Annotated in this window: 32 protein-coding genes and 2 rRNA genes (2 of these 34 only partly in view); 12 read left to right on the top strand and 22 right to left on the bottom strand. The window is 72.0% G+C overall.

Features of this window, described 5'->3' with window-relative positions:
* The 7 genes from DDQ41_RS08445 to DDQ41_RS08475 form a co-directional block, all read right to left on the bottom strand.
* Nucleotides 1-526 carry the 5' end (the start) of a TOMM precursor leader peptide-binding protein gene (locus tag DDQ41_RS08445; RefSeq protein WP_109293933.1) on the bottom strand. 1235 nt of this gene lie to the left of the window's left edge, so the window shows 526 of its 1761 coding nt (coding positions 1-526); its start codon is at nt 524-526; its stop codon lies off the left edge, out of view.
* Complete coding sequence (locus DDQ41_RS08450; RefSeq protein WP_109293934.1) at nt 523-1182, bottom strand: TOMM precursor leader peptide-binding protein; 660 nt, start codon at nt 1180-1182, stop codon at nt 523-525. The genes DDQ41_RS08445 and DDQ41_RS08450 overlap by 4 nt, the downstream gene beginning before the upstream one ends.
* 12 nt (nt 1183-1194) lie before the next feature.
* Nucleotides 1195-2559, bottom strand: a complete 1365-nt coding sequence (locus DDQ41_RS08455; protein WP_109293935.1) for a YcaO-like family protein — start codon at nt 2557-2559, stop codon at nt 1195-1197.
* Between the two features lie 743 nt (nt 2560-3302).
* On the bottom strand, nt 3303-4799 hold the full coding sequence (locus DDQ41_RS08460; protein WP_262508394.1) for a helix-turn-helix transcriptional regulator: 1497 nt from the start codon (nt 4797-4799) through the stop codon (nt 3303-3305).
* Nucleotides 4800-6076: 1277 nt separating this feature from the next.
* Nucleotides 6077-7183 carry a peptide chain release factor 2 gene (prfB, locus tag DDQ41_RS08465; protein ID WP_109293936.1) on the bottom strand — a complete coding sequence of 369 codons (1107 nt, stop codon included), beginning with the start codon at nt 7181-7183 and terminating at the stop codon, nt 6077-6079.
* Between the two features lie 274 nt (nt 7184-7457).
* Nucleotides 7458-8687 (bottom strand): serine/threonine-protein kinase, encoded by a 1230-nt coding sequence (locus DDQ41_RS08470; protein WP_109293937.1) that lies wholly within the window; start codon nt 8685-8687, stop codon nt 7458-7460.
* 156 nt (nt 8688-8843) lie between these two features.
* On the bottom strand, nt 8844-10625 hold the full coding sequence (locus tag DDQ41_RS08475; protein WP_109293938.1) for a serine/threonine-protein kinase: 1782 nt from the start codon (nt 10623-10625) through the stop codon (nt 8844-8846).
* Between the two features lie 413 nt (nt 10626-11038).
* Here DDQ41_RS08475 and DDQ41_RS08480 point away from each other — a divergent pair, with 413 nt between their 5' ends.
* A complete protein-coding gene (locus tag DDQ41_RS08480; RefSeq protein WP_162602636.1) occupies nt 11039-15124 on the top strand; it encodes an FtsK/SpoIIIE domain-containing protein in 4086 nt (1361 codons plus the stop codon).
* A gap of 185 nt (nt 15125-15309) precedes the next feature.
* Here the strand turns inward: DDQ41_RS08480 and DDQ41_RS08485 are convergent, their stop codons facing one another.
* Nucleotides 15310-17181, bottom strand: coding sequence for a glycosyltransferase (locus DDQ41_RS08485; protein ID WP_262508395.1), 1872 nt, complete (start codon nt 17179-17181; stop codon nt 15310-15312).
* Nucleotides 17182-17684: 503 nt separating this feature from the next.
* Entirely contained in the window at nt 17685-18302 is a 618-nt protein-coding gene (locus DDQ41_RS08495; RefSeq protein WP_172607601.1) for a TetR/AcrR family transcriptional regulator, read from the bottom strand.
* A 350-nt stretch (nt 18303-18652) separates the two neighbouring features.
* Here DDQ41_RS08495 and DDQ41_RS08500 point away from each other — a divergent pair, with 350 nt between their 5' ends.
* Nucleotides 18653-19576, top strand: a complete 924-nt coding sequence (locus DDQ41_RS08500) for an ABC transporter permease (RefSeq protein WP_109297619.1) — start codon at nt 18653-18655, stop codon at nt 19574-19576.
* Nucleotides 19569-20426 (top strand): ABC transporter ATP-binding protein, encoded by an 858-nt coding sequence (locus DDQ41_RS08505; RefSeq protein WP_262508396.1) that lies wholly within the window; start codon nt 19569-19571, stop codon nt 20424-20426. Before DDQ41_RS08500 ends, DDQ41_RS08505 begins: the two co-directional genes overlap by 8 nt.
* A 464-nt stretch (nt 20427-20890) precedes the next feature.
* Here DDQ41_RS08505 and DDQ41_RS08510 read toward each other — a convergent pair whose 3' ends face one another.
* On the bottom strand, nt 20891-25834 hold the full coding sequence (locus tag DDQ41_RS08510; RefSeq protein WP_109293940.1) for an NAD-glutamate dehydrogenase: 4944 nt from the start codon (nt 25832-25834) through the stop codon (nt 20891-20893).
* A 489-nt stretch (nt 25835-26323) separates the two neighbouring features.
* On the opposite strand from DDQ41_RS08510, the gene DDQ41_RS08515 reads away from it, so the two are divergent.
* Nucleotides 26324-26890 (top strand): DJ-1/PfpI family protein, encoded by a 567-nt coding sequence (locus DDQ41_RS08515; protein ID WP_109293941.1) that lies wholly within the window; start codon nt 26324-26326, stop codon nt 26888-26890.
* Nucleotides 26891-27202: 312 nt separating this feature from the next.
* Here the strand turns inward: DDQ41_RS08515 and DDQ41_RS08520 are convergent, their stop codons facing one another.
* Together DDQ41_RS08520 and DDQ41_RS08525 are read right to left on the bottom strand one after the other, a co-directional pair.
* Complete coding sequence (locus DDQ41_RS08520; RefSeq protein ID WP_109293942.1) at nt 27203-27865, bottom strand: HAD family hydrolase; 663 nt, start codon at nt 27863-27865, stop codon at nt 27203-27205.
* 231 nt (nt 27866-28096) lie between these two features.
* Entirely contained in the window at nt 28097-28603 is a 507-nt protein-coding gene (locus tag DDQ41_RS08525) for a DUF6912 family protein (RefSeq protein ID WP_109293943.1), read from the bottom strand.
* A gap of 270 nt (nt 28604-28873) precedes the next feature.
* Here DDQ41_RS08525 and DDQ41_RS08530 point away from each other — a divergent pair, with 270 nt between their 5' ends.
* The gene (locus DDQ41_RS08530) at nt 28874-29332 is read left to right on the top strand and encodes an Rv3235 family protein (RefSeq protein WP_172607626.1); all 459 of its coding nucleotides are present in this window, start codon (nt 28874-28876) and stop codon (nt 29330-29332) included.
* Between the two features lie 600 nt (nt 29333-29932).
* Here DDQ41_RS08530 and secA read toward each other — a convergent pair.
* Nucleotides 29933-32749, bottom strand: coding sequence for a preprotein translocase subunit SecA (gene secA, locus DDQ41_RS08535; protein WP_109293944.1), 2817 nt, complete (start codon nt 32747-32749; stop codon nt 29933-29935).
* A 237-nt stretch (nt 32750-32986) separates the two neighbouring features.
* Between secA and DDQ41_RS08540 the strand changes: the two genes are divergently transcribed.
* Together DDQ41_RS08540 and DDQ41_RS08545 are read left to right on the top strand one after the other, a co-directional pair.
* The gene (locus DDQ41_RS08540) at nt 32987-33559 is read left to right on the top strand and encodes a GNAT family N-acetyltransferase (RefSeq protein ID WP_109293945.1); all 573 of its coding nucleotides are present in this window, start codon (nt 32987-32989) and stop codon (nt 33557-33559) included.
* Nucleotides 33560-33858: 299 nt separating this feature from the next.
* Nucleotides 33859-35022 (top strand): winged helix-turn-helix domain-containing protein, encoded by a 1164-nt coding sequence (locus DDQ41_RS08545; protein WP_109293946.1) that lies wholly within the window; start codon nt 33859-33861, stop codon nt 35020-35022.
* Between the two features lie 10 nt (nt 35023-35032).
* Here DDQ41_RS08545 and DDQ41_RS08550 read toward each other — a convergent pair whose 3' ends face one another.
* The 7 genes from DDQ41_RS08550 to mtnA all read right to left on the bottom strand — a co-directional run bounded on the left by DDQ41_RS08550 (nt 35033) and on the right by mtnA (nt 43898).
* Nucleotides 35033-35776, bottom strand: coding sequence for a response regulator (locus DDQ41_RS08550; RefSeq protein ID WP_109293947.1), 744 nt, complete (start codon nt 35774-35776; stop codon nt 35033-35035).
* 184 nt (nt 35777-35960) lie between these two features.
* Nucleotides 35961-36650: a ribosome hibernation-promoting factor, HPF/YfiA family gene (gene hpf, locus DDQ41_RS08555; RefSeq protein ID WP_109293948.1), complete on the bottom strand. Its 690-nt coding sequence runs from the start codon at nt 36648-36650 to the stop codon at nt 35961-35963.
* 330 nt (nt 36651-36980) lie between these two features.
* The gene (locus DDQ41_RS08560) at nt 36981-37817 is read right to left on the bottom strand and encodes a ComF family protein (RefSeq protein WP_262508397.1); all 837 of its coding nucleotides are present in this window, start codon (nt 37815-37817) and stop codon (nt 36981-36983) included.
* Between the two features lie 324 nt (nt 37818-38141).
* Nucleotides 38142-39980 (bottom strand): LpqB family beta-propeller domain-containing protein, encoded by a 1839-nt coding sequence (locus tag DDQ41_RS08565; protein WP_109293949.1) that lies wholly within the window; start codon nt 39978-39980, stop codon nt 38142-38144.
* On the bottom strand, nt 39970-42012 hold the full coding sequence (gene mtrB, locus DDQ41_RS08570; RefSeq protein WP_172607600.1) for an MtrAB system histidine kinase MtrB: 2043 nt from the start codon (nt 42010-42012) through the stop codon (nt 39970-39972). Before mtrB ends, DDQ41_RS08565 begins: the two co-directional genes overlap by 11 nt.
* 1 nt (nt 42013) lies before the next feature.
* Nucleotides 42014-42703 (bottom strand): two-component system response regulator MtrA, encoded by a 690-nt coding sequence (gene mtrA, locus DDQ41_RS08575; protein WP_217364425.1) that lies wholly within the window; start codon nt 42701-42703, stop codon nt 42014-42016.
* Between the two features lie 4 nt (nt 42704-42707).
* Nucleotides 42708-43898, bottom strand: a complete 1191-nt coding sequence (mtnA, locus tag DDQ41_RS08580; RefSeq protein ID WP_109293951.1) for an S-methyl-5-thioribose-1-phosphate isomerase — start codon at nt 43896-43898, stop codon at nt 42708-42710.
* Nucleotides 43899-44080: 182 nt separating this feature from the next.
* Here mtnA and DDQ41_RS08585 point away from each other — a divergent pair, with 182 nt between their 5' ends.
* Genes DDQ41_RS08585 through DDQ41_RS08605 form a run of 5 tightly spaced genes read left to right on the top strand, consistent with a single transcriptional unit; the run spans nt 44081 to nt 49514 of the window.
* The gene (locus DDQ41_RS08585) at nt 44081-45292 is read left to right on the top strand and encodes a DUF7544 domain-containing protein (RefSeq protein ID WP_172607599.1); all 1212 of its coding nucleotides are present in this window, start codon (nt 44081-44083) and stop codon (nt 45290-45292) included.
* Between the two features lie 4 nt (nt 45293-45296).
* On the top strand, nt 45297-45986 hold the full coding sequence (locus DDQ41_RS08590; RefSeq protein ID WP_109293952.1) for a DUF4129 domain-containing protein: 690 nt from the start codon (nt 45297-45299) through the stop codon (nt 45984-45986).
* The gene (locus DDQ41_RS08595) at nt 45983-47185 is read left to right on the top strand and encodes a DUF4350 domain-containing protein (RefSeq protein WP_109293953.1); all 1203 of its coding nucleotides are present in this window, start codon (nt 45983-45985) and stop codon (nt 47183-47185) included. The genes DDQ41_RS08590 and DDQ41_RS08595 overlap by 4 nt, the downstream gene beginning before the upstream one ends.
* The gene (locus DDQ41_RS08600) at nt 47182-48192 is read left to right on the top strand and encodes an AAA family ATPase (protein WP_109293954.1); all 1011 of its coding nucleotides are present in this window, start codon (nt 47182-47184) and stop codon (nt 48190-48192) included. Before DDQ41_RS08595 ends, DDQ41_RS08600 begins: the two co-directional genes overlap by 4 nt.
* Before the next feature lie 11 nt (nt 48193-48203).
* Entirely contained in the window at nt 48204-49514 is a 1311-nt protein-coding gene (locus DDQ41_RS08605) for a DUF58 domain-containing protein (RefSeq protein ID WP_109293955.1), read from the top strand.
* A 190-nt stretch (nt 49515-49704) separates the two neighbouring features.
* Here the strand turns inward: DDQ41_RS08605 and rrf are convergent.
* Nucleotides 49705-49821, bottom strand: a 5S ribosomal RNA gene (gene rrf, locus DDQ41_RS08610).
* A 104-nt stretch (nt 49822-49925) separates the two neighbouring features.
* Nucleotides 49926-52472, bottom strand: a 23S ribosomal RNA gene (locus DDQ41_RS08615) (it continues 573 nt past the right edge of the window).

Below are 52472 nucleotides of genomic sequence, written 5' to 3' on the forward strand. Positions count from 1 at the left end.
GGTCGGCCAGCGCCGTCCGCAGGGGCTGCCACCAGGACGCCCGTACGCTCAACCGCACCCGGGCCCGTGCCGCGGCGAGCGCCGCATGGCTGGAGTGGGGGTGGACGCGGGCGCAGTCCAGCGTCCGCGACATCCAGACCGCGGCCGGCTCCGACGGCCCCTCGCCCTCCGGTGGGGGTACGGTCTGCGCCGCGTCCTCCAGCACCCCGGCGAAGTAGAGGGTGGCGACGGCCTGGTGGACGGCCGACTCGCTCCATCCGGTCGCCCGGGCCAGCCCGGCGATGTCCCGGCTGCCGTCCAGGAGGGGCAGCAGGATCCGCCGGAGGACCGAGGCCGAGGCGCCGCGCAGATGCTGGCGTTCGGCGCCTCCGTCGATGACCACGCCGTCCGGTGTGTCGACCACGTGGAGCCCCCGGCAGAGCTGCGGGCGGGCGGGAAGTCGGAACTGGGGATCGGTGCTCACGGCCGCGGCGACGACCGCCGCGGGCGTGCCGCGCTGTCCCGGCTCGCCGGCGAGGGCGCTCACCGCTCGCCTCCCGCCGCGGTGCCGGTGGCCAGCGGCAGCTCGTCGGCGAGCCACCGCCATCCGTCGTCGGGGTCCACCGGCGCCCCGCACTCCTCGCAGCCGTGGACGCCGATGACCGTGTCGGAGAACAGCGACCGGCTCAGCATGTTGTAGAAGGTCACCTGCCCGGGTACGGCTCCGTCGCCGGTGCGGTAGCGGGTGAGGAGGTCCACGGCGAGACCGGCCGCGATCATGGCCTGCGCGTCGGTGAACCCGGCGATCCCGTGGCCTGGGTCGGCCGACCTCGACTGCTGCAGGGCCCGGGAGACCTCGCGCCCCCGCTCGTGCTGGGTCCGGCGCCGGGTGTAGCAGGAGTGGCAGGGGCCCTCGCCCGGCACGACCAGGGGGCCGACCCTGATGAGGGGGAACTCCTGGACGACCGGGAGCCAGGTCGTGCGGCACGCGCTGTGCAGCCGGGCGACCCCCTCCAGGAGGGTGGGTTCGTCCCGCCAGAGGGCGAGCACGCGGAGCGCGGTGTGGGGCCACTCCGCGGACCGGGTCCCGAGGGCGTCTGCGGTGGCGGAGGGCCAGTCGGTGAGAGCGGTCAGGTGGTCGGCGACCCTCCTGCCGAACGTCCCGGTCCACAGGATGTGCGCGGGTGCGGTGGTGAACGGCACGGCGGTTCTCTCCTAGGCGAAGGGCTGCGGGTGGGGGTTGAGTTCGTGTTCCGGGTGGCTGGTGAGCCCCATCGCGACCGGTGCCCGGTAGAGCCGGGGGTGCGCCAGGTAGCGGTTGCGGTGCACGAAGGACAGCGGCATCAGCTGGGGTACGACGACCCGTACCGAGCGGAGCCCGGCGCGCCGGGCCTCGTCCGTCGTCAGCTCCACGGCGATCACCTCCGCTTCCACCGCGGCCAGCCGCTCCACCAGCCAGGACAGCTGCCGTTCCGGAGGGCCGGCCGGCGCCCGCGGCAGATCACCGGGCACCCGGGTGGCGCGCTGCCCGCCCAGCAGGAAGTCGAAGGCCCCGCGCCGCTCGGGACGCCCCATGTGGATCGCGCCGTGCAGCACACTGGTGAAGTCCCGCGGGTCCCCGGGGACGCTGTGCGGGGCCTGCAGGGCGATACGCGAGGAGGCCGCCTCCCGGTAGATCTTGCGGATGACCTCGGCGGGGTCGGTCCCGGTCGCACACATCACCAGCTGGCCCAGGGTGTCGTTGTGGTCGCTGAGCACGACCGCGTAGACCGTGGGGACGCCCACGTCCGTGGTGGCGTCGTAGAAGCGGTACTCGACGAAGCCGTCCCTGACCCGCCGGTGCTGCTCCCGCAGGGACGGCTCGCCGGTGACGTCGATCTCCGGCAGTTCGAGGCGCTGGAGCCACACCATTGCGATCGCGTCGCGTTCGATCGCCTCGCAGACACCGTTCACCAGCGCCTGATGCAGATCCGAGTGGATCGCGCAGCCGGTCGAGATGGGGTTGGCGATCCGCTCCCCCATCGCCTCGTGCGCGGTGAACAGCCAGACGTAGGACGCGGGGATCCAGACCGGGCGGCCGCGGGTGAGCGACCAGCCGCGCACCCAGCGCTGCGGCAGCGAACCGTCGGGGCGGATCAGCCAGTTCGCCTCGTCGGACAGCTCCGTCTCCGAGCAGCGCGGGAGCGCGTCCAGGTCGACCGCCTCGTCGCCGAGTTCGTCCGCGGTCGCCCAGCGCACCAGTTGCGGCTGGTAGAAGGAGTTGGTGTAGCGCTCCAGGGCCTCGGCGACACTGATCAGCCGGGCCCGCTCGGCGTCGGTTCCGCCTCCGGCGCCGTCCAGCCCCTGAGGTTGGGCGGGGGTGTCGGACCAGAGGGCGGTGGGGTCGCCGATGGACGAGACGAAGACCGAGTACGGGGGCTCGCCCGGCAGGTTGGGAAGGAGCTGGGACCCCCGCACCGGCCGCCCGGCGGGCCCGACGACAGCCTCCAGCCGCCGGAGCCCTGCGAGGTCGTCCTCCGTCGCGCCGTCCCCCCGGTCCGCGGCGGCGGTCCGGTCGTCCCTCGCACATGCATCCAGCACTGGCTGCCTCCTGTCATCTGCGTGCGCAGCGATCGGCTGAAGCCAACCGGTGGGCCGGTGGGGGAGGCATCACGCGTCGGGGGTGAAACGCGTTCCGGGGGCCGGACGGGATGAGGGTGACGGAGCATCACCCGCCGTACGGGGCGCCGAGGCGAGCGCCCTCGCGCCGGCGGCGGCGCACCGGACGTCTGCCGGGCAGCACGACACCCGGCAGCACCGCACCGGACACCCGCCCCGGCGACCGGGCAGCACGGCCCGGGGCAGCGCGGCCCGGGGAAGCACCACACCGGACACCCGCCCCGGCGACCGGGCAGCACGACCCGGGCAGCACGACCCGGGACAGCACGACCCGGGCAGCACGACCCGGGCAGCACGACCCGGGCAGCACGGCCCGGCGACCGTGGCAGCACGGCCCGGGGCAGCACGGACACCCGCCCCGGCGACCGGGGAAGCACGGCCCGGGGCAGCGCGGCCCGGGGAAGCACCACACCGGACACCCGCCCCGGCGACCGGGCAGCACGACCCGGGCAGCACGACCCGGGACAGCACGACCCGGGCAGCACGACCCGGGCAGCACGACCCGGGGAAGCACCACACCGGACACCCGCCCCGGCGACCGGGGCACCACGGCCCGGGCAGCACGACCCGGGGAGCACGGCCCGGGGAAGCACGGCCCGGGGAAGCACGACCCGGGGAAGCACGACCCGGGGCAGCACGGCCCGGGGCCGGCGGGCCGTGGGGGGTCAGCCCCGGGGACTGATCAGGCCTCGCTCCGCGGCGACCCGGACCGCGTCGCGTCTGCGGCCGACCTGGAGCTTGCGGTAGATGGCCTGTACCTGCGTCTTGACGGTGTTGAGGGACACGTGGCGGCGGGCGGCGATCTCGTCCAGCGTCAGGCCTTGCGGCAGCAGCCGCAGGACGTCGAGTTCGCTGCGCGTCAGCGAGTCGGCGGCCGCATACGGCCCGGAGCCCGTTGCGGCCTCCTCACCGGGGGGCAGCGGAGCGGGTGACGGACGGGGTGACCCGGCGGGTGACCGGACGGGTGACCGGGCGGGTGACCGGGTTGCGTCACCCGCGGGCACCCGGGGGGACGCTCCCCCACCGACGCGCCCCAGCCCCGGCGGGAGGAGGATGCCGCCCCCCGGCGCGGGCCCCGCCGCGTGGGCCTGCGCGGCTGCCGCGTACCTCCGGGCGGCGGAGGTCGCACCCATGTCCTCGTACCAGCGGGCCGCCTTGTTCAGCAGGCGGCTCACCTCGGGCCAGCCGTACCGCTCGGCGAGTTCCCTCGAGAGCACCCCCCGCATCAGCGGGTTGGGCAGCCGGTAGGTCCACTCGTCGTCACGCACCAGCAGGTCATGCTCGGTGGACAGTCTGCGCAGCACCCGGTTGAGGTCGGCCCGGCCCGTCAGGGCGCGCAGCAGGGACGCGCTGAACCCGCCGAGCAGACTGGTGCGCAGCAACACGTCCTGGTCGTCCGTCGGCATCGGGTCGAGCAGTTCCGAGAGCAGGAAGTCGGAGCAGTGGCGGATGGCCTGGGACCACCCCTCGAGGCAGGAGTGGGGATCGTTGCCCCGTACCGGGTTGACCGAGGCGTAGCGGACCGCCAGGGCCCAGCCTCCCGAGCATCGGACCACGGCGGCGATCTGGTCGTCATCGGCCCCCGCTCCGTGCGCCCGGAACAGCTCGGCCGTCTCCGCATGGGTGAACGCGAGGTCCGCGCCCCTGATCTCGGTGAGTTCGCCGCCGGCGCGGAGCTTGTGGAGCGGCAGGTCCGGTTCTCTCCGGCTGGCGAGCACCACGCTCAGACCGCCCGGTGCGTACCGGGCGAACTGCAGCAGCGCACTGCGCGCGGGCCCGGGCCTCAGCTCGTGGAAGCCGTCGACGACCAGGACGAGCGGATGCGGATGCCCGGACACCTCGTCCAGCAGGGCCGGCACACTCACCCCGTCGCCGAAGCGGAGAGCCTCGCCGCCCCGGGAGGCGGTGGCACGGGTCAGGGCCGCGGCGAGATGGGTGAGGAGCCGGGGGACGTGGTTGTCGTCGGCGTCGAGAGTGAGCCACGCCGGCTCGCCGAGCGGCAGTGATCCGGCCCAGGAGGCCAGGAGCGCGCTCTTGCCCGCCCCCGGCGGACCGACCACGACGGTGAGCCGTCTCGTCACTCCGCTGTCGAGCGTCCGGAACAGTCGGGGACGGTCGAGAAGGGGGCCGAGCACGGGCGGTATGAGTCGTGTGTGGAGCACGGAATGGGCGCCTTCTGCGGAGGACCCGCTGCCGCTGTGCCCGACCATCCTTGCCTCTCCTGCGAATCGTGGCAGTGCTTGGCGGAACGTCCGTCGTCAACTGCTTCCGGTCGCCCATGGGTGGGGGTGGCGATCCGATGACGCCGCTGCCGCACAAACAATAAGCAAAACTTCCCTCCGTGGCGGCATTTCCTGAACTTCTCTTTGTCAACCGAAGAGACTTCGCTTAAGGAACCATGCCACCGGTTTAGGATTCATCCATTTCCCGTTCCACGTAAGTTCGGGCATGCCGCATTCCCGCCCGCCCGCACCCCTTGATCCGATTCGACTCCCGGACCGGACACACTACGGAAAGTACCCGACCGGAAGCAAAGCGTGCCAGACGGCGGCCGTGCAGGCCCGATTCACCCCGAATGAGCGGGCGCTGTTATGCATTCCCTGTGAATCTATCAATTCCTCGGACACTACGACGCCCACCTAATACCATCCGGTTCCCCACGGTAGGCGATGAGATCGCGGCCGGCTACCGCGGCGTTCGGGCCGGAGCGATCACCTGCCGGCAGATCGCATCAGCAAATCCCGCGCACGATGCCCTATATGACGGTCCGGCAGGTCCGGCCACACGGCACCGGGGGGACGGTCGAGAACGATTCCGGCTTCATACGCGTCCCGGAATGCCGCACAGCGACGCGGCGAAACGGGCTGCCGAAGGCATAAGTGACCGCGGGCACACAGGGCGGATAAGGAAGCGGATGCCGCGCATCCGTCGCTGCCGGCGCGACCACGCGGGGGCGCCGATCGTCGCGAGCACCTCTGTGTGAAGAGGTGCGGACGTGCAGCCCCGGCGCAGCCGGCCCACGGTCGCACCAACGGCTTGCGCCCGGATTCGAGAATCTATCCGTGAGCGTTTGTCCGCGCATGGTGAACTCTGCTTCCTTGAGCAGGAATTGAGTTTACGCAAGCGGCTTGCCGGATGCGCCGCCTGCGGTGTGGCGGCAGCCACAGTGCCTGCGCCGGCACGGGGGAGCAGGGCACACGCACTCACGCGGACGCCTGGGCAGCGGGCCGGCCGGGGCAGCGGGCCGGCCGGGCCACCGGTCCGCGGAGGGGCCTTCGGTCGGCGCGCCCGCCAGGGCCAGGGCCGGGGCCGGGGCCCGGGGCCGGGCACCGAAACCACGGACCGAAATCGGTTCTGGTTCCGGTTGGCGGTTCCGGAACCGCGAACGGCCGTGCCTCCCCCGCGGGGGAGGCACGGCCGTCGCGTACAGCTGCTACCGCTACTTCTCCCGCTGCTTCCGCCAGCGGATGCCCGCCTCCAGAAAGCCGTCGATCTCGCCGTCGAGCACCGACTGCGGGTTGCCGACCTCGAACTCCGTACGCAGGTCCTTGACCATCTGGTACGGGTGCAGGACGTACGACCTCATCTGGTTGCCCCAGGAGTTGCCGCCGTCGCCCTTGAGGGCGTCCATCTTGGCCTGCTCCTCCTGGCGGCGGCGCTCGAGGAGCTTCGCCTGGAGGACGTTCATCGCGCTCGCCTTGTTCTGGATCTGGGAGCGCTCGTTCTGGCAGGAGACGACGATGCCGGTCGGGATGTGGGTGATGCGGACCGCCGAGTCGGTCGTGTTGACGCCCTGGCCGCCCGGACCGGAGGCGCGGTAGACGTCGACGCGCAGATCGGACTCGTCGATGTCGACGTGGTCGGACTGCTCGACGACGGGGAGGACCTCGACACCGGCGAAGGACGTCTGCCGCCGGCCCTGGTTGTCGAACGGGGAGATGCGGACCAGGCGGTGTGTGCCCTGCTCCACCGACAGGGTGCCGTAGGCGTACGGCGCCTTCACGACGAAGGTGGTCGACTTGATGCCGGCCTCCTCCGCGTAGGAGGTCTCGTAGACCTCCGTGCCGTAGCCGTGGCGCTCGGCCCAGCGCAGATACATGCGCTGGAGCTGCTCGGCGAAGTCGGCGGCGTCGACCCCGCCGGCCTCGGCCCGGATGTTGACCAGCGCCTCACGCTCGTCGTACTCGCCGGAGAGGAGGGTGCGGACCTCCATCTCGTCCAGCGCCTTGCGGACGGCCTCGAGCTCGGCCTCGGCCTCGGCGCGGGTGTCCGGGTCGTCCTCGGCCTCGGCGAGCTCGAAGAGCACTTCGAGGTCGTCGATCCGCCCGCGGAGCGCCTCCGTCTTGCGGACCTCGGCCTGCAGGTGCGAGAGCCTGCTGGTGATCTTCTGCGCCGCCTCGGGGTCGTCCCAGAGGGACGGCGCCGCCGCCTGCTCCTCGAGCACGGCGATGTCTGCCCTCATCCTGTCGAGGTCCAGGACGGCCTCGATCGACCCCATGGTCGAGGAGAGGGACTTCAGCTCTTCGGATACATCGACGACTGCCACGCGTCCAAGGGTAACGGCATCGCGCATCACGCCTGTCGCGCCTGTCGCGTCCGAGGACGACGGGCACCCGGCACCGGCACCGGCACCGGTCACAGGGCACAGGTCACCGGGTCACCGGGTCACCGGGTCACCGGGTCACCGGGTCACCGGGTCACCGGGTCACCGGGAAGAGGCTGCGACCCGGCCTACCGCCCTGACCCGGCTCCCGCCCCGGCCTCCGTCCCGGCCTCCGCCCGGGCTCCGGCCGCAGGCGCAGGCGGGGCCGGGAGCCCGGTCAGGGCTGCGCCGGGGCCGACTGCTCGGAGTCCACGGGCGGTGCGGGGCTGTCGCCGCCGCTCGCCGCCAGCCAGCCGCCGACGCCGGCCGCCGCGGCCAGCACCAGACCCGCGACGCCGAGTGTGATCCGGCGCCTGCGGAGGGCCCGGTGCCGGGCGGAGCCGGGGCGGCGCTGGCCGGGTGTGCGCGGGGCGCGGGCCGTGCCGCGGGCGCCGCCCGCCAGTTCGTCGGGGCCCGGCACGCGCATCGAGGTGTGGGTGTCGCGGTTGGCGTCCGTGGCCGAGCCGCGGACCAGCGGGACGGCCCCGCGGCGCCGAGGTTCGGCCGGCCGCGCCGCGTACTCGGTCTCCTCGTACGGCTCGCCGGGCCCGGCGTCCGGCTCGTCCACGTCGAGCGGCGGCATCCCCGCGAGCATCGGCAGCAGGTCGTGCAGCCGCGCGGCCAGTTCGGAGGCACGCAGACGGGATGCGGGCGCCTTGGCCAGGCACTGGACGACGAGCTGCCACAGCTCGTCCGGGACACCGGGGAGCGGGACGACGGTCTCCGTGACATGGCGGCGCAGTACGGCGCCCGGGTGCCCGCCGCCGAACGGGGTGAAGCCTGCGAGCAGCTCGTACAGCACGGTCGCGAGGGCGTAGATGTCCACTGCGGCGCGCGGGGGCAGGCCCTCCACGATCTCCGGGGCCAGGTAGTCCGGCGTACCGATGATCTTGGTGGCCCTGGTGCGGCGGGGCGTGTCGATCAGCTTGGCGACGCCGAAGTCGGTGAGCAGTGCGGGATGGGCGCCGCCGGGACCGAGCGGGCCCTCCATGTCCAGCAGGATGTTCTCCGGTTTGACGTCGCGGTGGACGACGCCGGCGGCATGCGCCGCGGCCAGCCCCTCGGCGACGTCCGCGACGATCGCGACGGCGGCCGCGGGCGCGAGCCTGCGCTCCCGGTCGAGCCTGGTCCGCAGATCGGTGCCCCGGACGAGGTCCATGACGAGGGCCAGGTCGCTGCCGTCCACGACGAGGTCTCGCACGCCGACGACGCGGGGGTGGTCGAGTCCGAGGAGGGCCGTGCGCTCCCGTACGAACCGCCCGACCAGCTCCTGGTCGGAGGCGAGGTCCTCGCGCAGCAGCTTGATGGCGACGGGGCCCTCGGGCCCTTCGCCGAGCCACACCGTGCCCGCACTGCCCCGGCCCAGGATCTGATGGGCCGCGTACCGGCTGCCGATATTCCGTGCCAAGACTGCTCCCTCAGCGGCTGGCGTTGCCCATCAAACTACGCGGATGTCGGGGGCGTCGTGCCCCGGAGGCGCCAACCGTCACCTCTGCGGGGCTTTTTCCCCCGCAGAAGTCGACATGACGACGGAGGTCACGATGGTGGGATCGTGCGCGGCGGGCTACTGGCCCGGGCCGAGGCCCGAGTCCGCACCGGTTCCGGACGTGCCTCCGGCCAGCTCCGAGATCCAGTCGGTCACGCCCGACACGGCGTCACCGATGGCCTGCCAGTAGCTCTTGCCCTGGGCGATCCAGTCCTGGAGCGGTGTCAGCTCCCAGATCAGCCAGCCCGCCACGAAGAGCAGCAGCAGTGTGAACAGGCAGCCCTTGAGGCAGCCGAGACCGGGGATGCGCATCGGGTTGGCGCTCCGCTGCCGGGGCGGCCGCGGCTCGCGCGGCGGCCGCTGGGAGGCCTGGCGGGGCGGCTGCTGCCGCGGCGCGCTCCGGCGCTGCGGCTGCGGCTGCGGCTGCGGCGGGTAACCCTGCTGCGGGGGCGGGGCGTACGGCCGCTGCTGTTGCGACTGCTGTTGCTGCTGTTGCTGCTGTTGCTGCTGCTGAGGACGGCGGCCCTGTTGCTGATACGGCTGCTGGTACTGCTGCTGGTACGGCTGCTGCTGCGGGGCCGGCCGGCGCTGCGGACGGCGGCGCAGGGGGTCCTCACTCGGGTCCAGGTACTGGACCTGGGTCTGCTCGTTGCGGTCCCGGGCCGCCTGCAACTGGGACTGCCAGGGGTGCGGTCCGTCGCTCTGCGGCGGGCCGGCGTCCTGCGGCGGTCCGTCGGGGCGCGGGGGCACGGGCGGCATGACCGCGGTCCGGTCCCCCGCGGCGCCGGCGGGGCCCGACTGCGGAAGAACGCTGGTCGCGGCGTTCGGGTCGTACGGGTCGCCGCCCTGGTGCAGCGAGGCGGCGTTGTGCGGCAGCACCTGGGTGGGATCGGCCGCGCCCGGCATCCCGGGGACGGTGGCCGGCGACGGGTCCGGTGCGAGCAGGGCCCCGACGCCCTCGGCCGCCTCGATCTGCGCGGACGTGGCGTGCACCCCTACACCGGCGGCGACGACCCGCAGGCCCCGGGCCAGGTTCACGGCGCTCGGCCGCTCGGCCGGCTCCTTGCGCAGACAGCGCTCGATGACCGTCCACAGCGGGCCGGGAACGGTGGAGGGGCGCCGGGGCTCCTCGCTGAGGTGGCGGTGGAGCACCTCCAGTGCCGTGCCCCCGCCGAACGGCGGACGGCCCGTGACCAGCTCGTACAGCATGATCCCGGCGCCGTAGACGTCCACGGCGGACGTCTGCGGGCGGCCCTCGGCGGACTCGGGCGCCACATAGGCCGGGGTGCCGACGAACTCGTGCGTACGGGTCAGGCCCGGGGAGTCGGCGAGGCGCGCGATCCCGAAGTCGGTGAGCATCGGGTGCATCTCGCCGCCCCGTTCGGCGAGCAGCACATTGGCCGGCTTGAGGTCGCGGTGGACCACGCCGTCGTCGTGGCTGGAGGCGAGCGCGTCCGCGATCTGGGCGGTGAGCAGGGCGGCCGCGACCGGGCTGAACGGCCCGTTGTCGCGGATGTAGCGGTGCAGGTCGGGGCCGTCGACGAGATCCATGACCAGGGCCAGGACATCGCCCTCCACGACCAGGTCGCGGGTGCGCACGATGTTCGGGTGGGTCAGCCGGAGGAGGACGGACCGCTCGCGCAGGAAGCGCATCACGATGTCCGGGTCGTTGGCGAGCTCCTCCTTGAGGACCTTGATCGCAACCGTCTCGCCGGGCACGGCCGCACCCGCGCCCGCGGCCTCACTCCCCCCGGGTGCCGCAGTGCCGGGGGAGCCCCCCATACGGGCCCGCCAGACGGTGCCCGTGGCGCCGCGGCCGAGCGGCTCCTCGAGCACATACTTGCTCCCTACCGGCCGCACGTCATGCGCTCCCTGCTGATCGTCGATGGAACGTCGTTCCCCGTGGTTCCGTCTCCCCGGTCCATGGTTGGCTCCGTCCGGGTGTCGGACCCACTGTAGTGCCGCCGATCGGGTCACCGGGGTGATCAGCGGATCGGCGACTAAGACGCCGGGAGCGCCCCGGCGGTTGCCGAACGGCCGTCTGCCGGACGGCAGAGACGATCCCAACCAGGCACTTTTGCGGCCAGAGCAGGCCAATCAAGATCACTTACGGGTGGGGGCGGGGCGCGTTGTCCGTGGCGGATGCGAGGATGCCTCCAGCACGGAGCCGCGGGGCCGGGAGAGCCCCTCGGCCGTGCCGACCTGCCGGGTGGGGGGAATCACAGGGCGGCTCCCCTGCCGGGCACCCCGCGCAGAAGGGACCGCTGACGGCGATGCAGATCCGGCTGACCGTCCTCGCGCCGCGCAGCGGCCAGTCCTCGCAGGGCGCCACGCGCGCGAGCGACGTGCTCGTCACCGCCCCCGCGGGTACGGCGCTGGCGGCGGTCGCCTCGGCACTGGCCGCGGCCGCGTCGAGGACGGAGGCACCGTCGTCCGGGTCGGTCGTTCTCTACGCGGGCCGGGAGCGGCTCGACGCCCGGCGGTGCACGCTCGGCGAACCGCCGCTCGTCGACGGGGCGGTGCTGTCGCTGCACGCTCCGGGCGAGGACGAGGCGGCGGACCACGAGGGTGCGGCGGAGCGGGCGCAGCTCCATGTGGTCGCAGGGCCGGACGCGGGCGGGGTCCACCTGCTGCACGAGGGCCGCATCCGGATCGGGCGCGCGGCAGAGGCGGACGTGCCTTTGGACGACCCGGACGTCTCGCGGCTGCACTGCGAGGTCACGGTCGGCGGGGACGGCGTCGTCACGGTCGCGGACCTCGGCTCCACGAACGGCACGACGCTGGACGGCGCGGAGGTCGGGCGGCGCCCGGTCCGGCTGGGGCCGGGCGCGCTGCTGCGCATCGGCGAGTCCGCGCTCCGGCTGGCGGCTTCCCGGGGTTCCGCCTTCCGCCCGGCGCCGGGTTCCGCCTCCCCACCTGATCCGGGTTACGCCTCCCCACCTGATCCGGGCTCCGGTTCCGGCCCGTCGGCTGCCGGTGCCCCGGTGCCGGACCCGTCCGGTGCCGAAGGCCGTACGGTGATCGCTCCGGACGGCGAGGGGCATCTGCGGGTGCGCCGCCCCGTACCGCGCCCCACATCTGCCGGAGACCTCCCGGACCGGGTCCCGTCCTGGGCACGCGACCGGGCGGCGGGCGACCGGGCGGCGGGCGACCGGGCGGCGCACGAACAAGCGGCACACGAACAGGCGGCACACGAACAGGCGACTGGGGAACGAGTAGCTGGGGCACGGGCGGCGGAATTCGGGGAGACCTCGCCACCGGCCTCGCTCCGGGGCGGCGGCGCGTTCCACGGGCGGGCGGACGCACTGGCTTCGGGACCCTCGGCCGGGGTGCGGGGCGGCCACGGCGCCGCACCGGCCGACGGCGCCGGAGGGCGACCGGGGGCAGCGGGCCCGGACCGGGCGGACACCGATGGGCAGTCGGGAGAGGCGGGCCCGGACCGGGCCGCGTACCCCGGCCACCGTCTTCCGGGCGGCTCCTCCGCCGTCCCGGGAACCGGCCCCGGCCGTCCCGGCCGGGGCGCGCCGACCGCGGCCGCTCGCCCCTCGGACGTCCCGTACGGCGAGGCCCGTGCGCCGGGCGGCTGGACCGGGTACGGCGAGGACGGCGGTCGGGACCCGGCGCGGCACGGCCGGGACGGCGGGCACGGGGCGGGCGCCTCCGACGCCGGACCGGCGGGGAGCACCCCGTACGGCGACCGGTCCGGCAGCGTCGCTCCCGGACCCGCACCCCACCCCGGGCCGGCCACCCGGGGCGCGCTCCGGGCCACGGACGGCGTCCCCCAAGCCGGAGACCTCGCGCCTGGCACCGGCACCGGCACCGGCACCGGCACACCGTACGGAAGGGGCTCCGACGCGGCCCCCGCCGGGCACGGCGGCCACCGTGCGGGCGCGTCCGCCACCGGTGCGACGGCGCGACCCCCGCACGGCACCAAGCCCGACCGCCCGACCGCGTCCGGCGCCACCACACACGGCACGGGAGTGGCTGACGGCCTCGGTACCGGCGGGGGCGCCCCGGCGGGCCCGGACACCGGACGCGGCGGGCGGCGCAGGCGCGGCATAGGCGCCTGGGCGCGGCGACTCGCCGGGGGCCGCGACGAGCCCGGCCTCCCGCAGGCGGACGGCACGAGCCTGCCCGGCGCGGCGGAGCCCATCGCCGAGATCTGGCCCGATCCCGCCGCCGTGCTGCTCACCGCGCTCGGCCCGGGACCACGGCTGTGGGAGCGCGACGCCCGCCATCCCGAGTCCCTCGTCGTCCGCCTCGGCACGGCCGACCGCGCGGACACCCCCGCCGTGCCCGTCACCGTCGGCCTCCGGGAGTCGGGATCCCTGGGCCTGTCCGGGCCCCGGTACCGCCTCATGGGGCTGGCCCGCTCCGTCGTCGCCCAGGCCGCCGCGCTCCACTCGCCGGCGGACCTGGAGATCGTGCTGATCAGCACCGACCGCGCCCGGCCGCTGGAGGAGCGCAAGGAGGCGTGGGGCTGGCTCGGCTGGCTGCCGCATCTGCGGCCGGCCCACGGCCAGGAGTGCCGGCTGCTCCTCGCCTACGACTGCGACCAGGCCACCGCCAGGACGGCCGAGCTGACCCGGCGGCTGGACGACGGGCCGCTCGGCCCGGGCTGGCCGAGCGCGGAGCGCGGCGCCGTCGAGACGGCGGCGGCGCGCCACACCGGGCCGCGCACGCTCGTGGTCCTGGACGGCGACCCCGGTTCCGCCGCGCTGCGCGAGACCACGGCCCGCCTCGCCCGGGGCGGGGCGGCCGCCGGTATCCATCTCGTCTGCCTCGCCGAGACCCCGCCCGCCTCGCCGCTCTCCCCGGTGGCGGCGACGTACGAGGAAGCCTGTGCGGCGTCACCGGCATTCCGGGAGTGCGGTGCCGTCGGACTGCTCAGCGGCGATGTGGCCACGGCGTTGCGGCTGCTGCGCACGGCCGCGGGGCACCCGGCGGGCCATGGCACGGTCGCGGCGGTGGACGGGGTGTCGGCGGCGTGGGCCGAGCGGTTCGGCCGTGCCCTGGCGCCGCTGCGGGCCGACGGGGAGGCCCCGCCGCCGGGCAGGGCGGCGGCCCCGCTTCCCCGGTCGGCACGGCTGCTGGACGAGTTGGACCTCGCCCGGGCCACCCCGGCGTCGTTGATGGCCCGCTGGGCGTCGGCGGACCCGGGCACGGCCGTGCTGGGAGCCGGGCCCCGGGGACCGGTCGCCGTGGACCTCACGTCGGACGACCCGCATCTGCTCATCGAGGGCCCGTCGGGCAGCGGCCGTACGGAGCTGCTCCGCACGATCGCGGCCTCGCTCGCGGCCGGAGGCCGGCCGGACCGGCTCGCGCTGCTGCTCGTGGACGGCGCCGGAGGCGAGCGCGGTGAGGGCCTGTCGGCGCTGATGGAACTCCCCCACGTCGCCGAGCTTCTGGTCGCCGCCGACCCCCTGCGGATGCGCGAGTTCGCCCGGGCGCTCGGCGCGGAACTCAGGCAGCGGGCGGAACTACTGGGCCGGGAGGCGTTCGAGGAGTGGCACACGCGCCGAGAGGTCGCCGAGCGGCTGATCGGTCAGCGACCGCCCGGCGCCGCGGAAGTCCGAGCCGAGGCGACGGCGGAGGCGGTGGCGAGAGCGGACGGAGGGGCGGAGACCCGCGCGGACCCGCGCGGTGCTCTGGAGCCGCCCCCCGGCGGCACGCTCGGACTCCGCCCGGCGGACGGCCGTTCGCGGACGGGGGTGACACGGGCGACGGAGGCGACACGAGCGACGGAAGCGACACGGGCGACGGAAGCGACGGAAGCGACACGAGCGACGGAAGCGACACGGGCGACGGAGGCGGCGGGGGAACCCGGGCCGCTGCCCCGGCTCGTCGTCCTCGTCGACGACTACGACGCACTGGTCGCACCGGCGCTCGGCAGTCCGGGCCGCCCCGCTGCGGGTTCGGTCGTCAGGGCGCTGGAGGCGGTGGCCAGGGACGGGCGGCGGCTCGGCGTCCACCTGGTGGCGACGTCCGCCCGCCCGGACCGCACGGCGGACACCGAACTGGCCCGCGGCACCCGGCTGAGGGTGGTGCTGGAAACACCGGCCATGGCACCGGGCCCGGGAGATCCGGCGCCCGGACGCGGCAGACTCGCCCGCCCGGACGGGAGCGTGACACCTTTCCAGGGCGGACGGGTGACGGGCCGTATCCCGAGGACGGCGACCCTGCGCCCCACGGTCGTGGAGCTGGCGTGGGAGCGGATGGGTGACCCGCCGGCCCGCCGGCCCGTGCGCGAACTGGGCAACGGGCCCACGGACCTCGCCCTGCTCGCCAGTGCCCTGGACCGTGCCGCCCGCTCCGTCGACGCCCCGCCGGTCCCGCCACTGACCCCCGCTCGCCACTGACCCCCGCCGGTCCCTGGCTCCGGCCGCCCCTGTCTCCGGCCGCCGGGGGACGGGTTGAGCGTGCAGGAGGCCGCCCGCCGAAGGCGGCTCGGCACGCCCGGGCCGCGCGCGCCGAAGACCGATTCCGGTCAGCACGGCGAGGACGCGTCGCGTGATGCGGGAGGGAACAGGGCCCACCGCGGGCCTCAGGCCCGTTCCGCGCGGCGGGGCCCGGCCGGCAGCCCGACCGGCATGACGGCCACGACCAGTGCGTCGCCGCCGTCGGGGCTCACGTCCAGCCGGTACGGGCGCAGCCCCCGCAGGGCGTGGACCTGCCGGGGCGCGGTTCCGGGCGCCACGGCGGCGGTGTGCTCGGTGCCGAGGAGCGCCGTGCTCAGCCCGATCCGGGTCCGGCCCGCCGGGAACGCCTCCGCGGGGATCCGCACCTCGATCTCCGTACCGGCTCCGCCGGAGGCCGGCCGCAGCAGCACGCTGCCGGCCTCCGGGCAGCCGGTGAGCCGCACCGGCCCGGCACCGAGGGTCCCGAGGTGCGGCAGCGGGGTACGGGCGGTGACGACGAGGGTGTGACGGGCGGGCCCGGTTCGCCGCCAGTCCGCGGAGACGAGATCGGTGCGCAGCGGCGGGGCACCGTGCCCGGCCTCGTAGCGCAGCACCGTGACCAGCCCGGCCTCGTCATCGGCGCGTACATAGGAGAACCGGAGCCTGAGCCCGGGCCGCAACGCGGCGAGTACGGAGTCCCCGAGGTGGTCGGCGACCAGCCTCCGCACCCCGGCGAACACCCGTCGGCGTACCGGTTCCGGTGCCCTGAGGAAGGCGGGGCCGGTCAGGACGTCACCTTCGTGGGCGAAGTGCCGCAGCAGGTAGCCGTCGCCGAGCGGGCCGGGGCCGGTGAAGCGGGCGGTGACGGCCATCGCCGCGGCCGTCCCGCGCAGCAGGCCCTCCAGGCCGCCGGGCTCCGCCGCGGCCGCCGCCAGGGCCGCCGAGGAGTTCCGCGTCTCGGGGCCCGACCGGCGCCCCCGGCCCGGCGCCGCGGCCCCGGCCCCGGCGAAGCGGTAGTCGTAGTCGGCCAGCACGGCGACGCTGCGCGCCCGGAAGAGCGCTTCGAGGGTGAAGACCTGTTCGGCGAGGCCGGCCGGCACGTCTTCGACGAACCGCAGTCCATGGCGCACCAGTGGCTCGCGGCGGAACAGCTTGGCGGCGGACAGCTCCCAGGCCAGCCCGGGGTCGTCGAGGGCGACGCCGTGCCGGGTGCGGCGGAAGACGGCGGCCCCCGAGGCCGCGGTCTTGGCGTAGACGACGTCGTGGCCCCGGCTGTCGGCCGCGTCGACCAGCCGGGCGAGCGCCTCCCGGCCGAGGAGGTCGGCCGCGTCGAGGAAGAAGAGGTATCGGCCGCGTGCACAAGCCAGGGCCTGGTTCACGGTGTCGGTGCGCCCGGCCGGGCACAGTTCCGCAGCGGAGAGCGGCCCGGCCGCGCGCAGATCCGCAGACGACAGCGACCCGGCCGCGCCGGACGGGATCCACAGCGGCTCGTGAGGACGGTGCGGCTCATGGGAACGGTGCGGCTCATCGAGACGGTGCGGCTCATGGGAACGGTGCGGCTCATACGGCTCATACGACGGGTAAGGCAGGTGAGGCTCATGCCGCTGGTGCGCCGGCGCCGGTCCGGTATCGCCCGGCGGCGACCGGAACAGGGCCGTCCGAGCGGACCCCGGCGACATCGCGGCGGGCGGTGCGCAGCCGTCGGCCGCCGACTGCCGGTGAGCACCACCGGCGGAGTGCCCGTACGGCGCGGGCCGGTACTGGTCGTCGGCCGCGCGCCCGTACCGACCCGCCGCGGACGGCCCGGCGCCACCGGCCGGGGGCCGCTCCGGCACTCCCGTGACCAGTACCTCGATCCGGGCCGTTCCGATGGTCTGGCCCGCGAGCGAGCCCAGGGAGCGGCCGAGGCGCGGCATCCCGTCGTCGCGGACCGCGACCACGACGGTGACGTCGGGCGACTCCGCACCGTCCGGAACCTCGGGGACGGCCGGGATCCCGGCCGTGCTCGATGGGTTCATGGCGACCTCCACACCCGCGGGCGCCTCCGCGCCCGCCCTCCACGGCAACGACCCGCGCACGGAGGGAGCTACGCGCCGAGCGGCCGATCACCCACCCGGTGGAGCGCGACTCGGGCGCGGCTCGGGGGCGCGGCGGGCGCGAACCGAAGCGGGCACGCCGGCCGCTGTGCGCGGTTGCGTACCAGCCGGGGCGACGCACCCCGGCATCCAGCGCCGCCCAACCACAGTGCAGCCGAATGTGCGGACACGGGTACGAACACAGCCGCAGCCACAGCCACAGCCACAGCCACAGCCACAAATGGGGCGGCAGGTCCACGGCTCGACGGCAGCCGCACACCACACCCGACACTTCCGCCACACCCGACACGCACGACCGGCCCCTCGGCCGCGGAAGCGGGCGCGGGCTGATCGCCGGCCTCCGCGCTCCCGCCGCGCGGGGCGGTTCCCCCGGACGCACCCACCGGTCCGGCACCCCCGGGCCGCGACCGCGCCGGACCCGCGCGTCAGCCGCGGGTGAGTGCCGCGACCACCGATGCGGCGAGATCGTCCAGGTACCCCGGGGGCAGCTCACCGCGCACGACGACGAGCCGCCAGTACAGGGGGCCGAGGACCAGGTCCGTGACGCGATCCGGGTCCGCCGTCTCCGGAAGCTCTCCCCGCCCGACGGCGTCCCGTACGACGAGCGCGGCGACTCCCTGACGGCCGTCCAGCAGCGCGGCCCTGATCGTCTCCGCGATCTCCGGGTTGCGGGCGGCCTCGACCAGCAGGTCGGGGATGACCTGGGAGGCGACGGGGTGGCGCAGCGCATGCGCGGCCACTTCGAGAAGTGCGCGGACGTCCCCGTACAGCGAGCCGGTGGCCGGAGCGGGCAGGCCCTGGGCGGCGACGGCCGAGACCAGGTCGAGGACGAGGGAGAGCTTGGACTTCCAGCGCCGGTAGACGGCGGTCTTGCCGACACCCGCCCGGCGGGCGATGCCCTCGATCGACATTCGGGCGAAGCCGACCGCGGCGAGTTCCTCGAAGACGGCGGCGCGGATCGCCTCGGTCACGTCCTCCCGGAGCACTGCGGCTCCCGCGGGGGCGCGTCGGGCGCGGGGGTCCGTGGTCATGTCCAGCAGCATACCCGTGACGACGAGACGGTTGCGTTCCGACGTCGATCGGTCCTACTCTCACCGTAGCGACGAAACGGGTCCGTCCCCACGCGTATCCATCGTCCCCGTGCGCCCGTCAGACCACTGCGCGCCCGTCGGCCGACGGGCGCCGCGCCACCGACCTGCATCCGCCGACCGACGGGCGCACACGACCCGGTGTCCGGGCTGTGGCGGATGCCCCGCGCACCGGCCGGATGTCCGCGCACCGGCCCGGTGTCCGGGCTGTGGCCGGGCCCCTGCCGCCCCGGTCACAGCCCGGACACCGGGCCTCCGTGCCGGCCGTACCTCCCGACCTCGGCGAAGGCGAGCGAGTGACCAGCGTGATCAGCCCGACGGCCAGGCCGTCGGAACCACCGGCGAAGGACTCCACCGACCTCGGCGACCTCGGCGACCTCGCCGCCCGGCACGGTCTGACCGTGAGCGGTGCGCGGCCGCCGCTCGGCACTTACATCGCACAGCTCTGGTCCCGGCGGCACTTCATCACCGCCTTCGCCACCGCGCGGCTCACATCCCAGTACAGCCAGGCGAAGCTCGGCCAGCTCTGGCAGCTGATGACCCCGCTGCTCAACGCGGCCGTGTACTACTTCGTCTTCGGCGTGCTCATGGGCACCGCGAGGCGCATCCCGGACTTCGTGCCGTTCCTGGTCACGGGCGTGTTCGTGTGGACCTTCACGGCCAACTCCGTCACCGCCGGCACCCGTGCCGTCTCGGGCAGCATCGGCCTCGTCCAGGCCCTGCACTTCCCCCGCGCCGCGCTGCCCATCGGGCTCGCCCTGCAACAGCTCCAGCAGCTGGCGTTCTCGATGGGCGCGCTGTCCGTGATCCTGATGTGCTTCGGCGAGTTCCCGAAGCCCTCCTGGCTGCTGGCCGTGCCCGCCCTCGCGCTCCAGGCCGTGTTCAGCACCGGCATCGCGATGGTGGTCGCCCGACTCGCCGCCCGCACCCCGGACATCGCTCAGCTGATGCCCTTCCTGCTGCGCACCTGGATGTACGTGTCCGGCGTGATGTGGAGCATTCCCATGGTGCTCAAGCGCCTGGACCTGCCCGAGCCCGTGGTGCTGGCCCTGCGCTGCAACCCCGTGGCCGTCTACATCGACCTCGTGCGCTTCGCGCTCATAGACGGCTACACCGGGGCCCAGCTGCCGCCGCACGTGTGGGCGCTCGCCCTCGGCTGGGCCGTACTCCTCGGAGTGGGCGGCTTCGTGTACTTCTGGAAGGCGGAGGAGGAGTACGGCCATGGCTGAGACGGCGACCGACCCGGCGCGTCCGGCACGTCCGGCACGTCCGGCGCGTCCGACGGACACCACCCCGACCGGGGCAACCCCGGCCGGCGGGACCCCGACCGTCGTGGTGGACGACGTCCACATCACCTACCGGGTCAACGGCGCGAGGACCGGCCGCGGCGCCGCCACCGCCGCGCTGAGCCGTATCCTCACCCGCCGCCCAGGCCGGGACGGCAGCCGCGAGGTCCACGCCGTCAAGGGCGTCAGCTTCGCCGCGTACCGGGGCGAGGCGATCGGGCTGATCGGCTCCAACGGCTCCGGCAAGTCCACCCTGCTGAAGGCGATCGCCGGCCTGCTCCCGACGGCCGGAGGCAGGATCTACACCCGCGGCCAGCCTTCGCTGCTCGGGGTCAACGCCGCGCTGATGGGCGATCTGACCGGCGAGCGCAACGTCATCCTCGGCGGCCTCGCGATGGGCATGACCCGCGACGAGATCCATGCCCGCTACGAGGACATCGTCGACTTCTCCGGGATCAACGACAAGGGCGACTTCATCTCGCTGCCCATGCGGACGTACTCCTCCGGCATGGGTGCCCGGCTGCGCTTCTCCATCGCCGCGGCCAAGAGCCATGACGTCCTGCTGATCGACGAGGCGCTGGCGACGGGCGACGCCGCCTTCCAGCAGCGCAGCCGGCAGCGGATCGCCGAGTTGCGCGAGGAGGCCGGGACCGTCTTCCTCGTCAGCCACAGCAACTCCGCGATCACCACCACCTGCGACCGGGCACTCTGGCTGGAGTCCGGGACGCTGCGGATGGACGGCCCGGCGAAGGAAGTCGTCGCGGAGTACGAGGCCTTCACCCGGAAGAAGTAGCGGGGCACCCGCCGGGCCCGGGTCCTCGGGATCCCGGGTCCCAGCCGTAGGGCCCCGGAGCGGGGCCCGGCGGTCCGCGTTGCTCGGTCCCGGCCGCGGTCCGCCTCACCTCCCGGCACACCGGCCGGCGCCTCGCCGCGCTGCCGGCCCGGAGGCTGCGGTCGGCCGGGCACGACGGTCGACCGGGCATGACGGTCGACCGGGCATGACGGTCGACCGGGCATGACGGTCGACCGGGCATGACGGTCGACCGGGCATGACGCGCGAGGGGACGACATGGCACCGGAGGTGCACAGAAAGGCGCTGGAGAACACCGAAAGAACACCGAAGAACGCTGAAGAACGCTGAAGACACCGAAAGAAACCGAAAAGCACTGAAAGGCAACGAAGGGGGCGCCCACCACGACGGTGGACGCCCCCTTCACCCACAGGGACAGCGGGTCGGCTCAGCCGCCGGGAAGCCGGTCAGCTGGGCGTGCGCAGCAGCTGCCGCATCGTGCGCATGGCGACCGAGAGGTTCGCCAGGTCGAACGTGTCCGACCCCTGGATCTCCTCCAGTGTCATCCGGGCACGGCCCAGGATCGACGCGTTCCTGCCCTCCCACGCCTTGAAGCGCTGCTCCGGCGTCGCGGTCCCGTTGCCCACGGCGAGGACGTCGGCGGTCAGGGCGGCGTGCGCCGAGTAGAGGTCCTCGCGGATGGAGGCACGGGCCATGGACTGCCAGCGGTCGGCCCGCGGCAGCTCGATGATCCGGTCCATCAGCTCGGTGATCCGCAGGCGGTCGGCCAGGTCGTAGTAGACCTCGGCGACGGCGAGCGGGTCCTTGTCCGTACGGTCGGCGATGGCCACGATGTCGAGCGTCGGGAAGGCGGACGAGAATCCGGCGACCCGCGTGGCCAGCTCCTGGGGGACGCCCTCGACGGTGAACTCCTCCAGCAGCCCCTCGTACCACTCCAGGTCGGCGCCGCTGAGCATCTTCGGCAGCTCGGCCCACACCCGGTCGACCCGGGACGCGAAGAAGTCGATGGTCTCCGTCAGCTCCAGCGGCTGCGGCCGGTTGCCCAGCAGCCAGCGGGTGCCTCGCTCGACGAGACGGCGCGAGTGCAGCCGCATCCGGATCTGGACGTCGGCGGCGACCCTGGTGTCCAGCGCCTCCACGGCGTCCCACACCTCACCGAGGCGGAAGATCGCACGGGCCGCGGTCTGCGCGCGGACGATCTCCTCGATCGACGCCCCCGTCTCCTCGCGCAGGCGGTGCAGGAAGGTCGAACCACCCGTGTTGACGGTGTCGTTGACCAGCACGGTCGTGACGATCTCGCGGCGCAGCGCATGGCCGTCGACGGCCTCGGGGAACTTCTCCCGCAGCGGCTCCGGAAAGTACGCGTGCAGCAGTCCCCGCAGATACGGGTCGTCCGGCAGCGAGGTGCCGATCAGCTCCTCGGCCACCGTGATCTTGGTGTAGGCGAGCAGGACGGCGAGTTCGGGCTGTGACAGGCCGTGCCGGTTGTTGAGCAGCTCGCGGATCTGCCGGTCGTTGGGGAGGAACTCCAGCGCGCGGTCCAGCGCGCCCTCCCGGCCCAGTCGGCGCATGAAGCGCTGGTGGGCGTGGAGCAGGCTGGGCGACTGCGCGACGGCGTTGGCCAGGGCCACGTTCTGCGCGTAGTTGTTGCGCAGCACCAGCCCGCCGACCTCGTCGGTCATCTCCGCGAGGAGCCTGTTGCGCTGCTTGACGGTCATGTCGCCCTCGGCGACCAGGCCGTTCAGCAGGATCTTGATGTTCACCTCGTGGTCGGAGGTGTCCACGCCGGCGCTGTTGTCGATGGCGTCGGTGTTGACCCGGCCGCCGCCGCGTGCGAACTCGATGCGGCCGAGCTGGGTCAGGCCCAGGTTGCCGCCCTCGCCGACGACCTTGACCCGCAGCTCGTCGCCGTCGACGCGGATGGCGTCGTTCGCCTTGTCGCCGACGTCGGCGTTCGACTCGCTCGACGCCTTGACGTAGGTGCCGATGCCGCCGTTCCAGAGCAGGTCGACCGGGGCCTGGAGGATCGCCTTCATCAACTCGGCGGGCGTCAGCTTCGTCACCCCGGACTCGATGCCGAGGGCCTCGCGGACCTTGGCGTTGACCGGGATCGACTTGGCGGTCCTGGGGTGGATGCCGCCGCCCGGTGACAGCAGCCCGGTGTCGTAGTCGGCCCACGAGGAGCGGGGCAGCTCGAACAGCCGGCGGCGCTCGGCGTACGAGACGGCAGAGTCCGGGTCGGGGTCGACGAAGATGTGGCGGTGGTCGAAGGCCGCGACCAGCCGGATGTGCTCGGAGAGGAGCATGCCGTTGCCGAACACGTCACCCGACATGTCGCCGACGCCGACCACGGTGAAGTCCTGGGTCTGGGTGTCGTGGCCGAGCTCCCGGAAGTGCCGCTTCACGGACTCCCAGGCACCTCGGGCCGTGATGCCCATGCCCTTGTGGTCGTAGCCGGCCGAGCCGCCGGAGGCGAAGGCGTCGCCGAGCCAGAAGTCGTAGGCGATCGCGACCTCGTTGGCGATGTCGGAGAACGTCGCCGTGCCCTTGTCCGCCGCGACGACCAGATAGGTGTCGTCGCCGTCGTGGCGCACCACGTCGCTCGGCGGCACGACCTCGCCGCCGACCATGTTGTCGGTGATGTCGAGCAGTGCCGAGATGAACGTCCGGTACGAGGCGATGCCCTCGGCGAGCCACGCCTCGCGGTCCGCGGAGGGGTCGGGGAGCTGCTTGGCGACGAACCCGCCCTTGGCGCCCACCGGCACGATGACGGTGTTCTTCACCATCTGCGCCTTGACCAGGCCCAGGATCTCGGTGCGGAAGTCCTCGCGCCGGTCGGACCAGCGCAGGCCCCCGCGGGCGACCTTGCCGTAGCGCAGGTGCACGCCCTCGACCCGGGGCGAGTACACCCAGATCTCGTACGCCGGGCGGGGCGCCGGCAGGTCCGGGATGGCCTGCGGGTCGAACTTCATCGACACATAGCCGTGCCAGGAGCCGCCCGCCGCCTGCTGGAAGAAGTTGGTGCGCAGCGTGGCCTTGATGAGGGTGAGGAAGGAGCGCAGGATCCGGTCCTCGTCGAGCGAGGCGACCTGGTCGAGCGCGGCGTCAAGCTCCTCCAGCAGGGCGTCTGTCAGCTCGGTGCCGGCCCGCTGGCGGTCCGGGGCCATCCGGGCCTCGAACAGGTTGATCAGCAGCCGGGTGGTGTGGACGTTGTTGAGGAGGGTGTCCTCCATGTAGTCCTGGCTGAAGGTGGACCCGGCCTGGCGCAGGTACTTGGCGTACGCGCGCAGCACCGTCGCCTCGCGCCAGGTGAGCCCGGCCCGCAGCACCAGCGAGTTGAACGTGTCGTTCTCGGCGGCCCCGGTCCACACGGCCGAGAAGGCGTCCTGGAACCGCTCGCGGGCGTCGTCGCCCAGGAACTCCCCGCTGTTGCCCGGCGCGGTCGGCATGCGCAGACCGAAGTCGTAGACCCAGCCGGTGGTGCGGTCCGCGCACCGCAACTCGTACGGGCGCTCGTCGATGACCTCGACGCCGAGGCGGTTGAGGACCGGCAGCACCGACGACAGCGAGACCTGCTCGCCGAACCGGTAGATCTTGAAGCGGCGCTCGCCGGGCGCGGCGCCCACCGGCTCGTACAGCGACAGCGAGAAGTCGTTGCCGGACCGGGTGAGCTGGTCCAGGTGCGCGAGGTCGGCGACGGCGGCGCGGGGCGAGTGGTCGGCCTTGTACCCCTCGGGGAAGGCGCCCGCGTACTTGCGCGCCAGTTCGGCGGCGCGCTCCTCGCCCAGTTCCGCGTTCAGCGCCTCGGTGAATCCGTCGGCCCAGGAGCGGGCCGCCTCGGCCAGCCGCGCCTCCAGACGCTCCTTGTCGGCGTCGGTGAGGTGCGTCAGCTCCGTACCGGACGGCACGCGCACCACGAAGTGCAGCCGGGTGAGCACCGACTCGGTACTCATCAGGGTGAAGTCGGCGCTGGTGCCGCCGAGCTCCTCCATCAGGATCCCGGTCAGCCGCTCGCGGACGGTGGTGTTGAAGCGGTCGCGCGGCAGGTAGACGAGGGCGGAGTAGTACCGGCCGTACTCCTCCTGGCGCAGGTACAGGCGCAGCCTGCGGCGCTCCTGGAGGTACAGGACGGAGGTGACGATGGAGCGCAGCTCGTCGACGGGCGTCTGGAAGAGTTCGTCGCGCGGGTACGTCTCCAGGATCTGCAGCAGGTCGCGGCCGTCGTGACTGTGCGGAGAGAACCCCGCGCCGTCGAGGACCTCGGCCACCTTGCGGCGGATGACCGGGACGCGGCGCACGGACTCGGTGTAGGCGGCGGACGAGAAGAGGCCGAGGAATCGGCGCTCGCCGATGACGTTGCCCTCGGCGTCGAACCTCTTCACACCCACGTAGTCGAGGTAGCTGGGGCGGTGCACGGTGGCGCGGCTGTTGGCCTTGGTGAGGATCAGCAGCTTGTGCTCGCGGGCCTTGGCCCGGGCGTCGGCGGGCAGCCGGTTGAACGAGGGGCTCACGGGGTGCCCCTGGGAGTCGGCTCCGGCGTGGTGCGGGTCGGAGCGGAGGATACCGAGGCCGGTGCCGGGCACCGCGGACAGCGCGTCACCGTCGACCAGGTTGTACTCGCGGTAGCCGAGGAAGGTGAAGTGGTCGTCGGAGAGCCAGCGCAGCAGCTCCCGCGCCTCGTCGACCTCCTCCTCGCGCAGATCGCCCGGGATGGGCTCCCGCGGGAGTTCCTCGGAGAGGCGCAGCGCCGCCTCGCGCATCTTCTCCCAGTCCTCGACGGCCTCACGGGCGTCGGACAGGACCCGCAGCAGATCGGCGGTGATCTGCTTGAGGTCGGCCCGGTCGGTCTCCCGGTCGATCTCGACGTGGATCCAGGACTCGACGAGGGCGTCGTGGGGCAGTGCGGCACCGTTCGGCTCGCCGCCGAGGACCTCGATCATCCTGCCGGTGACATCGCGGCGGACCACGACCTGCGGGTGGATCACCACATGGATTCCGCGGCCCTGACGGGACAGCTCGTTGGTGACCGAGTCGACCAGGAACGGCATGTCGTCGGTGACGACCTCGACGACCGAGTGGCTGGACGTCCAGCCGTTCTCCTCGACGGTCGGGGTGTGCACCCGGACGTTGGCCGTGCCCTGCGGGCGGTTCTCCGCGAGGCGGTAGTGCGAGACGGCTGCTCCGAAGACGTCGACGGGGTCGCGGTCGGTGAGGTCCTCGGGTGCGGTGTGCAGATAATAGCGCTGGAGGAACGCGAGGAGGTGGTCCCGGTCAGGGCGCTCCCCGCTGTCGGCCCCGGTCGGAAGTCGCCCCCCGCCCGGGCTGTGCTCAGCTACCCGGGCCGCCCTTTCGAGCAGCTCGGCCTTGGCTTCGTCCAGCTTGGTCTGCATGTCCTCTGGCTCCTGTCGCGCGCCGTTGCGTGACGTAGGTGGAAAAGATGGCACAGCGCCGCGACACGGGGTCTCCGCTCGGGGTCGGCGCCGCGCCGGGATGGGGGATGTCCGGGCCCTGGTCGGCCCGGGTGGGCGTCCGGCCCGAGAGGTGACCGCGCAGGCCCCGGCCGAACCCGGGTGCGCGGGGAGGATCAGCTCGCACCCGGCCGCCGTGGCGTCCCGGGCGCGGTACCCCGGCAGACGCCGGGTGTTGCCTCCGGGGGGCTTCGCTGCCCCCTCGGCGTATCGCGCTGATCACGCGTCCAAGGCTATCGCCCCGTACCCCTGACCCGTCATGAGCCGTATGTGTACAAAAGCGGGGCCGGAAGTTTGACACTCTGGACAGCGACACGCGCCCCCTTGGCAAACAGCCGTGTGCACGGCAGTTTGACCCCGGAAGGGCCGAAGGCCGACAAATCCACAAATCCATACAGGGGAGCACAAGCCATGAGCGTGAAGATCCTGATCGTCACCGGCGACGCGGCGGAGTCCCTGGAGGTCCTCTACCCGTACCAGCGGCTGCGCGAGGAGGGCTACGAGGTCCACGTGGCGGCCCCCGCACGAAAGAAGCTCCGGTTCGTCGTCCACGACTTCGAACCGGGATTCGACACCTACACCGAGAAGCCGGGCTACACCTGGCCGGCCGACCTGGCGTTCTCGGAGGTCGACCCGGGGGACTACGCCGCGATCGTCATCCCGGGCGGGCGTGCTCCCGAGTACCTCCGCAACGACCCCGAACTCCGCAAGATCCTCAAGTCCTTCTTCGACGCGGACAAGCCGGTCGCGCAGATCTGCCACGGCCCGCTGCTCACCGCGGCCACGGGCAGCCTCACCGGCCGCAGGGTGACGTCGTACCCGGCGCTGGAACTCGACATGCAGGCGGCCGGCGCGTCCTTCCAGGACGCCGAGGCGGTGGTGGACGGCACCCTGGTCTCCTCCCGGGCATGGCCCGACCATCCGGCCTGGATGCGCGAGTTCCTCCGGCTGCTGAGGGCGAAGGCGCCGCTGAGCTGATGCCGGCGCTGAGCCGATGTCGCCACTGAGCTGAGAGCGCAGCCGGGCCGGGCAGGGCTCCCGACAGGCCGGGGGAAGGGGCCTGCGGGCGGCGGGGGCAGGCGCGCGGGGCGCGCGAGACCGGCGGGCGGCGCCACCGCCACCGCCACCGCCACCGCCACCGCCACCGCCACCGCCACCGCCACCGCCACGAGACGGACACGAAGGCGGGAGGGCGGCGGTTCCGGGTGCGCGGGACCGAGGGGCGGGGAACCCGTGGCGCGGTTCCGGGTGCGCGGGGAGGGACGGCGCGGAACCGCCCAGCCGCCCCGGCTACCCCACCAGCTCCTCTGCCACCTCGACCGCCTCCGCGAGGCTGTCGACGACCGGAACCCCCGAGGCCCGCAGGCTCGCCCTGCTGTGCGAGCCCCCGGTGTACAGCACCGCCTTCGCACCGACGTGGGCCGCCGCGAGCGCGTCGTCCGCCGCGTCGCCGACGACCACGATCCGCTCCGGCGGCACGTCCTCCAACGCGGTCAGATGCCGCACCATGTGCTCCGCCTTGCCCGCATGGGAGGCGCCGACCCGTCCGTCCACACGTACGAAGCGATCCTCGATGCCATGGCGCCGCACGATCGGGACCAGATGCTCGTGCGGGGCGAGGGACAGCAGCGACTGCGTGCGCCCCGCCGACTGGCGCGACGCGAGCAGCTCCGCCGCCCCGGCCGTGAGCAGACAGGCCTCGGCCAGCCGCCAGTAGTGGCGGTGGAACACCGCGTCCATGGCCGCCCACTCCTCGTCCGTGGGCAGGCGGCCCATGAGCCGCTCGTAGAACCGCGGCACGGGCACGCAGTACAGCTCGCGATAGCGCTCCAGCGTGATCGGTCCGAGCCCGATCTCCGCGAACGACGCGTTCGTCGCCTCGATGACCGTGTGGATGTCGTCGAGGAGTGTGCCGTTCCAGTCCCAGACCACGTGCGCGCTGTGCTTCCCCATGACAGGCAACGGTACCGTCCGCGGCCGACACGCGGCCGTCTGCACGGACAGAACGGGCGGCACCGGCGGCCCTGGCGGAACGCGGCACTGGCGGCACGGACAGCACGGTGAGGACGGAGCCGGGCGGGGTGACTGGTGGGGTGACGGGCACGCCGAACGGGCCGGGGATCAGCGGATCCGGCGGATGAACTTCCGGGTGCCGGGTGCCGGGTGCCGGGTGCCGGTCCGGTCTCAGTCGACGAGGCCGGGGACCTCCTGCACCCCGTACCAGAGCAGTTCGTGGTCCTCCGCACCGTCCACGACGAACTGCGCGTCGTCGTCGCCGTGGTCCGCCGCCCCCAGCGCGTCCGCCGCGGCGGCCACGTCCCCCTCCGCCTCCTCGGAGTCGACGTGCACCGACGCCGCCTTCTCCAGCGGCACCGCGGCCGCGATCCGCACCTCGCCCAGGGAGGCCGATCCCAGCCCTGCCGCGGGGTCCGCGGTCGCGGCCCCGTCCGGGACGTCGACGGCCACCACGACCCGGCGCCGCGGCACGTCGGGTTCCCCGGCCAGCGACCGCAGCGACGCCGCCGCGGCCCGGTTCAGCGCGGCGTACTCGAGTTCCTCGAGATCGTCGGAGACGTACCACTCTCGCAGTGCCGGCGTCACCGCGTAGGCGGTCAGCGGACCGGGGCCGATCTCGCCCGCCTTGTGCGCCTCTGCGAGACCGGGGAGGGTCAGGGGAACGTAGACGCGCATGGTGGCCGCTTTCGTAGTCGGGTGAGCGTCCAAGGATACGTGCGAACTACTCTTTCGGGCTGCCTCGCGACCCCTCCACGGCGTCGTCCCCGGATGACGGCGAGGGCTTCCGAGCCGCGCCGTTCCGGGCCCCGGAGCCCGCCCCTCACCCTGATAGGTGAAACCGTTCGCGCCCGGCGCGGAAGGTGGAGGCCGTTGCGGCCGCCGCCCACCGGCCCGTACAAGATCCCCACCGAGAAGTTACTTGTGAGTACCGAAGGGGCGACCGCGATGCAGCACACCTCGGCAAGGACGGGGACGAGGCCCGGGAACCGTCACGACAGCCGCGCCCCGGGGCGGGCCCCGCGCCGGATCGAGGCCGAGCGCGACCCGGGTACCTCCACCGGCGGCCGCTCCCGGCTTCCCCGCTACTGGTTCGCGGAACGGCTGCTCTCGGTCCTCAGCGGGCATCGGCCAGTGCACTGGATGCTCGGCCACACCATCGGCCACGCGTACGAGCAACTCGTCCGTCTGGCCCCCGGCGCACCGCTCAGCACGAACGGACTGCGCCCGGTCCTCCGCCACTGCGACGAGTACGTGCCGCAGCCGGGCGTCATCGAGGCCTTCGCCCGGATCACCGCGGGCGAGCAGGTACGCGCCATGGCCTTCCGCCTGGAACAGGGGCCCGACCTCCGCTGGCGCTGCGCGGCCGTGGAACTCGGCGGCGAACGGCTGATGGCCGGGGTCTGACCGACGGCCGGACCCGGCCTCCGGACACCCCCGGCCGACGGCGGCCGCCATGGCCCGGGGCCGGCCGACCGGCTCGTGCGGGCCCCAGCGGGGCCGACGGCCGGACCCGCGCGATCCGTCTGCCGGGTCCGGTCTGGACGGCTCCGCGGACCCCGTACGGCCGCGACGGCACCGGCCCACCCGGCAGCCGGGGGCCTGACCGGATCCCGACCGGTCACGGTCCGTCCCGGTAATCCCCCACCGCGGTCCCGGGCGGGGCCCGGTGCGGTCGGCACCCGGCCGGCCATCGACAGCCCGCCGGCCCGCCCGGCGCCCCCCAGCGACCGCGGGACCGGCGGGACCGGCGGAGCTGGACGACCAGGAGGCCTGGGGCACATGGGACACCTGGGACGCCGGGAGACCAGCCCGTGCCCGGTTGCCGCCAGGTGCCCGTCATACGCCGTCGCACTCGGCGAAAGGCCGTGGGGCCGGACGCCATCCGGCGTCCGGCCCCACGGCCTCAGTCCCCCACGGCCTCAGTCCCACGCGGCCTCAGTCCCACGCGGTCTCGGTCCCACCCGACCCCACCCGACCCCGGTCGCGCGGTGTCGCCCCGCGGTGTCACTTCTTGCGGCGGCGCCCCGCGCCCTTCTGGGCCTTGCGGCGCTCCGCCCGCGTCATGCCGTCGGATTCGGAGCGGGCCGCCTCGCCGTGGGCGAAGTCGCCTTCGACGATGCCGCCCTCGCCGTCGACCGTCGGAGCCGAGAAGTGCAGCCGGTCCGGACGCTGCGGGGCGTCCAGGCCCTTGGCCCGGATCTCGGGGCGGCCGGCGGCGGCGGGCACCGCGTCCTCCTTGGCCGGCGAGGTCCGCTCCGCGGAGTCCTGGACGGGGATCTCCTCGACCTGCTGCTCGACCTGGACCTCCAGGTTGAACAGGTAGCCGACGGACTCCTCCTTGATGCCGTCCATCATCGCGGTGAACATGTCGAAGCCCTCACGCTGGTACTCCACCAGCGGGTCCTTCTGCGCCATCGCGCGCAGGCCGATGCCCTCCTGGAGGTAGTCCATCTCGTAGAGGTGCTCACGCCACTTGCGGTCCAGGACGGACAGCACCACGCGCCGCTCCAGCTCGCGCATGATGTCCGAGCCGAGCTGCTTCTCGCGCTCGTCGTACTGCTCGTTGATGTCGTCCTTGATCGTCTCGGCGATGAACTCGGCGGTGATGCCGGCCCGGTCGCCCGCGGCGTCCTCCAGATCGTCGACGGTCACCTTCACGGGGTAGAGCTGCTTGAAGGCACCCCACAGCCGGTCGAGGTCCCACTCCTCGGCGAAGCCCTCGACGGTCTCGGCCTGGATGTACGCGTCGATCGTGTCGTCCATGAAGTGGCGGATCTGCTCGTGCAGGTCCTCACCCTCCAGGACGCGGCGGCGCTCGGCGTAGATGACCTTGCGCTGCCGGTTGAGCACGTCGTCGTACTTCAGGACGTTCTTGCGCGTCTCGAAGTTCTGCTGCTCGACCTGGGACTGGGCGGACGCGATGGCGCGCGTGACCATCTTGTTCTCGATCGGGACGTCGTCCGGGACGTTGGCCATCGCCATGACGCGCTCGACCATCTGCGCCTTGAACAGCCGCATCAGGTCGTCGCCGAGGGACAGGTAGAAGCGGGACTCGCCGGGGTCCCCCTGGCGGCCGGAACGACCGCGCAGCTGGTTGTCGATACGCCGCGACTCGTGCCGCTCGGTGCCGAGGACGTACAGCCCGCCGAGGGACTTGACCTCCTCGAACTCCTCCCTGACCTCCAGCTCGGCCTTCTCCAGGGCGGCCGGAAGCGCCGCGGCCCACTCCTCGACGTGCTCGCCGGGGTCCAGGCCCTGCCTGCGCAGCTCGGCCTCGGCGAGATCGTCCGGGTTGCCACCGAGCTTGATGTCCGTACCGCGGCCGGCCATGTTCGTGGCGACCGTCACGGAGCCCTTGCGGCCGGCCTGGGCCACGATCACGGCCTCGCGCTCGTGGTGCTTGGCGTTGAGGACCTCGTGCTGGATGCCGCGCTTGAGCAGTTGCTGCGAGAGGTACTCGGACTTCTCGACCGACGTGGTGCCGACGAGGATCGGCTGCCCCTTGCGGTGCTTCTCCTCGATGTCGTCGACCACGGCGGCGAACTTGGCCACCTCGGTGCGGTAGATCAGGTCCGACTGGTCCTTGCGGACCATGGGCCGGTTCGTCGGGATCGGCACGACGCCCAGCTTGTAGATCTGGTGGAACTCCGCGGCCTCGGTCATGGCCGTACCGGTCATGCCGGAGAGCTTGTTGTAGAGGAGGAAGAAGTTCTGCAGGGTGATCGTGGCGAGCGTCTGGTTCTCGTCCTTGATGTCCACCCCTTCCTTCGCCTCGATCGCCTGGTGCATGCCCTCGTTGTAGCGGCGGCCGGCCAGGATACGGCCCGTGTGCTCATCGACGATCATGACTTCGCCGTCGATGACGACGTAGTCCTTGTCCTTCTTGAACAGCTCCTTGGCCTTGATGGCGTTGTTCAGATAGCCGACCAGCGGGGTGTTCACCGACTCGTAGAGGTTGTCGATGCCGAGCCAGTCCTCGACCTTCGACACACCGGACTCGTGGATGGCGACGGTCCGCTTCTTCTCGTCGACCTCGTAGTCGCCGGTCTCCTCGACACCCTTCAGCGGGTTGCCCGGCTCACCGCGGTCCAGGCGCTTCACCAGCTTGGCGAAGTCGCCGTACCACTTGGTGGCCTGGTCGGCGGGGCCGGAGATGATCAGCGGCGTACGGGCCTCGTCGACCAGGATGGAGTCGACCTCGTCGACGATCGCGAAGTTGTGGCCGCGCTGGACGAGCTCCTCCTTGGACCACGCCATGTTGTCGCGGAGGTAGTCGAAGCCGAACTCGTTGTTGGTGCCGTAGGTGATGTCGCAGGAGTACTGCTCCCGGCGCTGCGCGGGCGTCATGTTGGCGAGGATGCAGCCGACGGACAGACCGAGGAACCGGTGGACGCGGCCCATCATCTCGGAGTCGCGCTCGGCCAGGTAGTCGTTGACCGTGATCAGGTGCACACCCTCGCCGGACAGCGCGTTCAAATACGCCGGGAGGGTACCGACGAGGGTCTTGCCCTCACCGGTCTTCATCTCCGCGACGAAGCCGAGGTGCAGCGCGGCGCCGCCCATGAGCTGGACGTCGTAGTGGCGCTGGCCGAGCACGCGCTTGGCGGCCTCACGGACGGTGGCGAACGCCTCGGGAAGCAGGTCGTCGAGGCTCTCGCCGTCGGCGAAGCGCTCCCTGTACTCGTCGGTGAGGGCCCGCAACTCGGCGTCGGAGAGGTTGACGAAGTCTTCCTCGATGGAGTTGACCTGGTCCGCGATGCGGTGCAGTTTGCGCAGGATCTTGCCTTCGCCTGCACGCATGAGCTTGTTGAAGACGGACACTGAGGTTGGTCTCCTTGCCGGTCGGGCCTGGCACTGGGTCGTGTGGACACGGGCACGGGCACGGCAGGTGGACCCCACCGCATCGGCCATCGTAAGCGAGGACGGCGCCGGGCCGGGAGAGCCGCAGTACGGCGGGGGCGACTGCCGCGTGTCAGGAGAACGCACCGACGACCAGGAAAGTGCCGCCGATCCCGAAAAGTGTTCGCGGCACCGACTCGGAGTGACCAGAATTCGGCCATGGAGCCCATCACCCTCACCACGGACCGGCTGCGGCTGAGCCCGTTCGCCCCGGGCGACGCCGAAGAGGTCCGCGCCGCGTGCCAGGACCCCGACATCCAGCGCTGGATCCCGGTCCCCTCACCGTACGAATTGCGGCACGCCGAGGAGTTCGTCGAGGTCACCGTGCCCACCGGCTGGCGCGACGACACGGAGTACACCCTGTCCGCGCGTCCGCGTGGCGGAGGCTCCCTCATCGCCTCCGCGAGCCTGCACCACCCCCGCTCGGGCTCCTGGGAGATCGGCTTCTGGACGGCGAAGGAGCAGCGGGGCCGGGGCTATGCGACCGAGGTGACGCTCGCCATGGCGCGCTGGGCGTTCACACGGCTGGACTGCGCCCGGCTGGAGTGGCGCGCCGAAGTGGGCAACACGGGCTCGCTCGCCGTCGCGGAGAAGGCGGGATTCACCGTCGAGGGCGTCCAGCGCTCCGGCTTCCACCACCGGGGCACCCTGCGGGACTGCCGGGTCGCCTCCCTGCTTCCCTCGGACCTGGGGCTGCCGAGCCCGGTCCCCTACCTCCCGGCGAGGGGGTGACGCGCTGCCGCCGCGGCACGGCGTACGCCACCCGGGCGCGGGCCGCGCTGCCGTGCCCGGGGGCTCCTCTACCGCTCCGGCGCGTCCGCTCCGGGGCGCCCCACCGGAGCGGGCAGCCGGCGGCCCGGTCCGTACCGGCGTTGACGCCGGGGCTGCCGTCAGCCCCGGCGTCAGCGCCGGTGCCGGTGCCCGTGTCAGCGCCGGTGCCGGTGCTCGTGTCAGCGTCGATGCCGGTGCTCGTGCCGGTGCCGGTGCTCGTGTCAGTGCCGGTGTCAGTGCCGCACCCTAGGGTGCGGAGCATGAACACCGCGCCGCCCGCCGTTGCCGAACTGTCCGCCGACGAGGCCCGCCGTATCGCGCTGCGGGCCCAGGGGTTCCTCGGCGCCCCCGACCGCAGGGGCGGTGTGCGGGGAGTCCTGCGCCACCTCGGCGCCGTGCAGTTGGACACGATCTCGGTACTGGCCCGCTCGCACGAACTGATCCCCTATGCCCGGCTGGGGGCCGTCGGCCGCAGGTCGGTCGAGAGCGCGTACTGGGCCGAGGGGCGCGCCTTTGAGTACTGGTCCCACGCGGCCTGCATACTCCCGGTCGAGGAATGGCCCCACTTCGCCTTCCGCCGCCGCGCCTACCGCGCGCGTCCGCAGTGGTACCACGACCTGCCGGACGGGGCGTACGAGAGGGTGCTCGGCCGGTTGCGCGCCGAGGGCCCGCTGACCGCCACCGAACTGGGCGGGGCGAAGAACGGCGGCGTCTGGTGGGACTGGTCGGAGACCAAGGTCGCCGTCGAGCGGGCACTGATGTACGGCGAGGTGGTGTGCACGGAGCGGCGCGGCTGGAAGCGGGTGTACGACCTCGCCGAGCGCGCCATCCCCGACGCCCTGCTCCATGACGACCTGGACGACCTGGAGTGTCTGCGCCGGCTGGTGCGGCTGGCCGGACAGGCGCTGGGCGTGGGCACCCGAGCGGACATCGCGGACTACCACCGGCTGAGGGGCGAGCAGTTCGACACGGTGGTCGAGGGCTCCGGACTGGTGCCGGTCCGCGTCGAGGGCTGGGAGAAGCCGGCGTGGGCCGATCCCGCCGCGCTCGGGACGGAGCCGCGCGGCCGGCACCGGACGACGCTGCTCTCGCCGTTCGACTCCCTGGTCTGGGAGCGGGCCCGGACCGAGCGGATCTTCGGCTTCAGCCATCGCCTGGAGGCATACGTGCCGAAGCCGAAGCGTGTGCACGGCTATTTCGCGATGCCGCTGCTGTCCGGCGGGCGACTGCTGGGGCGGGTCGATCCCGCGCGGGAGGGGACCGCCCTGGTCGCCAGGCAGGTCTCGCTGGAAACGCCGAGGGCGGTCCGGCCGATGGCTCGGGCGCTGCTGGAGGCGGCGCAGTGGGTCGGGTGCGACACGGTCCGCGTGGAGCGGGTGGACCGCCCGGAGCTGGCGGCGCCGCTGATCGCCGCCCTCGGCTGAAGCGGCACGCTCAGCGGATCTCGAGGATCTTCTCGCGCATGGCATAGACCACCGCTTCCATCCTGGAGTGCAGCTGGAGCTTCTCCAGGATGTTGCGGACGTGGTTCTTCACCGTGTTCTCGGAGATGAACAACTCCTTGGCGATGTCCCGGTTGTTCATGCCGGTAGCCACCAGCTTGAGAACCTCCAGCTCCCGGTCGGTCAGCCGGGGCGCGGGCACCAGCCGCCGCTCGTCGGTGCGCTGGATCATCGACTTGAACTCGGTGAGCAGCTTGGACGCCATCGAGGGGCTGATCTGCGACTGCCCGTCGGCCACCGCGCGGATCGCGGTCGCCACCTCGTCGGTGGAGATCTCCTTGAGGAGGTAGCCGGTGGCTCCGGCCTTGATCGCCTCGTAGAGGTCCGCCTCCTCGTCGCTGATCGTCAGCATGATGATCTTCGCGCTGGGGGCGACCTCCTTGATGGAGGTGCATGCCTCGATACCGCCGCGCCTCGGCATGCGCACGTCCATCAGGACGATGTCCGGCAGCAGGTCTGCCGCCTTGTCGACGGCCTCCGCGCCGTCTCCGGCCTCACCGACGACCTGGATGTCCTCCTCCTGGGCGAGGACGATCTCCAGCCCGCGGCGGAAGAGGGCGTGGTCGTCCACGACGAGCACCCGGATCGGCTCCTCGCGGCGCCCGTCCCGGTTGCCGTCCTCGCCGGCGGCTCCGGCGTCTCCCACCCGGTGCACCGGGCCGAAGCTGTCCGCCATCGTTCCTCCCCCTGAGGCCGTGGCCTGCGTTGGTCTGCGGTCCACCAACAGCGGTCCACAGCGCACCGGTTGGCTCGGGTGGCCATGATTCCATGCCCACGCGGCGGCGGGGGCGATCCCGCGACGACACAGGACACCCCTGGGAGCGCACAGGCGCTCCCAGGGGCACCGCGGAATGACGGGGTCAGCCGCCGAGCGCACCACCGGCGCCACTCGACTCGCCTCCGGCGAGGGGGTCGGTCCTCAGGTGGATGACACCGTAGTCATAGGCGTGCCGCCGGTAGACGACACTGGGCTCCTTGGTCTCGGAGTCGACGAAGAGATAGAAGTCGTGCCCGACCAGCTCCATCTCGTAGAGCGCCTGGTCGAGCGTCATCGGGGCGGCGACGTGGGTCTTCTCCCGGACCACCAGGGGCCCTTCGCCCCGCACCTCGAGCGGGCCCATCCGGGTCGTGGGGACCTCGTCCGGGGATTCCTCGGTGACGGGCTCACCACTCCCGTTCAACCGGGCCACGCCCGGCACGACATCGGCGACCTCCGCCGCGGACAGCCGCCCGTTGCCCCTGCGCGTGTGGCGCTTGTCGTGCTGCTTGCGGAGCCGGGCCTCCAGCTTCGCCGTGGCCAGGTCGAGCGCTGCGTACGGGTCGCCTGCCGCTGCCTCCGCCCGGATCACCGGGCCGCGTGAAAGAAGTGTGATCTCCACGCGGTCGGAACGGTCGGCCTGCCGCGGGTTGTGCTCCTTGGACACCTCGACGTCGAGGCTGATCACCTTGCCGTCGAGCTTCTGGATCTTGTCCAGCTTCAGCTTCTCGGCCACGTGCTTGCGGAACCGCTCGGGCACCTCGGTCTTGCGGCCCTTGACGACGATGTCCACGCAGAACTCCGTTCCCGGATCACTCCGCCGTTCAGTTGCGGAGCATCTCCCTTTTGCACCAGGCGCCGGTCAGCACCGGAGCCTCGGACTTGGCGACTTTCACCTCCTCCTCCCCCATGGGCGAGATCGCCACCCCACCGATATCAAAGATCTGGGTTACTTCAGAGAACACCTGACCGCAACTCGGCCATGTATTCGGCGAAGGAGAGCGTTCACCGGCCCTCACCCCCGAACATAGCTCGCCGGGACCCCTGTCGGCACCCGCTACCAGCGCGTACGTCCATTCGTCGCCCTCCCTCTCTCACTAGCTGCAACGTTGAAACGGCCCTGTCAGTTCCGGGCCGATGCCCGGTCGATACCCGGCCGATGCCCGGCCGATCTCCGACCGCCGTACGACTGTGCTGTACGACCGCGGTCCGGCTGATGGCGCGGCGGGTACCCGGCCTGCACCGGGCCGGTCTCCCACGGCAGAGGCGGCGCGGCGACCACGGCGGCACACATCCGGGTGGATTCGAGGAAACGTCCCGGGAATGCGGCACGCAGTGCCCGCGCCGCCTCCGCAAGCGAGGCTCCCGTAGTCATCACATCGTCCACCAGCACGGTTCTGCACGCGCCGAGAGACCGCCCGTCGAACGGGACAGCCTCCAGCGCCCCGGCCATGTTGTCCAGCCGCTCCCGGGCCGTGAGGCCCGACTGGTCGGCCACCCGCCGACTGTGGCGCAGCGCCGGGACGGCCCTGGCGTACGTCCCCGCGCGCCGCAGCGCCAGGGCCGCCGCGACGGCGATCCGCCGCACCGGGTCATGCCCCCGGGCCCGTACCGACCGCCGCGCCGACGGCACCGGTACGAGCAGCAGCGGTCCCGGCGCCCCACGCCCGTGCAGCGACGCGGCACCGGCGGCCCCCGCCAGCGCCGCGCCCAGCGGACCGGCCAGAGCCAGCGCGCCCCGTTCCTTGTGGGCCAGCAGGACGGACCGCACCACTCCCTCGTACCGCGCGGCCGAATACACCACGGGCAGGTCCGCGGGCTCGGGCCACGGCCGCGTCCGCGCCGGCGGCCCCGCCAGCTCCGCCGCGCAGCCCTCGCACAGCGGCGTACGGGACCGTCCGCAGCCCGCGCACACCGCGGGGAGCACCAGCCCCGAGATCTCGCCCCACCACCACCTCATGACCACCACTGTGCCCGGCCGGCGGCGGACACGGGCCAAGGCTGTGGACAACCCGGAAGGACCGTGGAAATCCCGGCGTGGGAGAAGCCCGCACCGGCCCCGCCGACCCCGGTCGCAGCCAGACCCGGCCACCGACCCGCACTCACCGGAATCACCGGAACCCCCGGCACCCGTCGGCACCGTGCGGGCACTGAACGGCACCGACCGGCCCTGGCGGCACTCAGCGCCGCTGGTCGGCCCTGACAGGCCCGGATGAACCCTGATCGCTGATAGGGCCTGATGAGCCCTGACAAGCACCGCCCGGCAGCGGACGAGTACGGCCCCTCAGCCCGGATAGACCGGCCACGTCCCCTTCTCGACCATCGTCTGCCAGTTCGCGTTCGGCATCAGCCGCACCAGCCCGTCATCCGACACAGCGACCAGGAGCTGCTCCTCGTCCTCCGTGGCGGCCACCGCCGACACCTTGTTGAGGCCCGGAAGCCCGCCCGCCGGTGTGAGGGAGCCGTCCGTCTGGACGTAGCGCACCTGCTGCACACCGCCGGTCTCCTTGCCGACCACCACCAGACGGCTCGGTCCCGCCCAGGACAGGGCGGTCACCGACTCCAGGCGCGGCGCCGCCGCCCGGAGCTCCACCACGGACACGGTCGTCGTGCCGTCGGCGTCCGTGCGCCGCTCGACCCGCCCGATCTCCAGAGTGCTCTTGCCGTCCTCGGACAGGAGCAGCGCCATGCGCACCCCGTCGGCGGAGACCCGCAGCGACTCGATCCGCGCGCCGTCGAGCCCCTCGACCGCGACCGGCTGTGCCGGACCCTTGCCGCCGGTGAAGCGCAGCAGCCTGGGGTCGGCAGGGTCGCGGTCCGCGACCCACAGGTCGTTCCGGTCCCAGGCCGGCGCCGAGAACCGGTCGGCCGCCAGGGGTGCGTCGCTCCGCGCCAGCGGCGCGGCCAGGGGCTCGTCCGAGACGATCGACGCGGCGTACAGGAACCTGCCGTCCTGCGAGACCGCCGCGGCCCGGTGCAGACCCCGTGCCACGGCCACCGTGCCGATCTTCAGCTGGCCGTCGCCGAACGGGCCGCGGACCTCCGTCTCGTCGACGGTCTTCGGCTTCGTCCCGACCACGGCCATCCGGTGGTCGCTGTCGACGAAGTACACGTTGGAACTCGGCGACTGCCTCTCCAGGGCGTACGCGTCCGCCTGATCGGCGGTGAGCACGCACAGCGGGGAGCCGTCGGCCCGCTGGAGCCGCACCTGCTCGACGCGGGGTGCCGCCAGCTCGCGCAGGGTGAGGAGCATCTGCGTCGCCAGCCGCTTGCACAGCGTCCCGCCGATGTTCGACGCCCTGTCGTTGAGCGGCACCCTCAGTTCGCCCTGGTCGTCGGGCGTCAGGGAGGTGGTCCCCTTCTTCAGTCCGGCGCCCGCGGGGAGCGGTGAGTCCACCACCGGCGCCAGCCAGTGCGCGGGACCCTCGAACAGCGCCGAGACCGCCTGGGCGGCCGGATCCATCCGGGTCATCGGGTCCTGCCGCTGCCGGATGTACACCGGGTCCGCGACCACCGTGTTCTGTCCCGACGCCCAGTAGTACTTGTTGACGGACAGATGGTTGCGCAGGAAGTCGCTCTCGCCGAGCACCAGCCCCTGGGGTGCCGCGTCGATGCGCCACTCCCTGCCCTTGCCGTCCGCCGTGTTCTGCCGGACGAGGCGCAGCGCGCCGCCGTACTGCGCGGGCACGACCGACTTGTACTCGTGCCGGTCGACCGTCGCGATCAGCTCGCCGGACAGCGCGTAGGTCAGCTCCTCGCCCTCCTCACTGCCGGGCGGGACCGACGACTCGGGGGCCTCGGTCAGCACGGTCGTGAGCGCCTCGGGCCGCCACTTCCCGGTCCACTGCTCCGTGAGGTACTTCCTGGCCGTCGCATAGCCGGGATCGTCGCTGGTCATGGCCTCCAGGAAGCCGTCGACGATCTCCTGCGGGCGGGCTCCGTCACGCGGGGGGACGGCGTACACCCGCACCTGCGAGTCCGCGCCCTTCGTGGCCCTCACCTGCTCCACGTCGCCGCTGTCCGGCATCGACGCGCACCCGGCCAGCACGAATCCGGCGCAGACGAGTAGCGCCCAGACCCGTGCGGCGCGTCCGTGTCCGTACCGGTGCCCCTCAGCGCCCACGCGTGGTGTCCTCCCGCTCCGAAACCAGTCCCGGGACGGATTCCGCCGCCCCGCCCTCCCCCTGCCGCTGCGACACCGGGCGGGCCACCACACGGGCCCCGCTGCCGGGCAGCGCAGCCGGGTCCACCGCCGCCGACGGCGGGGTGTGCGGCGGCACCGCGGACCGGGCCGGAATGGCCAGACCCGGCCGCTGCGCACCGGCCTGCGACGGCACCGTCGACAGCCGCAGTGCGCGGTCGTTCGCCGCGTCCGCGGCGGCACGCTCGCGCGCACGCCGGGAGTCCTCCGGCTCCAGGGGTATCGGCGATCCCCGCAGCGGCTCGTCCGCCGTGCGCGGCAGGGTCAGCCGGAACTGCGAGCCGCCGCCCGGCTCTCCCCAGGCCTGCAGCCAACCGCCGTGGAGCCGCGCGTCCTCCACCGCGATGGACAGGCCGAGACCCGTGCCGCCCGTGGTGCGCGCCCGGGCCGGATCGGCCCGCCAGAAGCGGTTGAACACCCGGGTCGCCTCGCCCGGCTTCAGCCCGACGCCGTAGTCGCGCACGGCCACGGCGACCGCACCGCCCGCGGACGCCATCCGCACCACCACGTCGCGGCCCTCGCCGTGCTCCACCGCGTTCACCACGAGGTTGCGCAGCACCCGCTCGATCCGCCGGGCGTCGGCCTCGGCCACCACCGGCTGCTCGTCGCCGACGATCCGGATCCGGCTGCCCTTGCGCTCCGCCAGCGGCTCGGCGCCGCCGATCACCCGGTGCACCACCTCGCGCAGGTCTATCGCCTCGGCCTCGAGAGCCGCCGCGCCCGCGTCGAACCTGCTGATCTCCAGCAGATCGGCCAGCAGCGACTCGAACCGGTCCAACTGGTCGGCGAGCAGTTCCGCGGAGCGTGCCGTCGCGGGGTCGAAGTCACTCCGTGCCTCGTGGATGAGGTCCGCCGCCATCCGCACCGTCGTCAGCGGCGTACGCAGCTCGTGCGACACGTCGGAGACGAAGCGGCGCTGCATCCGCGAGAGCTCCTCCAACTGCTGGATCTTGTGCTGCAGGTTCTGGGCCATCTTGTTGAACGCCTCGCCGAGCCGGGCGATGTCGTCCTCACCGGTGACCTTCATGCGCTCCTGGAGCCGCCCGGCGGACAGGCGCTCGGCGATGCCCGCGGCCATCCGGACGGGCGTGACGACCTGCCGCACCACCAGCCACGCGATGGCCCCGAGCAGGACGACCACGAACAACCCCGCCGTCGCCAGCGTGCCCTTGACCAGACTCAGCGACTCCTCCTCCTGTGTGAGGGGGAAGAAGTAGTACAGCTCGTACGAGTAGCCCGCGACGTCGCTGAGCCGCTTGCCGACGACCAGACCGGCCTCGGGCTCCTTGGGAACCGAGTACTTGATCTTGACGTAGGTCTGGAACGTGCCCGTCCCCTGCGCGACCGAGTTGCGCAGCGCCTGGGGAACGCTTGTCACGTCCACGTCCCCGGACGCCCGCGGGGCCCGGCTCATCCCCGCGTCGTCGGAGTCCGGGCTGAGCGCCACCACGTGGTACGCGCCCTGTCCACCACTGGCGAGCTGCTTCACCAGCTCGGACCGCCAGTTCACGGAGCCACGGCTGGGCCTGCCGTCCGTGGCGTCGCCGTCCTGGCCGTCAAGGGCGGAAACCCCGCTCGCCTTCTCCTGCGCGGCAGCGAAACCACCCGCGGCCTGGCTCAGGGCGGCCTGCTCCTTGGCGTCCAGCAGGCCGTTGCGGACCTGACCGATGACGACGAGGCCGAGCAGCAGCACCACGCCCAGTGACATCAGCAGCGTGCCGGCGACCACGCGCAACTGGATGTTCCGCCGCCACAGCCGAACGGCCGGCAGCAGCGGACGCCTGATCCAGCGCACGACGAGCCGGAGCACCGGCCCGCCCGGCGCCCCCTCCGGCAGCAGCCGGCCGCCGGGGAACAGCCGGCCGAGACGCGAGGACCCGTGCCCGGGCCCGGCAGCCCGCCCCGTACGGACTCCCGGCCCCCCGGGCTGCGGAGCAGCGCTGCCCACGGTCATGTCAGCTCGGTCCCGCCTTGTAACCGACTCCCCGAACGGTCACGACGATCTCCGGCCGCTCCGGATCCTTCTCGACCTTGGAGCGCAGCCGCTGCACATGCACGTTCACCAGACGGGTGTCCGCCGCGTGCCGGTATCCCCACACCTGCTCGAGCAGCACCTCGCGCGTGAACACCTGCCACGGCTTGCGGGCGAGCGCCACCAGCAGGTCGAACTCGAGCGGAGTGAGCGCCATCGCCTGGCCGTCGCGCTTCACGGAGTGCCCGGCCACATCGATGACCAGGTCCCCGATGGCCAGCTGCTCCGGCGCGGGCTCCTCGGACCTCCGCAGCCGCGCCCGGATGCGGGCCACCAGCTCCTTGGGCTTGAACGGCTTCACGATGTAGTCGTCGGCACCGGACTCCAGCCCGACCACCACGTCGACGGTGTCGCTCTTGGCCGTGAGCATCACGATCGGCACACCCGACTCCGCCCGGATGAGCCGGCACACCTCGATGCCGTCCCGGCCGGGCAACATGAGATCAAGCAGCACCAGGTCCGGCTTGCTCTCCCGGAAGGCGGCGAGCGCCTTGTCGCCGTCCGCTACGAACGACGGCTCGAAACCCTCACCACGAAGCACGATGCCGAGCATCTCGGCCAGTGCGGTGTCGTCATCGACGACAAGGACGCGTCCCTTCATAATCGACATCATCCCATTAGCTAATCGTTACCTGGCGTGACCTGGCACACAGCTCGGCGATCCCTGCCCCGGTGACCGGGGAGACGACCCCCTCCTCCGTGACGACGGCGGTCACGAGTTCCGGCGGCGTGACGTCGAAAGCGGGGTTGTGGGCCCGGGTGCCCACCGGCGCGACCAACGCCCCGGAGACACCGGAAGCAGCCTCGAACACACGCGGAACCGGCCCTGCCGCGGCACCGGCCGCCGTCGCCGGTGCGAGCGGTCCCGGCAGCTCCGTCACCTCCCGTCCGGACCGCTGCTCCACCTCGATCGACGCGCCGTCGCGCGTCTCGAGGTCCACGGTCGTGCTCGGCGCCACCACGATGAACGGCACATGGTGGTACCGGGCGAGCACCGCAAGCGGATAGCTGCCCACCTTGTTCGCCACGGAGCCGTCCGCGGCGATCCGGTCCGCCCCGATCAGCACGGCGTCGACCTCGCCCGACGCGAACAGCGACCCGGCCGCGCTGTCGGTGAGCAGGGTATGCGCCATCCCGTTCCGGGCCGCCTCGTAGGCGGTCAGCCGCGCACCCTGCAGCAGCGGCCGGGTCTCGTCCACCCACAGATGGCGGAGCCGGCCCACCCGGTGCGCGGCGAGCGCCACCGCGAACGCGGTCCCCTCCCCGCCCGAGACCAGCCGCCCGGTGTTGCAGTGCGTGAGGATCCGGTGACTGCCTCCGGGCAGCAGCTCGTCGAGCAGCGCGAGCCCGTGCCGTGCCATCCGCTCGCTCGCCTCGGCGTCCTCGCGGTGCAGCCGACGCGCCTCGGCGAGCACGGCGGCGGCCGCCTGCCGCACGTCCGCACCCCTGCCGACCGCCGTCCCGTACGCCTCCGCGGCCCGACGCACCCCGTGGCCGAGATTCACGGCGGTGGGCCGCGCCCCCTCCAGCAGGGACGCCGCCTCGGCGACGTCGTAGCCCCGTGCCGCGGCCAGCGCGACCCCGTAGGCACCGGCGATCCCGAGCAGCGGCGCACCGCGCACCGCGAGCGTCCGGATCGCGTCGACCAGTGCCGGAACGTCGGTGCAGACCAGCTCGACCTCCTCGGCGGGCAGTCTGCGCTGGTCCAGCAGAACCACCACCGGACCTTCCGGGGGCTCCTCCCAGCGGAGCGGGCCGGTTGCGGAGGGCTGTTCGCCGTCGAGGGTTTGTGCGTACTGATCAGCCATCCGACCAGTCTGCCCGCTGGCGCCCGGACAATGAAGGCGAGAACCCGATCCACCGCCCGGCCCACCGAGAGCCGGCGCGTGGCACGATGGCAGCCAGCCTGCCGCCCCGACGTGCGGGCAGGCGCCCTGACCCAGCCGGCTCGCCGAGCCGGCCACGCGACACATCCACGAGGTGGACGACCGTGAACGACAATCCGGGCTGGGCCTCGCCCGGGTCCTCCCCGTCCGACGACCGGGGTACCGGAACACCCGGTCCGGCCGGCACTCCCGACACCCCTTCGAAGTGGTCCAAGGAGCAGCCACCCGCGGGCCGGTGGGCGCCGCCGACCGGCCACGGCGGCGGCGTACCTCCGCAGGCCGGCGGACCGGGCTGGGGCGGCGGACCCCAGCAGGGCGGCTGGGGCCGGCCGCCCGCGGCGAAGCCCGGGGTGATTCCGCTGCGCCCGCTCGGAGTCGGCGAGATCCTCGACGGGGCGGTGTCGACACTGCGCGCCCACTGGCGCACCGTCCTGGGCATCACGGTCACCGTCTCGGTGATCACCCAGATCCTCGACGTCCTCGTCCAGCGCTATCTCGTCCCGCAACCGTCCGGGCTGGACCCGAACGCGACTCCGGAAGAGGTACTCGACCAGCTGGGGGAGCAGCTCAACACGACGCTCGTCGGCACGGCACCGGTCACGGCGATCGCCTTGATCGCCACGCTCTTCACCACCGCGCTGCTGACCGTGGTCATCAGCCGCTCGGTACTCGGCCGAGAGGTCACGCTGTCCGACGCGTGGCGCGAGGCCCGGCCGCGACTGCCCCAACTCCTCGGCCTCACCCTGCTGCTGCCGCTGATCGCCGGGGCGGTACTCGTGGTGGGCATGCTGCCTGGGCTGCTCCTCGGTTCCACCGGCGGCGCCGTCCTCGCCGTCCTCGGCGGGATCGCCGGCATGGTCGTCGCCGTCTGGCTGATGATCCGGTTCGCCCTCGCCTCGCCCGCCCTCATGCTCGAACGGCAGGGCGTCATCCAGTCGATGCGGCGCTCGGCGAAGCTGGTACGCGGAGCCTGGTGGCGCGTCTTCGGCATCCTGCTGCTGACGATGCTGCTGATCTTCATCGTCTCCCTGATCATCGCGATTCCCTTCGGTCTGATCGCCCTCGCCGTCGACGGCGGGGGACTCAGCGGGATGTTCTCCGGAGCCACGCCCGGGTTCGGCTGGCCGTTCCTGATCATCACCGGCATCGGAGCCGTGATCGCGTCGTCCATCACCTATCCGATCTCTGCGGGCGTCACCGTCCTCCTCTACGTGGACCAGCGCATCCGCCGCGAGGCCCTGGACCTGGAACTGGCCCGGGCGGCGGGTGTCGGCGGCCACGGTGCGGTACCGGACGACGCCGCCCCCAGGAGCTGATGCCGTGTCCTTCCCGGGGGGACCGACCGGGGCGTGGCCGACGGTCCGCGCCGACGACGAGGTGCCCGTGGACATCCCCCGAGTCCCCGCGAGGGACGCGGCCGAACGCGAGCTGTCGAAGCCGATGTACCACGAGAACGACCCCAACCTGCTCGAACGCGCCCTCGACCGCTTCTGGGAATGGCTCGCCGGCGTCCTCGACTCCGCGGCCGGAGCCTCACCCGGCGGCCCGCTCGGGCTCGTCGTCATCGCCCTGTTCGTCGTGGCGCTGATCGCCGCACTGTGGTGGCGGCTCGGCACACCGCACCGCACCGCCGTGGTCGGAGACACGCTCTTCCACGACCGTCCCCTCAGCGCCACCGAGCACCGCACGGCCGCAGAGGCCCACGCCGCGGCCGGATGCTGGAACCAGGCGGTCCAGGAACGAATGCGCGCCATCGTCCGCTCTCTGGAGGAACGCGCCCTGCTCGAGCCCCGGCCCGGCCGCACCGCCGACGAAGCCGCCGCGGAGGCCGGACGCCCCCTGCCCGGCCACGCCGACGCACTGCGCTCGGCTGCCCGCACCTTCGACGACGTCACATACGGCGGGCGCACCGCCGACCGGCAGGCATACACACGCCTGCGGGACCTCGACACCGAAGTGGGCCGGACCAAGCCCGATCCGACCACCACGGCGCGAGGAGCCACCGGATGACCGGGGACGTGTCCGGCACCACCGCGGTGTCCCCCACCTCCCGTCAGATCTGGACCCGCAGCCGGGGAATCCTGCTCGTGCTCCTACTCCTCGTCGTGGCGGGCTTCGTCATCGCGGTCATTCGCTCCGGTGGTGGACACGGCCGCCTCGACCCCCGCTCCACCGACCCGTCCGGCAGCCGGGCAGTCGCCGAACTGCTCGAGGAACGGGGCGTCACCACCCGGGTGGCGACCACCCTCGACGAGGCCACCACCGCCACCGGCCCCGACACCACCCTGCTGGTCGCCGGACCGGACCTGCTGACCAGCCGTCAACAGCAGGCCCTGCGCTCGGCGATGGACACCTCCGGCGGCCGCACCGTCCTGGTCGCCCCGGGCGGGAACTCCGTCCGCGCCCTGGCACCCGGAGCCTCGACCGACACGACGACGGCCCCGGTCTCCGCGCGCGATCCGCAGTGCGCCCTCCCGGCGGCACGGCGGGCCGGGAACGCCGACCTCGGCGGCCGGCTCTACACCACCGACAGCACCCTCGGCAGCGACTCCTGCTACCTCGTCGACGGCCGGCCCACCCTCCTCCGGATCGGCACCCAGGGCACGGGCGACACCGTCCTCCTCGGCGCCCCGGACATCCTCTACAACGAACGCCTCGGCCACCACGGCAACGCGTCGCTCGCCCTTCAGCTTCTCGGTTCCCGCCCGCATCTGGTCTGGTACCTGCCTTCCCTCTCCGATGGATCGGCTGCCGGCGACAGCCGTGGGGAGGGCGAGACCGGTATCGGCCGGCTCATTCCCTCCGGATGGCTCTGGGGCACCCTCCAACTCGCCGTCGCCGCCGTCCTCGCCGCCGTCTGGCGCGCCCGTCGGCTGGGACCGCTCGTCAGCGAACCCCTGCCCGTGGCCGTTCGTGCCTCCGAGTCGAGTGAGGGACGCGCCCGCCTCTATCGCAAGGCGAACGCCCGCGACCGCGCCGCTTCGGCCCTCCGCCAGGCCGCACGGTCCCGGCTCGCCCCCCTCCTGGGCGTCACCTTCGCGGACGCCCACTCTCCCGACGTTCTCCTTCCGGCGGTCTCGGCGCATCTGAGCGAAGGCGACCGCGATCTCAGAACTCTGCTCTTCGGCCCTGCTCCTGCCGACGACGCCGCACTCATCCGCCTGGCTGACCAACTGGACGCCCTCGAAAGAGAGGTACGCACTTCATGAGCGCCCCGACCCCCGAGACCGATGAGACAGCCGGGACCGGCGGGACCGCCGAGATCTCGGACGGCGCCCGCGCCTCGCTGGAGGCCCTTCGCACCGAGATCGCGAAGGCCGTGGTGGGCCAGGACTCCGCAGTCACCGGACTGGTCGTCGCTCTGCTCTGCCGTGGCCACGTCCTGCTCGAAGGCGTCCCCGGCGTGGCCAAGACCCTGCTGGTGAGGGCTCTGGCTGCGTCCCTCGAACTGGACACCAAGCGGATCCAGTTCACCCCTGACCTCATGCCCAGCGATGTCACCGGCTCCCTGGTCTATGACGCCCGGACCGCGGAGTTCTCCTTCCAGCCGGGCCCCGTCTTCACCAACCTCCTGCTTGCCGACGAGATCAACAGAACGCCCCCGAAGACCCAGTCATCGCTTCTTGAAGCCATGGAAGAGCGCCAGGTCACCGTCGACGGGACACCTCGCCCACTTCCCGATCCGTTTCTGGTTGCCGCGACTCAGAATCCCGTCGAATACGAGGGCACCTACCCTCTGCCCGAGGCCCAGCTCGACCGCTTTCTGCTCAAGCTGACCGTGTCGCTGCCGTCCCGCGACGAGGAGATCAATGTCCTCACCAGGCATGCCGAAGGCTTCAACCCACGCGACCTACAGGCCGCCGGCCTGCGCCCCGTCGCCACAGCCGCCGCCCTGGAAGCCGCCCGTGCGGCCGTCGCCGGCACCTCCGTCTCCGGCGAGATCGCGGGCTACGTCGTCGATATCTGCCGTGCCACCCGTGACTCCCCCTCACTCACTCTCGGCGTCTCTCCCCGAGGCGCCACCGCTCTGCTCTCCACCGCGCGGGCCTGGGCCTGGCTGACCGGCCGTGACTACGTCATCCCCGACGATGTGAAGGCTCTTGCCCTGCCAACCCTCCGCCACCGCATCCAGCTGCGGCCCGAGGCCGAGATGGAGGGTGTCACCGCCGACTCCGTCATCTCCGCGATCCTCGCCCACGTCCCCGTCCCCCGCTGAGGCGGAACGTCATGGCCCTCACCGGACGAGCTGCACTCCTCGCCGCTCTCGGCTCCCTCCCCGTCGGAATCCTCGAACCGGGCTGGACGGGAATCCTCGCCGTCAATGCATCACTCTCAGTAGCAATTGTGTGCGACTACGCCCTGGCCGCACCAGTCCGCACCCTGCGGTTCACCCGAACCGGTGACACTTCGGTTCGGCTCGGTGAGAGCGCGGAAGTGCAGCTCACGGTCTCCAACACGTCCTCCCGGAGGCTGCGTGCCCGACTGCGTGACGCATGGCCCCCGAGTAGTTGGCCTTCCGGGACCGCACCGGCCGGCTCACGACACAGGGTGACGATTCCGGCGGGTGAGCGGCGCCTTCTGACGACGGTCCTCCGCCCCACCCGCCGCGGTGACCGGCGCGCAGAACTCATCACGGTCCGCTCCTACGGGCCGCTGGGCCTCGCGGCCCGTCAGGGAAACCACCGGGTTCCCTGGACAGTCCGTGTGCTGCCGCCGTTCACGAGCCGCAGGCACCTGCCGTCCCGGCTGGCCCGCCTGCGTGAACTCGACGGCAGGACCAGCGTCCTGACCCGTGGGGAAGGCACCGAGTTCGACAGCCTCCGGGACTACGTTCCGGGGGACGACACCCGCTCCATCGACTGGCGCGCCACGGCCCGCCGGAGCACGGTCGCGACACGTACCTGGCGTCCGGAGCGGGACCGTCACATCCTGATCGTGCTGGACACCGGCCGCACCGCCGCCGGTCGAGTGGGGGACGTCCCACGTCTGGACGCTGCCATGGACGCCGCCCTCCTCCTCGCCGCGCTGGCCTCTCGTGCAGGTGACCGTGTGGACCTCCTGGCCTACGACCGCCGCGTCCGCGCACAGGTCCAGGGCAGGGCAGCCGGGGAGATCCTGCCGGCCATGGTCGACGCCATGGCGCCCCTCGAGCCGGAGTTGGTGGAGACGGACGCCCGCGGCCTGAGTGCGACAGCCCTCAAGCATGCTCCCCGGCGATCCCTCGTGGTGCTGCTGACCAGTCTGGAGGCCGCCCCGATCGAGGAAGGCCTCCTGCCGGTGCTGCCACAGCTCACCCGGCGCCATCCGGTGATGGTCGGCTCGGTGGCGGATCCTCATATCGAGCGGATGGCGAGCGGACGCGGCAGCCTGGACGCGGTGTACGAGGCCGCTGCCGGCGCACAGGCCCAGCTCCAGCGAGGCCGTACTGCGGAACAACTCCAGCGCCATGGCGTCACCGTCGTGGACGCCACTCCGGAGAACCTCGCCCCGGCGGTGGCAGACGCGTATCTGGCACTCAAGGCCACGGGGCGTCTGTGAGGGAGGTCCGGCATTCCGTTAGTCCCCGGTAGTCCGGTCGGCCTGTTCGTGTGGACATGGCCCGCCAGACCGAGAAACCTCCCCGGAACACCCCACCCCAACATCCCGGACCACACCCCGTGCCGAGGAAATCTCCCCGGAACGCGGAAAAGCCCCGGGCCGTAAGGCCCGGGGCTTCCCCTCAACAATCGTTCGGCAGTGTCCTACTCTCCCACAGGGTCCCCCCTGCAGTACCATCGGCGCTGAAAGGCTTAGCTTCCGGGTTCGGAATGTAACCGGGCGTTTCCCTAACGCTATGACCACCGAAACTCTATGAAAAAATCGAACCAGCCGACCAGCACCCCACCACCGGCGGTATACGGTCTCGGCATGTTCGTTACTTCAGAACTAACACAGTGGACGCGAGCAACTGAGGACAAGCCCTCGGCCTATTAGTACCGGTCAACTCCACCAGTCACCTGGCTTCCATATCCGGCCTATCAACCCAGTCGTCTACTGGGAGCCTTACCCCATCAAGTGGGTGGGAGCCCTCATCTCGAAGCAGGCTTCCCGCTTAGATGCTTTCAGCGGTTATCCCTCCCGAACGTAGCCAACCAGCCATGCCCTTGGCAGGACAACTGGCACACCAGAGGTTCGTCCGTCCCGGTCCTCTCGTACTAGGGACAGCCCTTCTCAAGACTCCTACGCGCACAGCGGATAGGGACCGAACTGTCTCACGACGTTCTAAACCCAGCTCGCGTACCGCTTTAATGGGCGAACAGCCCAACCCTTGGGACCGACTCCAGCCCCAGGATGCGACGAGCCGACATCGAGGTGCCAAACCATCCCGTCGATATGGACTCTTGGGGAAGATCAGCCTGTTATCCCCGGGGTACCTTTTATCCGTTGAGCGACGGCGCTTCCACAAGCCACCGCCGGATCACTAGTCCCGACTTTCGTCCCTGCTCGACCCGTCGGTCTCACAGTCAAGCTCCCTTGTGCACTTACACTCAACACCTGATTACCAACCAGGCTGAGGGAACCTTTGGGCGCCTCCGTTACCCTTTAGGAGGCAACCGCCCCAGTTAAACTACCCATCAGACACTGTCCCTGATCCGGATCACGGACCCAGGTTAGACATCCAGCACGACCAGAGTGGTATTTCAACGACGACTCCACCTGAACTGGCGTCCAAGCATCACAGTCTCCCACCTATCCTACACAAGCCGAACCGAACACCAATATCAAACTGTAGTAAAGGTCCCGGGGTCTTTCCGTCCTGCTGCGCGAAACGAGCATCTTTACTCGTAGTGCAATTTCACCGGGCCTATGGTTGAGACAGTCGAGAAGTCGTTACGCCATTCGTGCAGGTCGGAACTTACCCGACAAGGAATTTCGCTACCTTAGGATGGTTATAGTTACCACCGCCGTTTACTGGCGCTTAAGTTCTCAGCTTCGCCCCACCGAAATGGAGCTAACCGGTCCCCTTAACGTTCCAGCACCGGGCAGGCGTCAGTCCGTATACATCGCCTTACGGCTTCGCACGGACCTGTGTTTTTAGTAAACAGTCGCTTCTCGCTGGTCTCTGCGGCCACCCCCAGCTCACCGAGTAAATCGGATCACCAGGCGTGGCCCCCCTTCTCCCGAAGTTACGGGGGCATTTTGCCGAGTTCCTTAACCATAGTTCACCCGAACGCCTCGGTATTCTCTACCTGACCACCTGAGTCGGTTTAGGGTACGGGCCGCCATGAAACTCGCTAGAGGCTTTTCTCGACAGCATAGGATCATCCACTTCACCACAATCGGCTCGGCATCAGGTCTCACCCACATGAGAGACGGATTTACCTATCTCTCGGGCTACACCCTTACCCCGGGACAACCACCGCCCGGGCTGGACTACCTTCCTGCGTCACCCCATCGCTTACCTACTACCACCTCGGGTCAGCGGCTCCACCACTCCGACCTCGTCCGAAGACTCAGCCGACGGCTTCACGGCCTTAGCATAAATGGGCTCGATACTGGGCGTTTCAAAGCGGGTACCGGAATATCAACCGGTTGTCCATCGACTACGCCTGTCGGCCTCGCCTTAGGTCCCGACTTACCCTGGGCAGATCAGCTTGACCCAGGAACCCTTAGTCAATCGGCGCACACGTTTCCCACGTGTGTATCGCTACTCATGCCTGCATTCTCACTCGTGAACCGTCCACAACTCGCTTCCACGGCTGCTTCACCCGGCACACGACGCTCCCCTACCCATCACGATCCCCGTTGGGGGCACATATCGCAATGACACGACTTCGGCGGTACGCTTGAGCCCCGCTACATTGTCGGCGCGGAATCACTTGACCAGTGAGCTATTACGCACTCTTTCAAGGATGGCTGCTTCTAAGCCAACCTCCTGGTTGTCTCTGCGACTCCACATCCTTTCCCACTTAGCGTACGCTTAGGGGCCTTAGTCGATGCTCTGGGCTGTTTCCCTCTCGACCATGGAGCTTATCCCCCACAGTCTCACTGCCGCGCTCTCACTTACCGGCATTCGGAGTTTGGCTAAGGTCAGTAACCCGGTAGGGCCCATCGCCTATCCAGTGCTCTACCTCCGGCAAGAAACACACGACGCTGCACCTAAATGCATTTCGGGGAGAACCAGCTATCACGGAGTTTGATTGGCCTTTCACCCCTAACCACAGGTCATCCCCCAGGTTTTCAACCCTGGTGGGTTCGGTCCTCCACGAAGTCTTACCTCCGCTTCAACCTGCCCATGGCTAGATCACTCCGCTTCGGGTCTAGAGCGTGCAACTCAAACGCCCTCTTCGGACTCGCTTTCGCTACGGCTCCCCCACACGGGTTAACCTCGCTACACACCGCTAACTCGCAGGCTCATTCTTCAAAAGGCACGCAGTCACGAGACGTGCAAAACACGTCCGACGCTCCCACGGCTTGTAGGCACACGGTTTCAGGTACTATTTCACTCCGCTCCCG

The sequence above is a fragment of the Streptomyces spongiicola genome, assembly GCF_003122365.1.
In the GTDB taxonomy this organism is placed as follows: domain Bacteria; phylum Actinomycetota; class Actinomycetes; order Streptomycetales; family Streptomycetaceae; genus Streptomyces; species Streptomyces spongiicola.

Excerpts from the sequence above, each read along its gene's own strand:
- DDQ41_RS08480 (WP_162602636.1), top strand. The coding sequence starts at position 11,039 with ATGCAGATCCGGCTGACCGTCCTCGCGCCGCGCAGCGGCCAGTCCTCG.
- DDQ41_RS08485 (WP_262508395.1), bottom strand. The coding sequence starts at position 17,181 with ATGAACCCATCGAGCACGGCCGGGATCCCGGCCGTCCCCGAGGTTCCG.
- DDQ41_RS08495 (WP_172607601.1), bottom strand. The coding sequence starts at position 18,302 with ATGCTGCTGGACATGACCACGGACCCCCGCGCCCGACGCGCCCCCGCG.
- DDQ41_RS08505 (WP_262508396.1), top strand. The coding sequence starts at position 19,569 with ATGGCTGAGACGGCGACCGACCCGGCGCGTCCGGCACGTCCGGCACGT.
- DDQ41_RS08510 (WP_109293940.1), bottom strand. The coding sequence starts at position 25,834 with ATGCAGACCAAGCTGGACGAAGCCAAGGCCGAGCTGCTCGAAAGGGCG.
- DDQ41_RS08515 (WP_109293941.1), top strand. The coding sequence starts at position 26,324 with ATGAGCGTGAAGATCCTGATCGTCACCGGCGACGCGGCGGAGTCCCTG.
- DDQ41_RS08520 (WP_109293942.1), bottom strand. The coding sequence starts at position 27,865 with ATGGGGAAGCACAGCGCGCACGTGGTCTGGGACTGGAACGGCACACTC.
- DDQ41_RS08525 (WP_109293943.1), bottom strand. The coding sequence starts at position 28,603 with ATGCGCGTCTACGTTCCCCTGACCCTCCCCGGTCTCGCAGAGGCGCAC.
- DDQ41_RS08530 (WP_172607626.1), top strand. The coding sequence starts at position 28,874 with ATGCAGCACACCTCGGCAAGGACGGGGACGAGGCCCGGGAACCGTCAC.
- DDQ41_RS08540 (WP_109293945.1), top strand. The coding sequence starts at position 32,987 with ATGGAGCCCATCACCCTCACCACGGACCGGCTGCGGCTGAGCCCGTTC.
- DDQ41_RS08545 (WP_109293946.1), top strand. The coding sequence starts at position 33,859 with ATGAACACCGCGCCGCCCGCCGTTGCCGAACTGTCCGCCGACGAGGCC.
- DDQ41_RS08550 (WP_109293947.1), bottom strand. The coding sequence starts at position 35,776 with ATGGCGGACAGCTTCGGCCCGGTGCACCGGGTGGGAGACGCCGGAGCC.
- DDQ41_RS08560 (WP_262508397.1), bottom strand. The coding sequence starts at position 37,817 with ATGAGGTGGTGGTGGGGCGAGATCTCGGGGCTGGTGCTCCCCGCGGTG.
- mtrB (WP_172607600.1), bottom strand. The coding sequence starts at position 42,012 with ATGACCGTGGGCAGCGCTGCTCCGCAGCCCGGGGGGCCGGGAGTCCGT.
- mtrA (WP_217364425.1), bottom strand. The coding sequence starts at position 42,703 with ATGATGTCGATTATGAAGGGACGCGTCCTTGTCGTCGATGACGACACC.
- mtnA (WP_109293951.1), bottom strand. The coding sequence starts at position 43,898 with ATGGCTGATCAGTACGCACAAACCCTCGACGGCGAACAGCCCTCCGCA.
- DDQ41_RS08595 (WP_109293953.1), top strand. The coding sequence starts at position 45,983 with ATGACCGGGGACGTGTCCGGCACCACCGCGGTGTCCCCCACCTCCCGT.
- DDQ41_RS08600 (WP_109293954.1), top strand. The coding sequence starts at position 47,182 with ATGAGCGCCCCGACCCCCGAGACCGATGAGACAGCCGGGACCGGCGGG.
- DDQ41_RS08605 (WP_109293955.1), top strand. The coding sequence starts at position 48,204 with ATGGCCCTCACCGGACGAGCTGCACTCCTCGCCGCTCTCGGCTCCCTC.